The organism is Streptomyces sp. NPDC050564, from assembly GCF_044457265.1.
In the GTDB taxonomy this organism is placed as follows: domain Bacteria; phylum Actinomycetota; class Actinomycetes; order Streptomycetales; family Streptomycetaceae; genus Streptomyces.
Map to the genome: position 1 here is coordinate 1 of NZ_JBITGS010000021.1, position 41,943 is coordinate 41,943.

The 41,943-nt window shown below is 70.3% G+C and carries 35 protein-coding genes, 1 tRNA gene and 1 pseudogene; 20 read left to right on the forward strand and 17 right to left on the reverse strand.

Annotated features, from left to right (window positions below; translation table 11 throughout):
• Positions 1 to 148 precede the first annotated feature (148 nt).
• On the reverse strand, positions 149 to 1,888 hold the full coding sequence (locus ACIBK0_RS30150) for a dolichyl-phosphate-mannose--protein mannosyltransferase (RefSeq protein ID WP_399086866.1): 1,740 nt from the start codon (positions 1,886 to 1,888) through the stop codon (positions 149 to 151).
• 62 nt (positions 1,889 to 1,950) lie between these two features.
• On the opposite strand from ACIBK0_RS30150, the gene rsmI reads away from it, so the two are divergent.
• The 10 genes from rsmI (at position 1,951) to ACIBK0_RS30200 (ending at position 15,069) form a co-directional block, all read left to right on the forward strand.
• A complete protein-coding gene (gene rsmI / locus ACIBK0_RS30155) occupies positions 1,951 to 2,808 on the forward strand; it encodes a 16S rRNA (cytidine(1402)-2'-O)-methyltransferase (RefSeq protein WP_399086869.1) in 858 nt (285 codons plus the stop codon).
• A 198-nt stretch (positions 2,809 to 3,006) separates the two neighbouring features.
• Positions 3,007 to 3,426: a hypothetical protein gene (locus ACIBK0_RS30160; RefSeq protein ID WP_399086872.1), complete on the forward strand. Its 420-nt coding sequence runs from the start codon at positions 3,007 to 3,009 to the stop codon at positions 3,424 to 3,426.
• Positions 3,427 to 3,538: 112 nt separating this feature from the next.
• Complete coding sequence (locus tag ACIBK0_RS30165) at positions 3,539 to 4,408, forward strand: TatD family hydrolase (protein WP_399086875.1); 870 nt, start codon at positions 3,539 to 3,541, stop codon at positions 4,406 to 4,408.
• Positions 4,409 to 4,546: 138 nt separating this feature from the next.
• Positions 4,547 to 5,947, forward strand: a complete 1,401-nt coding sequence (locus ACIBK0_RS30170; protein ID WP_399086878.1) for a ubiquitin-like domain-containing protein — start codon at positions 4,547 to 4,549, stop codon at positions 5,945 to 5,947.
• Between the two features lie 155 nt (positions 5,948 to 6,102).
• Positions 6,103 to 6,969 carry a 16S rRNA (adenine(1518)-N(6)/adenine(1519)-N(6))-dimethyltransferase RsmA gene (gene rsmA, locus ACIBK0_RS30175; RefSeq protein ID WP_399086881.1) on the forward strand — a complete coding sequence of 289 codons (867 nt, stop codon included), beginning with the start codon at positions 6,103 to 6,105 and terminating at the stop codon, positions 6,967 to 6,969.
• Positions 6,970 to 7,863, forward strand: coding sequence for a 4-(cytidine 5'-diphospho)-2-C-methyl-D-erythritol kinase (locus ACIBK0_RS30180; protein ID WP_399086884.1), 894 nt, complete (start codon positions 6,970 to 6,972; stop codon positions 7,861 to 7,863).
• A 421-nt stretch (positions 7,864 to 8,284) separates the two neighbouring features.
• Entirely contained in the window at positions 8,285 to 10,090 is a 1,806-nt protein-coding gene (locus ACIBK0_RS30185; RefSeq protein WP_399086887.1) for an ABC-F family ATP-binding cassette domain-containing protein, read from the forward strand.
• Positions 10,091 to 10,373: 283 nt separating this feature from the next.
• Positions 10,374 to 12,200: a PQQ-binding-like beta-propeller repeat protein gene (locus ACIBK0_RS30190; protein ID WP_399086890.1), complete on the forward strand. Its 1,827-nt coding sequence runs from the start codon at positions 10,374 to 10,376 to the stop codon at positions 12,198 to 12,200.
• 58 nt (positions 12,201 to 12,258) lie between these two features.
• A complete protein-coding gene (locus ACIBK0_RS30195) occupies positions 12,259 to 14,082 on the forward strand; it encodes a PQQ-binding-like beta-propeller repeat protein (protein ID WP_399086893.1) in 1,824 nt (607 codons plus the stop codon).
• A 270-nt stretch (positions 14,083 to 14,352) separates the two neighbouring features.
• A complete protein-coding gene (locus ACIBK0_RS30200) occupies positions 14,353 to 15,069 on the forward strand; it encodes a LuxR C-terminal-related transcriptional regulator (protein WP_399086895.1) in 717 nt (238 codons plus the stop codon).
• Between the two features lie 162 nt (positions 15,070 to 15,231).
• Here ACIBK0_RS30200 and ACIBK0_RS30205 read toward each other — a convergent pair whose 3' ends face one another.
• From ACIBK0_RS30205 to ACIBK0_RS30215, 3 genes are all read right to left on the reverse strand, one after another.
• The gene (locus ACIBK0_RS30205) at positions 15,232 to 16,509 is read right to left on the reverse strand and encodes an ATP-binding protein (RefSeq protein WP_399086897.1); all 1,278 of its coding nucleotides are present in this window, start codon (positions 16,507 to 16,509) and stop codon (positions 15,232 to 15,234) included.
• A 209-nt stretch (positions 16,510 to 16,718) separates the two neighbouring features.
• Positions 16,719 to 17,033 carry a hypothetical protein gene (locus tag ACIBK0_RS30210; protein ID WP_399086899.1) on the reverse strand — a complete coding sequence of 105 codons (315 nt, stop codon included), beginning with the start codon at positions 17,031 to 17,033 and terminating at the stop codon, positions 16,719 to 16,721.
• A gap of 31 nt (positions 17,034 to 17,064) precedes the next feature.
• Positions 17,065 to 18,777, reverse strand: coding sequence for a sodium:solute symporter family protein (locus ACIBK0_RS30215; protein ID WP_399086901.1), 1,713 nt, complete (start codon positions 18,775 to 18,777; stop codon positions 17,065 to 17,067).
• Between the two features lie 190 nt (positions 18,778 to 18,967).
• Between ACIBK0_RS30215 and galT the strand changes: the two genes are divergently transcribed.
• From galT to galK, 3 genes are read left to right on the forward strand one after another with little or no spacing between them, the layout of a single operon-like run.
• Positions 18,968 to 20,056 carry a galactose-1-phosphate uridylyltransferase gene (gene galT / locus ACIBK0_RS30220; RefSeq protein ID WP_399086903.1) on the forward strand — a complete coding sequence of 363 codons (1,089 nt, stop codon included), beginning with the start codon at positions 18,968 to 18,970 and terminating at the stop codon, positions 20,054 to 20,056.
• Positions 20,053 to 21,018: a UDP-glucose 4-epimerase GalE gene (gene galE / locus ACIBK0_RS30225; protein ID WP_189186443.1), complete on the forward strand. Its 966-nt coding sequence runs from the start codon at positions 20,053 to 20,055 to the stop codon at positions 21,016 to 21,018. The genes galT and galE overlap by 4 nt, the downstream gene beginning before the upstream one ends.
• A gap of 3 nt (positions 21,019 to 21,021) precedes the next feature.
• The gene (gene galK / locus ACIBK0_RS30230) at positions 21,022 to 22,164 is read left to right on the forward strand and encodes a galactokinase (RefSeq protein WP_399086905.1); all 1,143 of its coding nucleotides are present in this window, start codon (positions 21,022 to 21,024) and stop codon (positions 22,162 to 22,164) included.
• A gap of 137 nt (positions 22,165 to 22,301) precedes the next feature.
• Here galK and ACIBK0_RS30235 read toward each other — a convergent pair whose 3' ends face one another.
• A complete protein-coding gene (locus ACIBK0_RS30235; RefSeq protein WP_399087182.1) occupies positions 22,302 to 22,757 on the reverse strand; it encodes a GNAT family N-acetyltransferase in 456 nt (151 codons plus the stop codon).
• A gap of 258 nt (positions 22,758 to 23,015) precedes the next feature.
• Between ACIBK0_RS30235 and ACIBK0_RS30240 the strand changes: the two genes are divergently transcribed.
• Positions 23,016 to 23,786, forward strand: a complete 771-nt coding sequence (locus ACIBK0_RS30240) for a response regulator transcription factor (RefSeq protein ID WP_189186445.1) — start codon at positions 23,016 to 23,018, stop codon at positions 23,784 to 23,786.
• Here ACIBK0_RS30240 and tamR read toward each other — a convergent pair.
• The gene (gene tamR / locus ACIBK0_RS30245; protein ID WP_399086907.1) at positions 23,745 to 24,242 is read right to left on the reverse strand and encodes a MarR family transcriptional regulator TamR; all 498 of its coding nucleotides are present in this window, start codon (positions 24,240 to 24,242) and stop codon (positions 23,745 to 23,747) included. The two genes, ACIBK0_RS30240 and tamR, sit on opposite strands and share 42 nt — an antisense overlap.
• Positions 24,243 to 24,382: 140 nt before the next feature.
• On the opposite strand from tamR, the gene ACIBK0_RS30250 reads away from it, so the two are divergent.
• Both ACIBK0_RS30250 and ACIBK0_RS30255 read left to right on the forward strand, forming a co-directional pair.
• Complete coding sequence (locus ACIBK0_RS30250; protein ID WP_399086909.1) at positions 24,383 to 25,204, forward strand: trans-aconitate 2-methyltransferase; 822 nt, start codon at positions 24,383 to 24,385, stop codon at positions 25,202 to 25,204.
• A complete protein-coding gene (locus ACIBK0_RS30255) occupies positions 25,204 to 25,569 on the forward strand; it encodes a glyoxalase (protein WP_399086911.1) in 366 nt (121 codons plus the stop codon). The genes ACIBK0_RS30250 and ACIBK0_RS30255 overlap by 1 nt, the downstream gene beginning before the upstream one ends.
• Here ACIBK0_RS30255 and ACIBK0_RS30260 read toward each other — a convergent pair.
• On the reverse strand, positions 25,566 to 26,246 hold the full coding sequence (locus ACIBK0_RS30260; RefSeq protein ID WP_399086913.1) for a TetR family transcriptional regulator: 681 nt from the start codon (positions 26,244 to 26,246) through the stop codon (positions 25,566 to 25,568). The genes ACIBK0_RS30255 and ACIBK0_RS30260 overlap by 4 nt on opposite strands.
• Complete coding sequence (locus ACIBK0_RS30265) at positions 26,243 to 27,253, reverse strand: acyl-CoA desaturase (RefSeq protein ID WP_399086915.1); 1,011 nt, start codon at positions 27,251 to 27,253, stop codon at positions 26,243 to 26,245. The genes ACIBK0_RS30260 and ACIBK0_RS30265 overlap by 4 nt, the downstream gene beginning before the upstream one ends.
• A 365-nt stretch (positions 27,254 to 27,618) precedes the next feature.
• Between ACIBK0_RS30265 and ppc the strand changes: the two genes are divergently transcribed.
• Positions 27,619 to 30,351 (forward strand): phosphoenolpyruvate carboxylase, encoded by a 2,733-nt coding sequence (gene ppc / locus ACIBK0_RS30270; protein WP_399086917.1) that lies wholly within the window; start codon positions 27,619 to 27,621, stop codon positions 30,349 to 30,351.
• 62 nt (positions 30,352 to 30,413) lie between these two features.
• On the opposite strand, the gene ACIBK0_RS30275 is transcribed toward ppc, so the two are convergent.
• The 7 genes from ACIBK0_RS30275 to ACIBK0_RS30305 all read right to left on the reverse strand — a co-directional run bounded on the left by ACIBK0_RS30275 (position 30,414) and on the right by ACIBK0_RS30305 (position 36,231).
• Positions 30,414 to 31,085 (reverse strand): LPXTG cell wall anchor domain-containing protein, encoded by a 672-nt coding sequence (locus tag ACIBK0_RS30275; RefSeq protein ID WP_399086919.1) that lies wholly within the window; start codon positions 31,083 to 31,085, stop codon positions 30,414 to 30,416.
• A 199-nt stretch (positions 31,086 to 31,284) separates the two neighbouring features.
• Entirely contained in the window at positions 31,285 to 31,794 is a 510-nt protein-coding gene (locus tag ACIBK0_RS30280; RefSeq protein WP_399086921.1) for a hypothetical protein, read from the reverse strand.
• A gap of 101 nt (positions 31,795 to 31,895) precedes the next feature.
• Positions 31,896 to 32,522, reverse strand: coding sequence for an aminoacyl-tRNA hydrolase (gene pth / locus ACIBK0_RS30285; RefSeq protein ID WP_399086923.1), 627 nt, complete (start codon positions 32,520 to 32,522; stop codon positions 31,896 to 31,898).
• Positions 32,523 to 32,651: 129 nt separating this feature from the next.
• Positions 32,652 to 33,245 carry a 50S ribosomal protein L25/general stress protein Ctc gene (locus ACIBK0_RS30290; protein WP_399086925.1) on the reverse strand — a complete coding sequence of 198 codons (594 nt, stop codon included), beginning with the start codon at positions 33,243 to 33,245 and terminating at the stop codon, positions 32,652 to 32,654.
• Between the two features lie 230 nt (positions 33,246 to 33,475).
• The gene (locus tag ACIBK0_RS30295; RefSeq protein ID WP_399086927.1) at positions 33,476 to 34,450 is read right to left on the reverse strand and encodes a ribose-phosphate diphosphokinase; all 975 of its coding nucleotides are present in this window, start codon (positions 34,448 to 34,450) and stop codon (positions 33,476 to 33,478) included.
• A gap of 144 nt (positions 34,451 to 34,594) precedes the next feature.
• Positions 34,595 to 36,043, reverse strand: a complete 1,449-nt coding sequence (gene glmU, locus ACIBK0_RS30300; protein WP_399086929.1) for a bifunctional UDP-N-acetylglucosamine diphosphorylase/glucosamine-1-phosphate N-acetyltransferase GlmU — start codon at positions 36,041 to 36,043, stop codon at positions 34,595 to 34,597.
• A 113-nt stretch (positions 36,044 to 36,156) separates the two neighbouring features.
• A tRNA-Gln gene (locus ACIBK0_RS30305) sits at positions 36,157 to 36,231 on the reverse strand.
• Between the two features lie 329 nt (positions 36,232 to 36,560).
• On the opposite strand from ACIBK0_RS30305, the gene ACIBK0_RS30310 reads away from it, so the two are divergent.
• Complete coding sequence (locus ACIBK0_RS30310) at positions 36,561 to 37,931, forward strand: sensor histidine kinase (RefSeq protein ID WP_399086931.1); 1,371 nt, start codon at positions 36,561 to 36,563, stop codon at positions 37,929 to 37,931.
• Positions 37,932 to 38,539: 608 nt separating this feature from the next.
• Here the strand turns inward: ACIBK0_RS30310 and ACIBK0_RS30315 are convergent.
• On the reverse strand, positions 38,540 to 39,034 hold the full coding sequence (locus tag ACIBK0_RS30315) for an SUKH-3 domain-containing protein (protein WP_399086933.1): 495 nt from the start codon (positions 39,032 to 39,034) through the stop codon (positions 38,540 to 38,542).
• A gap of 69 nt (positions 39,035 to 39,103) precedes the next feature.
• A complete protein-coding gene (locus ACIBK0_RS30320) occupies positions 39,104 to 39,607 on the reverse strand; it encodes a YwqJ-related putative deaminase (protein ID WP_399086935.1) in 504 nt (167 codons plus the stop codon).
• Between the two features lie 229 nt (positions 39,608 to 39,836).
• On the opposite strand from ACIBK0_RS30320, the gene ACIBK0_RS30325 reads away from it, so the two are divergent.
• Together ACIBK0_RS30325 and ACIBK0_RS30330 are read left to right on the forward strand one after the other, a co-directional pair.
• Complete coding sequence (locus ACIBK0_RS30325) at positions 39,837 to 40,832, forward strand: SMI1/KNR4 family protein (protein ID WP_399086937.1); 996 nt, start codon at positions 39,837 to 39,839, stop codon at positions 40,830 to 40,832.
• Positions 40,833 to 40,839: 7 nt separating this feature from the next.
• A pseudogene (locus tag ACIBK0_RS30330) lies at positions 40,840 to 41,943 on the forward strand (hypothetical protein); the annotation flags it as partial.

Below are 41,943 nucleotides of genomic sequence, written 5' to 3' on the forward strand. Positions count from 1 at the left end.
CGGGCGGCCCCCCCGCCCGTCGATACACCCCCAGCTCCCCCCCCCCCCCCCGCGGCCACACCCCCCCCCCCCCCCCCCCCCCCCCCCCCCCCCCCCCCCGCGGGGGCGCCCCCCCCCCCCCCCCCCCCCCCTCGCTACGTCTGCCCGGCTAGACCCACGTGTCCAGCCACATCCGCGACCGCCACTGGTCGATCGGGATCGCGGTGCCCGTGTACAGGGGCCAGAAGTAGATGAAGTTCCACGCGATCAGCAGGACCAGGACGCCCGCGCCCGCCGCGCCGATGACGCGGCGGCGTTCGCCCGCGCCGGGTGGTCCGAGGATCGCGCCGATCATCATCGCGACGGCCAGGCACAGGAACGGGACGAAGACGACGGCGTAGAAGAAGAAGATCGTGCGCTCCTGGTACATGAACCAGGGGAGGTATCCGGCCGCGATGCCGCAGGCGATGGCGCCCGCGCGCCAGTCGCGGCGGAACGCCCAGCGCCAGAGCACATAGGCGATCGCGAAGCAGGCCGCCCACCACAGGAGGGGGGTGCCGAGCGCCAGCACCTCACGGGCGCACTTGTCGCCCGCGTCGGTGGGGCAGCCGTCCTTGCCGGGCAGCGGGGACTCGTAGAAGTACGAGACCGGGCGGCCCAGGACGATCCAGCTCCACGGGTTCGACTGGTAGGTGTGCGGGGACGAGAGGCCGACGTGGAACTCGTACACCTCGTGCTCGTAATGCCACAGGCTGCGCAGCCAGTCGGGGAGGAAGGCGAAGCTGCCGCCCTTGCCGTCCGTCACCGCCCAGTTGCGGAAGTAGCCGCCCTTGCCGTTGTCGGGGGAGAGGATCCAGCCGATCCAGGAGAGGAGATACACGGCCAGGGCGACCGGTACCGTCGCCAGGAACGTGATGCCCGTGTCGTGCTTGAGAGCCGCCAGGTACGGGCGGCGGGCGCCCGCGACCCGGCGCGAGGCCGCGTCCCACAGGACCGCCATCACACAGAACGCGGCGAGGATGTAGAGGCCGTTCCACTTGGTGCCGATGGCCAGGCCCAGCAGCAGACCGGCCCCCCAGCGCCAGGGTCGCCAGCCGAGGCGGGTCGTCTCGGCGATGTGCGCGTCGGGACGGACGACTCCGTCGGCGTCGGCGGGCAGCGCCGCCGCCAGCCTCGCCCGCGCCTTGTCGCGGTCGACGACCAGGCAGCCGAAGGCCGCCAGCACGAAGAACATCAGCACGCCGTCGAGCAGCGAGGTACGGCTCATCACGAAGTGCAGGCCGTCGACCGCCATCAGCGCGCCCGCGAGGCAGCCGAGGAACGTCGAGCGGAACAGCCGGCGCCCGATCCGGCACAGCAGCAGCACCGAGAGCGTGCCGAGCAGCGCCGTCATGAACCGCCAGCCGAACGGGTTGAACCCGAACATCCACTCGCCGAGCCCGATGACGTACTTGCCGACCGGCGGGTGCACCACATAGGCGGCGTCGGTCGGGATCCGCACATGGCCGTTGCCCTGCAGGATCAGGTCGTTGGCGTCCTTCGCCCAGTTGACCTCGTATCCGCGGTGGATGAGCGCCCAGGCGTCCTTCGCGTAGTACGTCTCGTCGAATATCACCGCCTTCGGGCTGCCCAGGTTCCAGAACCGCAGCAGCCCGGCGAGCAGCGTCACCAGGAGCGGGCCGCCCCAGCCCGACCAGCGCGTGATGCGCTCGGCGACCTCGTGGCGCAGCCCGATCGTGGCCCAGATGCGCGGGCTGGGCTCGGCATATGGGGGCACGAGCCGGTCGCGGACATCGCTTCTGGGCGGCGCCGTGTATCCGAAGCGGCGCAGCCGCTGCTGCCACGACGGCCGCTGCTCTTGGGCGGCCTGGCCCTGCCGGGTGTCCGTGGAGGACGCGGTACTGGTCACCGCGCCATCGTAGGGAACACGTCTGTGGGAGTCCCGTGCCTGGGCCCTGCGAGGATGGAACCGTGACAGGAACCCTTGTGTTGGCAGGCACTCCCATCGGCGACATCTCGGACGCGCCGCCACGGCTGGCCGCCGAACTGGCCGGGGCCGACGTCGTCGCCGCCGAGGACACCCGGCGGCTGCGGCGGCTCACCCAGGCCCTCGGCGTGCAGCCCGCCGGGCGCGTCGTGTCGTACTTCGAGGGCAACGAGGCGGCCCGTACGCCGGAGCTCGTCGAGGCGCTGGCCGGCGGGGCGCGGGTGCTGCTGGTGACCGACGCGGGGATGCCGTCCGTCTCCGACCCCGGGTACCGGCTGGTCGCGGCCGCCGTCGAGAAGGACATCAAGGTCACCGCCGTACCCGGCCCGTCCGCCGTGCTCACCGCGCTCGCGCTGTCCGGGCTGCCCGTCGACCGCTTCTGCTTCGAGGGATTCCTGCCCAGGAAGGCGGGCGAGCGCCTGTCGCGGCTGCGCGAGGTCGCCGACGAGCGGCGCACCCTCGTCTACTTCGAGGCGCCCCACCGGCTCGACGACACCCTTGCCGCGATGGCCGAGGTCTTCGGGACGGAGCGGCGCGCCGCCGTCTGTCGCGAGCTGACGAAGACGTACGAGGAGGTCAAGCGTGGCCCGCTGGGCGAACTGGCCGCCTGGGCCGCCGAGGGCGTACGCGGTGAGATCACCGTCGTCGTCGAGGGCGCCGCCGCGAAGGGCGCCGAGGAACTGGACGCCGCCGAGCTGGTGCGCAGGGTGCAGGTGCGCGAGGAGGCGGGGGAGCGGCGCAAGGAGGCGATCGCGGCCGTCGCCGCGGAGGCGGGAATTCCCAAGCGCGATGTCTTCGATGCGGTCGTCGCGGCAAAGAATGCAGCGCGAAGCGCCCCATAGAAGGGCAAAGGACGGTGGGGAAAGGCAAAGCTCAGACCGGGCGGCGAGCGCCTTCCGACAAGGAACGCCCAAAACGACTCCAATAGTCGACAGACCTGATGCGTTCGCGCCGGGAGAAGCGTCCACTGGTTGAAGGGACGTACCCGTCCCTCGCCCCCGTACGCGGGGGCGCTTGTCCAGCGGACAGCAGGAGCTGGCATGAGTGAGATCGCAGGGCAGACCGGCCACCGCGGTGCGGCGACCGCCGTTGTCAACGAGTCGTATTCCTTCGCCTGCATGCGCTGCGGGCACGGCTGGGAGCAGTCGTACGAGATAGAGCACCACCTCGACGCCGAGGGCAACGAGTTCGTCATGTATGTGGCCGACGGCGGGGTCGTGCCGTCGCCGCTGAGCCGGCCCACCTGCCAGAACTGCGACAGCCATGTGGTGCGCATCATGCGTCCGGGACAGGTGTCCTCGGCGCGGAACTCTCAGCAGCGGACGGTGTCGGCACGGCAGCCCGAGTCCCGGGCGGAGTCGCCCGAGACGGCGGCCGAGGAGCCCCGCGAGCCCCATGAGTCCCACCACTGGCATCTCTCCGATCTCCTGCACCCCTTCCACCACCGCAAGGCGGGCTGATCCGCCGGACGGCGGGTCGATCCGCGCGTCGGCCGTCCCGGCGGCCCGGTGGAATGGCCTCCCGGCTCCCCGCGAGGTGAGGTCGGGCATGCCCCCTTCGTAGGATCGGGGCATGCCTTCCCACGCTGAAGCCCCACCGCTGCCGGACCCCCTCCGGGTGCCGGTCGCCGACTCGCACACCCACCTCGACATGCAGTCCGGCACGGTCGAGGAGGGCCTCGCCAAGGCCGCCTCGGTCGGCGTGACGACCGTCGTGCAGGTCGGCTGCGACGTGAACGGCTCGCGCTGGGCGGCGCAGACGGCAGCCGGGTACGACGCCGTGCACGCGACCGTCGCGCTGCACCCCAACGAAGCGCCCCGGATCGTGCACGGCGACCCCGACGGCTGGTCCCGGCAGGGCGCGCGACAGCCGGGCGGAGACGCCGCGCTGGACGAGGCGCTCGCGGAGATCGACCGGCTCGCCGCCCTTCCCCAGGTCAAGGGCGTGGGCGAGACCGGACTCGATTACTTCCGTACGGGACCCGAGGGCAAGGCCGCGCAGGAGCGGTCCTTCCGCGCGCACATAGAGATCGCCAAACGGCACGGCAAGGCCCTGGTCATCCATGACCGCGACGCCCACACCGACGTGCTGCGCATCCTCAAGGAGGAGGGCGCGCCCGAGCGGACCGTCTTCCACTGCTACTCCGGCGACGCCGCGATGGCCGAGATCTGCGCCCGCGCCGGGTATTTCATGTCCTTCGCCGGCAACATGACCTTCAAGAACGCCCAGCCGTTGCGCGACGCGCTGGCCGTGGCGCCCCTGGAACTCGTCCTCGTCGAGACCGACGCGCCCTTCCTGACACCCGCTCCGTACCGCGGACGGCCTAACGCGCCGTATCTCATTCCGGTCACGGTGCGCGCGATGGCGGCTGTACGGGGCATCGACGAGGACGCGCTGGCGACCTCGATCTCCGCGAACACTGCGCGCGCTTTCGATTACTGACGGATAACGGTTCCAGGGGTACTTCCGGGGCGCACCTCAGGGCAGTGTCGCGACACAGCGTAGTCACCTTGCTTGGGAGAGTGACGATCGCTCCGCTAGGTTCTGGTCGCCTGATCCGGACTTCTGGAGCGTGTCGTCGTGAGCAGCTCGCAGTACCAGACGTATGGACCCACGGGTGCCGCTGGTGACACCACTGTCGCCGAGAGCGTCGGTGTCGCTGGGTTCCCTGGTGCGACGGGAACGTCGTGCGGGGATTTCGAGCCGTCGGACGGCCTCGGTCACCCGGACACCTACCGGCCCGCGTACGAGGCGGCCCGGGTGGTCGAGGCGCAGGCGCCGACGGAACCGCGGCTGCCCCGGCAGGGGCAGCCGGACGGGACGCCGCCCGCGCCCGGCGGTCGAGCCGAGGCCCGGCGCGCGGCGCGGCGCAAGCGCACCGCCGAGCGCCCCGACCCTCTGCGGCGACTGCTCCCGCAGGCGCTGGTCGTGGCTTTCCTGGCCGGAGGCACCTCCGCGTTCGTCGCCAACGACAAGGCGATCGAGCTCAGCGTCGACGGGAAGCCGCGCACCCTGCACACCTTCGCGGACGACGTCGGCGAACTGCTCGCCGACGAGGGGGTCGATGTCGGGACGCACGACGTCGTCGCGCCCGCGCCCGGCACGGCGCTCACCAGCGGCGACGAGGTCGCAGTGCGTCACGGGCGCCCGGTACACCTCACCCTCGACGGACAGCGGCACAAGGTCTGGACGACGGCGCACACGGTGGACGGGGCGCTCAGACAGCTCGGGGTGCGTGCGGAAGGCGCGTACCTGTCGACGTCACGTTCCCAGCGGATCGGCCGCCAGGGCCTCGCGCTGGACGTCCGTACCGAGCGCACGGTGACGATCATGGCGGACGGGCGGGCGCGGACGATCCGTACGAACGCGGCGAGCGTCCGCGAGGCCGTCGAGGAGGCGGGAATCACCCTGCACGGACAGGACACCACCTCCGTCGCGCCCGGGAGCTTCCCGCGCGACGGGCAGACGGTCACCGTGATGCGGGTCACCGGGGGCAGGGAGGTCCGCGACGAGCCGATTCCGTTCGAGGTGCGGCGGACTCAGGATCCTTTGTTGTTCAGGGGCACGGAGGTCGTCGAGCGTGCCGGTCAGCCGGGGGCGCGGCGCGTCACGTACGCGCTCCGGACCGTCAACGGCGTCGCGGAGAAGCCGCGGCCGCTCGACTCCGAGGTGGTGCGCGAGCCGCGGACGCAGCTGGTGAAGGTCGGTACGAAGCCCCATCCGACGTCCTTCGACGGGGTCGACGATCTGAACTGGTCCGGTCTCGCGGCGTGCGAGTCCGGTGGGCGGCCGCAGGCCGTGGATCCGTCCGGCACATATGGCGGCCTGTATCAGTTCGACACCCGCACGTGGCATTCCCTCGGCGGCTCCGGGCGCCCCCAGGACGCCTCCGTCGCCGAGCAGACCTTCCGTGCGAAGAAGTTGTATGTGCGGCGGGGGGCGAGCCCTTGGCCGCATTGCGGGGGCCGGCTGCGGGGGTGAAGCCGCGAGGGTCCTTCGCCCCTCCGCCCCTTTCAGGGGCGCGGGGAACTGCGCAATCTTTCAGGGGGGTCTGGGGCGCAGCCCCCAGGGACGGGACGGGCAGGGTGGAGGGGGCGAAAACACCCCCCGGCCCGTCACACCCGTACCCTTGCTCCGTGACCAGCCCCACCCCCGACGCCCTCCTGGGCCCCGCCGACATCCGCGAACTCGCGGGTGCCCTCGGCGTGCGGCCCACCAAGCAGCGCGGCCAGAACTTTGTGATCGACGCGAACACGGTGCGCCGCATCGTGCGCACCGCGGACGTACGGCCCGATGACGTGGTCGTGGAGGTGGGCCCCGGGCTCGGCTCGCTGACACTCGCCCTGCTGGAGGTGGCCGACAGGGTCGTCGCGGTGGAGATCGACGACGTGCTCGCGGGGGCGCTGCCGTCGACGGTGGCGGCCCGCATGCCGGAGCGCGCGGAGCGTTTCGCGCTCGTGCACTCCGACGCGATGCACGTACAGGAACTCCCCGGGCCCGCGCCGACCGCGCTGGTCGCCAACCTCCCGTACAACGTCGCCGTACCCGTCCTGCTGCACATGCTCGACACCTTCCCGACCATCGAGCGCACGCTCGTGATGGTGCAGGCCGAGGTCGCCGACCGGCTCGCGGCCGCGCCCGGTTCGAAGGTGTACGGCGTCCCGTCCGTGAAGGCGAACTGGTACGCCGAGGTCAAGCGGGCCGGCGCCATCGGGCGGAATGTCTTCTGGCCGGCGCCCAACGTGGACAGCGGGCTCGTGTCGCTCGTCCGCCGGACCGAGCCGATCAAGACCACGGCCACGAAGCGCGAGGTCTTCGCCGTGGTCGACGCCGCCTTCGCCCAGCGGCGCAAGACACTGCGCGCCGCCCTCGCCGGGTGGGCCGGATCCGCGCCCGCCGCGGAGGCCGCGCTCGTCGCCGCGGGTGTCTCGCCGCAGGCGCGCGGGGAGTCCCTGACGGTCGAGGAGTTCGCGCGTATCGCCGAGCACAAGGAGTCGCAGTAAGTGAGCGTGACGGTACGCGTCCCCGCCAAGGTCAATGTCCAGCTCGCGGTCGGCGGCGTCCGCCCCGACGGCTTCCACGACCTGGCCAATGTCTTCCTCGCGGTCGGCCTCTACGACGAGGTGACCGTGACCCCCGCCGAGGAACTGCGCATCACCTGCACGGGTCCGGACGCCGCGCAGGTGCCCCTGGACCGTACGAACCTGGCGGCCCGCGCGGCCCTCGAACTCGCCCGGCGCTACGGCCTCGACCCCGCCGTGCACATCCACATCGCCAAGGACATCCCCGTCGCCGGCGGTATGGCGGGCGGCAGTGCGGACGGGGCCGGTGCGCTCCTCGCCTGTGACGCGCTGTGGGGCACGAACGCCTCACGCGCCGAACTCCTCGACATCTGCGCCGAGTTGGGCAGCGATGTGCCGTTCAGTCTGGTGGGCGGGGCGGCGCTCGGCGTCGGCCGGGGCGAGCAGCTGCGGGCGCTGGAGGTCGGCGGGACCTTCCACTGGGTCTTCGCGATGGCCGAGCGGGGGCTGTCGACCCCGGCCGTCTTCCGGGAGTTCGACCGGATGAACGAGGGCGTGCGGATCCCTGAACCCGTCGCCTCGCAGGAGCTGTTCGACGCGTTGCGGAAGGGGGATGCCGACGCTCTCGCGGCCGCGGTCTCCAACGACCTCCAGCTCGCCGCGCTCTCCCTCTTCCCGGCCCTCGCCGACACCCTCGACGCGGGCCGCGCGGCCGGCGCCCTCGCCGCGCTGGTCTCCGGCTCGGGCCCGACCACGGCTTTCCTCGCGCCGGGTGCCGAGTCCGCGAAGACGGTCGCCGATGCCCTGCTCGCCTCGGGCACCTGCCGCTCCGTACGGGTCACCGAGAGCCCGGCGCCGGGCGCGACCGTGCTCTGACGCACGCAGCGGCGTGACCGAGCGGTCGGCCCGGCGTCGCGATCAGCACGGCGAAGCCCGGGAAGGCCGTGACGGCGCACAGCAGAAACACGCCTGAGCTGCATAGATATACAGAGATGGGCCCTCCTGCGTGATGACATGCCGGTCGACGACCGCGCGGCCGCCGAGGGCACCGGCCAGGGCCGCCCCCTGGCCCCGGCATCGGCCCTGATCCCACGCCAGCGCCTGTCCTGACACCGGACGGGGCCCAGACCCTGCTGAAGGCCGCCGGGAACTGCGCGATCTTTTGGCAGGGGTCCGGGGGCGGCGGCCCCCCCGTGCGGGACGGATAGGGGCGGAGGGGGCGAAAAGCCTCACGGCTCGGCCTCCGTACCGCGCGGACTACCCTTGAGGGTCGATCGTCCCCCTTGGCAGGAGAGAAATGGCCGTCAACCTGGTCAATGTCGAGTCCGTCAGCAAGGTGTACGGCACCCGTGCACTGCTCGACGGGGTCTCCCTCGGCGTCAGCGAGGGCGACCGTATCGGCGTGGTCGGCCGGAACGGCGACGGCAAGACCACCCTCATCCGGATGCTCGCCAAGCTGGAGGAGGCCGACACCGGCCGTGTCACGCACTCCGGCGGCCTGCACACCGGAGTGCTGACACAGCACGACTCCCTCGACCCCACGGCCACCGTCCGCCACGAGGTCATCCGCGACCTGGCCGACCACGAGTGGGCGGGCAACGCCAAGATCAGGGACGTACTGACCGGGCTGTTCGGGGGGCTGGACCTGCCCGGCTTCCCGCAGGGACTGGACACCGTCATCGGCCCCCTCTCCGGCGGCGAGCGCCGCCGCATCGCCCTCGCCAAGCTGCTCATCGATGAGCAGGACCTGATCATCCTCGACGAGCCCACCAACCACCTGGACGTGGAAGGCATCGCCTGGCTCGCGCAGCATCTGCGCGAGCGGCGCTCGGCCCTCGTCTGCGTCACCCACGACCGGTGGTTCCTGGACCAGGTCTGCACCCGCATGTGGGACGTGCAGAAGGGCGCGGTGTACGAGTACGAGGGCGGCTACTCCGACTACGTCTTCGCGCGCGCCGAGCGCGAGCGCATCGCCGCCACCGAGGAGGTCAAGCGGCAGAACCTCGTGCGCAAGGAGCTGGCCTGGCTGCGGCGAGGGGCGCCCGCCCGCACCTCCAAGCCGCGCTTTCGTGTAGAGGCCGCCAACGAGCTGATCGCGGACGTGCCGCCGCCCCGGGACAAGAGCGAGCTGATGAAGTTCGCCAGCTCGCGGCTCGGCAGGACCGTCTTCGACCTGGAGGACGTGACCGTCCAGGCGGGCCCGAAGGTGCTGCTCAAGCACCTGACCTGGCACCTCGGCCCCGGCGACCGCGTCGGCCTGGTCGGCGTGAACGGCGCCGGCAAGACCTCGCTCCTGCGGGCCCTGGCCGAGGCCGCCCGCAGCGAGGGGGAGAAGCAGCCCGCCGCCGGGCGGATTGTCACCGGCAAGACCGTCAAGCTCGCCTACCTCTCGCAGGAAGTCGCCGAACTCGACCCGAACTGGCGCGTGTTGCAGGCCGTCCAGGCCGTCCGCGACCGGGTCGACCTCGGCAAGGGCCGCGAGCTGACCGCGGGGCAGCTCTGCGAGACCTTCGGCTTCAACAAGGAGAAGCAGTGGACGCCGGTCGGGGACCTCTCCGGTGGTGAGCGTCGACGGCTGCAGCTCCTGCGGCTCCTCATGGACGAGCCCAACGTCCTCTTCCTCGACGAGCCCACCAACGACCTCGACATCGAGACCCTGACGCAGCTGGAGGACCTGCTCGACGGGTGGCCCGGGTCGATGGTCGTGATCTCCCACGACCGGTTCTTCATCGAGCGGACCACGGACAACGTCTTCGCGCTGCTCGGCGACGGCACGCTGCGGATGCTGCCGCGCGGGATCGACGAGTACCTGGAGCGACGCAGGAAGATGGAGGAGGTCGCGGCCGCCGCCGTGCTCGCCTCCGCGCCGGCGGCCGGCAAGTCCGCTTCCGCCGCCGACACCCGCGCGGCGAAGAAGGAGCTGCAGAAGATCGAGCGGCAGCTGGACAAGATCTCCGAGAAGGAGACCAAGCTGCACGCCCAAATCGCCGACAACGCGACCGACTTCGAGCGGGTCGCCAAACTCGACGCGGAGTTGCGCGAGTTGGCCGGGGAGCGCGAGGACCTGGAGCTGCGCTGGCTGGAGCTGGCGGAGGACGCCTGACAGGTCGCGCTGGAGGGCGCGTATGCGTCAAGTGCGCCGTGCGAACCGTGACATGGGCCCGCGCGAGCGCCGACGTGGGCCCCGCGTGAAGGGCGCGTGAAGGCGCGTAACGACGGCATCACGGGCCGGTCCTCCCTTGGGAACAGGGGAAGGACCGGCCCCCTGTTCATGGGCGCCACAGTGATAGAAAGAGCCGTCTGAGAACAGTCTGAGAACCACCGGGAGCGGCGCGAGTCCAGCGCCACCGGTGGGGCGCCACATCAGTGAAGAGGGGGAAGCGCTGATGAGTCAGCCGCCCAGTCAGCCGCCGCAGGGCGGCTTCGGAGCACCACAGGACCAGCCGCCGGCGGGTGGCTTCGGCGCGCCCCAGGACCCGCGGTCGCAGGGCGGCTTCGGCGCGTCCCCCGCCAACACGCCCCAGGGCACGCCCCCTCCGCCGGCGCAGTCGCCCCAGGCCCCCGCGCCCCCGCAGGCTCCGCCCGCCGGCCCTCCGCAGCCCGGTTACGGATACCCGCAGCAGCCCGGCCCCTACGCCCAGCCGGGCCCGTACGCACAGCCCCAGCAGCCGGGGCCGTACGGCCCGCCCGGCCCCTACGGCCAGCCGCAGCAGCCCGGTTACGGATACCCGCCCCAGGCGCAGTACCCGGGTGCGCCCGGCACCCCGCCCCCCGGCGGCGGCTCCAAGAACCCCTTCAAGGGCAGGCCCGCGGTGATCATAGGCGCCGCGGTGGCCGCGCTGCTCGTCGTCGGCGGCACCGTCTGGGCCTTCAGCAGCAGCGGTGACGGCGGCAAGAAGCCGGTCGCCGACAAGAGCCCGACCTCCAAGGCCTCCGCCTCCGACGACCCGGTCAACCCCGGTGACGGCAGCGGCGACGGCGGGGAGGACCCCGAGGACCTCAACGCGGGCCGCCAGGCCGGTGAGGCGAAGGTGCTCTGGTACAAGCAGGCACCCGACGCGCCCGGTTCCGGCGCCGACGCCCCCGGTCTGTGGATCACCGACAAGGCTGCGGTGAAGGCGGCGTACAAGCAGGTCTTCGCCTACAACGTCGGGGACGGCAAGCCCACTTGGGACGCACTGACCTTCCCGCAGAAGATCTGCGCGGTCACCCCGCAGAAGACGTCCGACGACAAGGTCTTCGTGGCGTACATGAGCGGCTCCAGCGACAGCGCCAAGTGCAACCAGCTCCAGGAGATCGACCTCGACACCGGCGCCAAGGGCTGGAGCGGGAAGGTCCCCGACGGCGACCTCTTCGACAGCACGCTCTCCGTCGAGCTGTCGATCACCGGCGACACACTGACGGTCGGCCGCTCGATGTCCGGTACGGCGTTCGATGTCGCCAGCGGCAAGAAGCTGTGGGACAAGGGGAAGTACGGCTCGGGCTGCTACCCGGCCGCGTTCGCGGGCGGCCCCAAGCTGCTGGCCGTCTCCTCCTGCGGCGTCGGCTCCGACACCGAGCACGACGAGGTGCAGGAGCTGGACCCGGCCACCGGCAAGGCCAAGTGGACCACGAAGATCCCCAAGGGCTGGCGGGTCGAGCGCGCGTACTCCGTCGATCCGGTCGTTCTCTACATGACCAACGACGACAAGAAGCGGGTGAACGTCACCACGCTGAAGAACAACGGTGACCTCCGCTCGCAGCTGGAGAGCAAGGACGCCTTCGCGCCCGAGTGCGGCTACGCCGTCCTCAACCGCGACCTGGCCGGCTGCTTCGGCACCGCCGCGGACGCCAACACCCTTTATCTGCCGACCGAGGCGAAGAGCGGCGCCAACGAGATCGTCGCGTTCAGCCTGGAGACCGGCAAGGAGAAGTGGCGCGTCAAGTCCCCGGCGGACGAGACGATGCTGCCGATGCGGATGGACGGCACGAATCTCGTCGCGTACGTCGAGCCGTCGTACGACGGCGGTGGTCAGATCGTGTCGATCCCGACGACCGGCGGCAGCCACAAGACCACGAAACTGCTGCAGATGCCGCAGGGCACCGCGGACGTCGAGAACAGCTTCTTCTCGAAGGCGGTCGACTACGTCGACGGGCGCTTCTACATCTCCACCACCCGGCTGACGGGCAATGACGAGTCGAAGGAGAAGTTGATGCTGGCCTACGGCAAGTGACCCTCGTCCTCCTTTCGTCCAGACCCGCCATCCCTTCGTATTCCGAGGTACACACGTCATGAGTCAGCCGCCCCCGCCACCGCCGAACCAGCCCCCGCAGGGCGGCTTCGGCGCGCCCCAGGACCCGCCGCCCGGCGGGTTCGGCGCCCCGCAGGACACGCCTCCGGGCGGGTTCGGCGCCCCGACGCCCCCGCCGCCCGCGCAGGGCCCCGGCTACGGCTACCCGCAGACGCCCCCGGCTCCGCAGCCGCCCCCGCCCGCGCCGCCGCAGCAGCCGTACGGCTACCCGCAGACGCCGCCGCCCCCGGCCCAGCCCGGCTACGGCTACCCGGGTCAGCAGCCGCAGTACGGCGCGCAGCAGACGCCCTACGGCTACCCCCCGCAGCAGACCATGCCGATGCAGCCGCAGTCTGCCCAGGGCGGCGGGCGGAAGTTCAACAGTCAGCTGGTCATCATCGTGGCGGCGGTGGTGGCCGTAGCGCTGATCATCGGCGGCGGGGTCTGGTACGCCAACTCCTCCGGCAAGGACGACGGCAAGAACAACTCGTCCGGTACGAGCGGTGGCACCGGCGGCAAGGACGGCAAGGACGGCGGCAAGACCAGCGGTTCCAACGGCAAGGAGAAGGTGCCGTCCAACACCACCTCCAAGGTGCTGTTCCAGGTGCCCGCGCCCGCCGTGAAGGACGACAGCAGCGTGACCACCGTCGGCTCCTGGCTCACCGACAAGGTGTACGCCAAGAGCGGCAATGCCGAGATCAACGGCTACGACCCCGACTCGGGCGCCAAGCTCTGGACGATCAAGCTCCCCGGCCCGGTGTGCCAGGCCAGCCGCCACAGCACCGAGTTCAACCGGACGGCGATCATCTACGAGCCCGCCATGCCGACCAAGGCGGAGCCCTCGCACGGCTGCAGCCAGCTCGCGGCCCTCGACCTCGACATCGGCAAGAAGCTGTGGACCAAGACGGTCAAGTCCGGTGACCAACTGGTCAGCCTCGACAACGTCACCGTGAGCGCGAACACGGTCGCCGCGGGCAGCACCAGCGGCGGCGCCGCGTTCGACATCTCCAGCGGCAAGCAACTGTGGGCGCCGAAGCCGACGGACAGCTGCTACGACTCCGGATACGGCGGTGGCGACAAGCTGGTCGCGGTCCGCAAGTGCGGTGAGTACGGCAGCACCCGGCAGCTGCACATCCAGACCATCGACCCGAAGTCCGGGAAGGTGCTCTCGGAGTACAAGATGTCGCCCGGCATCGAGTACGCGAGCGTCGTGTCGACCAACCCGCTGGTCGTCGCCGCAGACGTCGGCGACTCCGCCGGCGACGGCAGCGGCATCTCGGACTTCTTCTCCATCGACAACAAGACCGGCAAGCTGCGTACGAAGATCTCGGCGCCCGGCAAGACGTACGCCGCCCGGTGCGACGGGATCACCAGGATCGAGTACTGCTCCTCGCTCGCCGTCGGCAACGACAAGCTCTACATCCCGACCGAGGAGCACGACGGCACCGGCGAGTACAGCCAGACCAACGAGATCGTCGCCTTCGACCTGGCCACCGGAAAGCAGACCGGCCAGCGCGCGGACGCGGGTGACGGCTACACCATCACCCCGCTGCGTATGGATGGCGGCAACATTCTGGCCTACAAGCGTCCGCCGTACGACAAGGGCGGGCAGATCGTCACCATCGACGGCACCTCGTTCAAGGAGACCAAGCTCCTGGAGAACCCGGCGACCGAGGCGGTCCGCGACGCGGAGACCAGCATGCTCCCGGAGTACGCCGAGATCCTCTACAAGGACGGTCACCTGTACATGTCCGCGGTCTACGCCCACAAGCCGTCGGCCTCGGACGACAAGGAGTACCTGGCGATCGCCTTCGGCACGCGGTGATCGCGCACGCTCGCCTTCGGCGCTCAGCAGGTGAACGCGCCGTTGTGAACGACCCCGCCCCTGGTGCAGGATCCCTGCTCAGGGGCGGGGTCGTTCGCGTACCCCTCATCACTCCCGAAAGGGAGGGATTTTGATATTCCGGGGCACTTCTCTCCAGTAGGGGAAGCGCAACGTCGAACAAGCGTGTAGCTTCCGGGGGATGGAGAGCCGGGGGGCTCCTAATCCACGGGGAACCAGTGGGGATGCTTGGGGGGACTGGGGGGTTGCCTGATGGGAGTGCGGCTCATGGTGGTCGACGACCACCGACTGCTCGCCGAGGCGTTGGCCTCGGCCTTGAAGCTGCGGGGGCACCGGGTGCTCGCCGCGGCGGCGCCCGCCGCGGGAGCGGCGGAGTTGGTGATCACACGGGCACCCGAGGTGTGCCTGATCGGCACGGCGACACCGGCCGAGCCGGGGATCTTCGACCCGGTGGTGAAGATCAAACGGGAGCGCCCGCAGGTGGCGGTCCTTGTCCTCGGCCCGGTACCGAACCCGCGCGGCATCGCGGCAGCCTTCGCCGCCGGCGCCTCGGGCTACGTACGTCATGACGAACGCATAGAGGGCGTCGAGCGCGCGATCATGAAGGCGAGGGCGGGCGAGGCGGCGGTCGCCCCGCAGCTGTTGCAGGGCGCCTTCAGCGAACTCCTCAACCCCGCCGCGCAGCCGGACGACGAGGGCCAACGCCTGCTCCAGATGCTCACCCCGAGAGAGGTCGAGGTCCTGGTCCGGGTGGCGGACGGCGAGGACACGCGCCTCATCGCCGCCGGGATGGGGATCGCTCCGTCGACGGCCCGGACCCATGTCCAGCGGGTGCTGATGAAGCTGGGGGTGGGGTCGCGGTTGGAGGCGGCGGCGCTGGCGGCGCGGACGGGGTTGCTGGAACGGGCGGGGCCGGTGCCGGCGTCGTCCGGGGGTACGGAGGATGCCCCGGGCTCTGATCCTTATTGAGGTCGGTCGAAACCGGCGAAATCGAGGTCGGTCGAAACCGGCGAAGCAGACGGCGGGCGGGTTTTCGTCGGCGTGCTCCTGGGCGGCTCGACCGAGGCGGTCGAGCCGCCCGGGAGAATCCGTGCTCGACCGAGGCGGTCGAGCGCCGGGGAGAATCGGGCATCACATGCGCACGTGGTGCTCGATGTCTTCTCCGAACTCGGTGAGCGCCTGGGCGGTGAGGGAGGGACGGGTGTCGGCGATGGCGGCGAGGTAGTCCTCGGTGCCGGCCGGTGCGCCCTCGCGGCCGGTGACTTCGCGTTCGAAGGCGGCTTGGGAACCCTTGCGGGCGGCGAACTCGATGTCGGCGGGGGTGAACATCTCGCTGGCCTCCACCAGCCGGTGCAGCTCGACCCCGTCGGCGGCGGGGCCCAAGTAGCGCCGCCAGATCGCTTCCCGGGCGACCGGATCGGGGGGACCGACCGGGATGACGTAGTCGAACCGGCCCGGTCGCAGGAACGCCGGATCCAGGGAGCGGACGGAGTTGGTGGCGCAGATCAGCAGACGGTCGTCGTGGTCACGGAATCCGGGGATCAGCTTGAGCAGTTCGTTGGTGACGCCGTGGCCGGGGTCGACGGCCACGCCGGACCTGACGCCGGCGATTTCCTCGACTTCGTCGATGAACAGGACAACGGTCTCCAGGCCGGCCAGATCGGTGAACGTCTCCCGCAGCGAGGTGGCCAGGCTCCCGGCTCCCGCGGCGAGCCGGGAGGGGAAGAGCTCCACGAACGGCCACTCCAGCCGGGAGGAGACGGCCTTCGCGAAGCTGGTCTTGCCGGTGCCCGGCGGGCCGAAGAGGATGACCGCCTTCGGCGGCCTGACCCCGTATCGGTCGGCCAGCGCGGGCTCGGCCAGCGGCAGCACGATCCGCCGCTCGATGGCTTCCTTCTCCCGCTCCATCCCCGCGAGGGAGCCCCAGAGTCCCTTGGGCTGGACACGGCCGCCGAGCTCCGCGAGGAGACCGGCGTCGCTCGCACCGAGATGCTCGACCTTCTCGTAGAAGATCAGCCTGTCGCGGGTCCGGTAGCCGGAGTTCTCCAGGGCCGCGGTTCCGGTGGCCCCCGGAGCCAGTAGCGCGCCGATCCGGCGTATCCCCTGGGTGCGCAGGCGCCGCTCGAGCTCGGCGATCAGGGCGCTCCCGATCCCACGGCTGCGCCAGTTCCCCGCGAGCGCCACCAGCGTGATCCAGGCCCGGTCGCCCTGGGCCTGCGCCACCGCCATGCCCACCAGATCGTCACCGACCACCGCGACCACCGCGGGCCCGCCGGTCCGGGCCGTGGCCATGACCTCGGAGACGGGGAACACGGGAGGCGAATCGTGGGTCTGCCGGTCCTGGTCCCAGATCTGGATCGCGCGGTCGAGATCGTCGTCGCGGAAGTCCCTCAGTCGCCACGTCGGCATCGTCGCCACCTCGTCGGCAGGTCACCACCACCCTTGCCGACGCCGTGGCCGCGGGCTGCCTGGCGAGCGGCGCCCACGCTCCCGCTCTTCTCATTCTCCGCGCAGATCAGACAGGGGGCGACCGGGCGGCCCGGTCGAGGCTCCGAGCAGCCCGCACAGCCGTACGGGGCCGGAATCCCCTGCGAGAACGCCGGCCCCGTACGCGGACGTTACTGCGACGCCCCTTCGTCCTCGGAGATCGGCGGCAGTGGCGGCGCCAGTGGCCGCAGCCACAGCCACAGCAGGAAGAACACGCCCAGGGCCAGCATGCCGAGCCCCGTCCAGAGGTTGATGTTGACGCCACCGGCCTTGGCGAGGTTGGCGTCGGAGACGGTGATGCCGGCGATCGTGACGATGACGCCGTAGATCACGAACAGGCCGCCGATCATGAGGCGGATGTCGAAGAGGCGGGTCGCGGTCGCGGACTTCTGCTCCAGCTCGGTGACCTCGCGCTGGACGTCGCGATCCGAGTAATGGTCGGACATGGTTTCTTAAGCCTCCCTCGTCGCAACGAGATCAGAACGAGAACGGGATGTAGCAGGCGGCCGCCAGGATCAACGCGCCCCAGCCCAGCAGGGCCGGCTTGCGGTACCAGGCGTCGTCGCCGGCGGCGGGCGGCTCGGCCATGCCGGGGGAGCGGGTCCCGTAGACGAGGCCCTGGAGGTCCTCCTCCGGCTTGGGGGCGGTGAAGAACGAGACCGCCACCATCACCACCGCACCGGCCACGAAGCCCGCGATCGCCGAGACGAAGTTGGCGCCCTGGTCGGAGGGGATGCCGATGACGCCCTGCTTGTAGATGACGAAGTAATTGATCATCGCCGCGGTCGTGCCGGCCAGCAGGCCCCAGAAGCCCGACTTCACCGACGCGCGCTTCCAGAACATGCCGATGATGAAGACCACGAACATCGGCACGTTGAAGAAGGAGAACAGTGCCTGCAGGTAGCTCATGATGTTCGAGAAGGACGACGCCAGGAACGCCGTGCCCATCGAGGCCAGCACTCCGATCACCGTGATCAGACGGCCGAAGCGGACGTAGTAGGTGTCCTCCCGTCCCCTGACCACGTACTTCGCCCAGATGTCCGTCGTGAAGACCGTGTTGAAGGACGAGACGTTGGCAGCCATGCCCGCCATGAAGGCCGCGAGGAGCCCCGTCACCGCGATGCCGAGAACGCCGTTCGGCAACAGCTCCTGCATCAGATAGGGGATCGCGTCGTTGTACTGCAGGTCCGAGCCGCTCGTGCCGATCTTCGGGACCAGGACGGCCGCCACCAGGCCCGGGATCATCACCAGGAAGACGATGAAGATCTTCGGGTACGCGGCGATCAGCGGGGTGCGCTGGGCCGCGGAGAGGTTCTTGGCCGACAGCGCGCGCTGGACCTCGGCGAAGTTCGTCGTCCAGTAGCCGAAGGACAGGACGAAGCCCAGGCCGAGCACGATGGTCAGCCAGTTGGCACCCAGTGGGTTGTCGTGGCCGATGCCCGTGCCGCCCCAGGCGGTCGTGAAGTCGGCGCCGTGGGTCTTGTCGAGGGAGTTCGTCAGGCCGTCCCAGCCGCCCACCCGCTTCAGGCCGAGCGCGGCGATCGGGATCAGCGCGGCGAGGATGACGAAGAACTGCAGGACTTCGTTGTAGATGGCGGAGGACAGGCCGCCGAGCGTGATGTACGCCAGGACGAAGAGTCCGGCCACCACGATCGCCACCCACTGCGGCCAGCCGAGCAGCGCCTCGACGACGATCGCGAGCGAGTAGAGATTGACGCCGGCGATCAGGATGGCGGCGCAGGCGAACAGGATCGAACTCAGCAGGTGCGCCCATTTGTCGAAGCGCAGCAGCAGGAACTCGGGGACCGAGCGGACCTTGGAGCCGTAGTAGAAGGGCATCATCACCAGGCCGAGGAAGACCATGGCGGGGATGGCGCCGATCCAGTACCAGTGCACGGTGTAGACGCCGTACTGGGCACTGTTGGCGGCCATGCCGAGGATCTCGGTGGCGCCCAGGTTGGCGGAGATGAACGCGAGTCCGGTGACCCACGCGGGCAGTGAGCGCCCTGAGAGGAAGAAGTCGAGGCTCGTCTTCACCGAGCGGCGGGCGGCGAAACCGATGCCGAGCACGGCGACGAAGTAGATCGCCAGGATCGCGTAGTCGAGGCCATTGGTGGGGAGCCGGAGTCCGGCGGCGAGGTGGATGCCTGGTTCGGCGAGGAATGTGCGGGATTGTGTGGGGGACTGCATAAGAACTCGCTTCGTCTCGCTTCGTTGCGCGAACTGATCAAGAGCGGAACCTACGCCTCCATGTTCAAGAAATGAACACTTCTGATGGTGTCCTTTGTTTGATTGTGATGTTGACGCAGGTGGTGATTCGTGGTTTGTTGTGTTCGGTTCTGTTTGATGGTTTGAATGGGTGCGGATGGGGAGTCCGACTGTGAAGAAGACCTCGACCCGGCTCGCCGACGGTCGTGAGCTCATCTACTACGACTCACGCGACGACGTTGTGCGCGACGCGGTGGACCGGCGCCCGCTCGATCCGACCGTCACCACTTCGGAGGTACGCCGCGACCCGCTGCTCGGCGATTCGGTCGCGATCGCCTCGCACCGCCAGGGCCGTACGTACCACCCGCCGGCGAACGAATGCCCCCTGTGCCCCTCCTCCGGCGACCGGCTGAGCGAGATCCCCGACTCCTCGTACGACGTCGTGGTCTTCGAGAACCGATTCCCCTCCCTGGCCGGCGACTCCGGCCGCTGCGAGGTCGTCTGCTTCACCTCCGACCACGACGCGTCCTTCGCCGACCTCACGGAGGATCAGGCGCGACTCGTGCTGGAAGCGTGGACGGACCGGACCGCCGAGCTGTCCCACCTCCCCTCCGTCGAACAGGTCTTCTGCTTCGAGAACCGCGGCCCCGAGATCGGCGTGACCCTCGGCCACCCGCACGGACAGATCTACGGCTATCCCTTCACCACCCCGCGCACCGCGCTGATGCTGCGTTCACTGGCAGCTCACAAGGAGGCGACCGGCGGGGAGAACCTCTTCGACGAGGTCGTCGCCCGCGAGATCGCGGACGGCTCCCGGGTCGTCCTGTCGAGTGACCACTGGGTGGCCTTCGTGCCGTACGCGGCGCACTGGCCGTACGAGGTCCACCTCTACCCGCGGCGCCGCGTGCCCGATCTGCTCGGCCTCGACGAGGGCGCGCGCACAGAGTTCCCCCAGGTCTATCTGGAACTCTTGAGGCGCTTCGACCGGATCTTCGATGGGCCGGGTGGAGGGAAGGAAGGGGCGGGCGAGCCTCCGACGCCGTACATCGCCGCCTGGCACCAGGCACCCTTCGGCGCACTGGAGGAGTTCGAGGGCGTCAACCGCGACGACTTCGCGCTTCACCTTGAGCTTTTCACCATTCGACGTACTTCCGGCAAGCTGAAGTTCCTCGCGGGTTCCGAGTCCGGCATGAGCGTGTTCATCAACGACGTGCCGCCGGAGACCGCGGCCCAGCGACTGCGAGAGGTAGCGAGTTCATGAGTGGGAAGTACCTGGTCACCGGTGGCGCGGGCTATGTGGGCAGCGTGGTCGCGCAGCACCTGATCGAGGCGGGCCACGAGGTCGTCGTACTGGACAACCTCTCTACGGGCTTCCGAGAGGGCGTACCGGCGGGTGCTTCGTTCGTGGAAGGCGACATCCGGGACGCGGCCAAGTGGCTGGACTCCTCGTTCGACGCCGTGCTCCACTTCGCCGCGTTCTCGCAGGTCGGCGAATCGGTCGTGAAGCCCGAGAAGTACTGGGACAACAACGTCGGCGGCACGATGGCGCTGCTCGCCGCGATGCGCGAGGCGGGCGTCCGCAAGCTGGTCTTCTCCTCCACGGCGGCGACGTACGGCGAACCGGAGACGACCCCGATCGTCGAGTCGGCGCCCACCAGGCCCACCAACCCCTACGGCGCCTCGAAGCTCGCCGTCGACCACATGATCACCGGCGAGGCGGCGGCGCACGGACTGGGCGCGGTGTCGCTGCGCTACTTCAACGTGGCCGGCGCGTACGGGGCGTGCGGAGAGCGCCACGACCCCGAGTCGCATCTGATCCCCCTGGTCCTCCAGGTCGCGCAGGGCCGCCGCGACGCGATCTCGATCTACGGCGACGATTACCCGACGCCGGACGGCACCTGCATCCGTGACTACATCCACGTCGCGGACCTGGCGGAAGCCCACCTGCTGGCGCTGAAGGCGGCCACTCCGGCCGAACACCTGATCTGCAACCTCGGCAACGGCAACGGGTTCTCCGTCCGCGAGGTCATCGAGACGGTGCGACAGGTGACCGGGCACCCGATCCCCGAGGCCGTGGCCCCGCGCCGCGGCGGTGACCCGGCGGTGCTGGTGGCTTCGGCGGCCACGGCCCGGGAGCGGCTCGGCTGGAACCCGTCCCGCGCGGATCTCGCGGGGATCGTCGCGGACGCGTGGGAGTTCGCACAGAACGTAGCGAAGGGATAGCAAGTGGGGGTACGTGAGGGCTTCGAGGAGCTGTACGGGACGGCTCCCGAGGGCGTCTGGGCCGCACCGGGCCGGGTCAACCTGATCGGCGAGTACACGGACTTCAACGAGGGGTTCGTGATGCCGCTCGCCCTGCCGCACACCGCGGTGGCGGCGGTGTCGCGCCGCTTGGACGGCGTCCTGCGCATCCATTCGGCGGACATCGAGGGGCCGATCGTCGAGCTGCACGTGGACGCGCTGGAACCACGGACGAACACCAGCTGGGCCGCGTACCCGGCGGGCGTCGTCTGGGTCCTGCGCGAGGCGGGGCACGCGATCACCGGCGCGGACATCCACCTGGCTTCGACGGTGCCGACCGGTGCGGGCCTGTCGTCGTCGGCGGCACTGGAGGTGGTCACCGCCCTGGCGCTCAACGACCTCTTCGAACTGGGCTTGGCGCGCCCGGAGCTGGCGAAGCTCGCCCAGCGCGCCGAGAACGACTTCGTCGGCGTCCCATGCGGCGTGATGGACCAGACGGCGTCCGCGTGCTGCGACGAGGGGCACGCCCTGCACCTCGACTGCCGTGACCTGTCGATCCGTCAGATCCCGTTCGACCTGCCCGCCCACGGCCTGGAGCTCCTGGTCGTGGACACCCGTGTGAAGCACGCGCTGGGCGACGGGGCGTACGCGGAGCGGCGGGAGGGGTGCGAGGAGGGGGCGCGGCAGCTGGGCGTCTCCCATCTCCGTGACGTCGCGTACGAGGAGTTGGACGCGGCGCTGGCCCGCCTCTCCGACGAGCGCGTACGCCGCTACGTCCGCCATGTCGTCTCCGACGACCAGCGCGTGGAGCGGGTCGTCGCGCTGCTGGACGCGGGCGATGTGCGGGCCATCGGCCCCGTCCTCACCGACGGCCACGCGTCGCTGCGGGACGACCTGCGGATCTCCTGCCCGGAGTTGGACCTGGTCATCGACACCGCCACCTCCTCCGGTGCCCTCGGCGCCCGGATGACCGGCGGCGGCTTCGGCGGCTCGGCGATCGTCCTGGTCGAGTCCGCGGACGCCGACACGGTCACCAAGGCGGTGGAGGAGGCCTTCGCCGCGGCGGGCTTCACGGCTCCCCGGGTGTTCCCGGCGGTACCGTCAGCGGGAGCCCGCCGTCTGGCCTGAGGGTTTTTCGCCGCACGCGCAGTTCCCCGGGCCCCTTTTCAGGGGCGCGGGGAACTGCGCAATCTTTTAGGGGGGTCTGGGGGCGCAGCCCCCAGGGACGGGATGGGCAGGGGCGGAGGGGGCGAGAACCCCGTTGCTCAGCCCAAACGCTTCGTCAGCGTGTACTCCGTGATCCCCGGCGGGTAATCGGGAATCACGCACACCACTTCGTACCCCCGCTTCTTGTAGAAATCGGGGGCCTGGAAGTCCCAGGTTTCCAGGCGCGCATTGCGGCAGCCGCGTTCGGCGGTGGCCATGCGCTCGGCCTCGGCCAGGAGACGGGAGCCGAGGCCCGAGCCTCGGTGGATGCCGTCGACCCACAGGTAGGTCACATGGAGCCACGTCGTCCAGGTGTGGCCGACGAGGCCGCCGACGAGGGCGCCGGTGGAGTCCAAGGCCCAGACATGGAGCGGAAGTTCGCGTTCATCCGGGGTTCCGCGCAGGGCGCGGAGGACCGGAGACGCCGCGGTGTTGGTGTCGCGCAGGCGCCGGCGGAGCAGATCGCGCCGTTCTCTGTCGTCTCCTGTCTCAATACGAAACATACGGCTCACCATAAACGCGCTGGCCAACCAGTTCTGCAAATTACCTTCCGCTCCCGGCCCCCGGCCTTACCCTGATGAACAGCGCCGGTGGGGGCCGGTGCTGATCAGGGGGCGAGACAGTCGGGTACGACGCCCGAAGTGGGGGTAGCAGTTCCAGCACGGCGGCGGCCGTGCGGCTGTGGCACCCTGCTTTCCGAGTCGTCAGCGGGCTCGGGATCACTTCGGGCGCCGTACCCGCACCGACCGTCCCCCGACAGTGGGGGTTTCAGAGTGGTTCGCATCCGAGTACTGGTCGTCGACGACCATCGCATCTTCGCCGAGTCGCTCGCTGCCGCCCTCGCGGCCGAGCCCGACGTCGACGTGTCCGCAGCGGGCAGCGGTCCCGCCGCGCTGCGCTGCCTGGAGCGCGCGGCGGCGGAAGGCCGCCGGTTCGATGTGCTGCTCGTCGACGCGGACCTGGGCGGCAGTCTGCCCGGCATGCGTCCGGCGGCCGTGCCCGTCCAGGAGAGCAATGAGGACGGGCTGGTGGACGGGATCTCGCTCGTCGCCGGTGTCCGTTCCGGCCAGCCGAGCGTACGGACCGTCGTGCTGGCCGAGAAGGACGACCCGCGCAGGGCCGCGCTCGCCTTGCAGGCGGGTGCCTCCGGCTGGGTGGCCAAGGACTGTTCGCTGTCGCGGCTGCTCACCGTCATACGCGGCGTGTTGCGGGACGAGACCCACCTTCCGCCCGCCCTTCTCACCGGCGTGCTGCGCGAGTTGACCGCCGCGCGCAAGCACCGCACCGAGAGCGAGCGGCTCGTCGAGTCGCTCACGCCCCGGGAGCGGGAAGTGCTGCGGTGCATGGTCGCCGGGCTGGGCAGGAAGGCCGTCGCCGAGCGGTTGTTCCTGTCGCCGCACACCGTCCGTACGCATATGCAGAACGTGCTCGGGAAGTTGGGCGTGCACTCGACTCTCGCCGCCGTGGCGCTTGCCCGCCGTGCCGGGGTGGGACCCGTCGACCTAACCGGGGATGTTGTCGAACGGGGCGGTCAACTGGCGTAGCAGGCCCGCCAGTTCGGCGCGTTGTGCCCTGCTGAGCTCCGCCAGGATCGCGCGCTCCTGTTCGAGGAGGCCCGCCAGTGCCTGGTCGGCGCGGTCGCGGCCCTCGTCCGTCAGGCGTACGAGCACTCCCCTGCGGTCGCTCGGGTCGGGGAGGCGCTCCACCAGGCCCTTCTTCGTCAGCCGGTCGATGCGGTTCGTCATCGTGCCCGAGGTGACGAGTGTCTGGGTGAGCAGTTGGCCGGGCGAGAGCTGATACGGGGATCCCGCGCGCCTGAGCGCGGTCAGGACGTCGAACTCCCAGGGCTCCAGGCTGTGCTCGGAGAACGCCAGGCGGCGGGCACGGTCCAGATGCCGGGCCAGTCTGCTCACCCGGCTGAGCACTTCCAGTGGTTCCACGTCGAGGTCCGGGCGCTCCCGGCGCCACGCAGCGACCAGCCGATCGACCTCGTCCTCCATGACGATCAGTGTAATGGTTGTGTCGACGTGAAGTCTCTTGATATAGAGTATCTTGAGATCAAGATAATTCTCGCGGCAGCTCGATCAGCTCTCGAGACAGTCCTCAAGATGGTTTCCCTGCTTTTCAGGAGGCCCCACCCATGTCAGCCGCCACCACCCCCGCCTGGGACCCGAGCCAGTACCTGCGTCACGCGGAGCACCGCGCCCGCCCCTTCGCCGACCTCCTCGCCCGCGTCCCGGCCCCGCCCCGCGAACCGGCCCGCATCGCCGACCTCGGCTGCGGCCCCGGCAACGTCACCACCCAGCTCGCCGAGCGCTGGCCCACCGCGCACATCACCGGCTACGACAACTCCCCGGAGATGCTCGCCAGGACCACGGAGTATGCCGGTCCCACGGCCGGCGGCGGCCGGCTCGACTTCGCCCACGCCGACCTCACGCGCTGGGCGCCCCCGGAGACGTACGACCTGATCGTCTCGAACGCGGCGCTCCAGTGGGTGCCGGGGCATCTGGAGTCCTTCCCTGCCTGGCTCGACGCGCTGGCCCCCGGCGGTACCTTCGCCTTCCAGATCCCCAACAACATCGACGCGCCGCTGCACGCCCTGATGCGCGAACTCGCGGCCACCGCCCGCTGGAAGGACCTGCTCGACGGTGTCCTGCGTCATGAGGACTCGGTCCACGATCCGCTGGTCTACCTGGACCGGCTGGCCCGGCTCGGCTGCGAGGCGGACGTCTGGGAGACGACGTACATGCAGCTGCTGCCGGGCGAGGACCCGGTGCTGGACTGGGCGAAGGGTACGGGGCTGCGACCCGCCCTCACGGCCCTCGCGGACGACCCGGAGGCCCGGGACGCCTTCGTGGGCGAATACCGGGACCTGCTGCGCGACGCCTATCCGACGGAGCCGTACGGCACGGTGCTCCCCTTCCGCCGACTGTTCGCCGTGGCCAGGAAGGCCGCCGCCTGATGCTCGTCACCGTCGACCATGTGCAGCTCGCCGCCCCGCCGGGGGCCGAGGACCGGCTGCGCGCGTATTACGTCGATGTCCTCGGGATGACCGAGATGACCAAACCGCCCGTTCTCGCCGCCCGCGGAGGCTGCTGGTTCCGGGCGGGAGCCGTGCAGCTGCACCTGGGGATCGAGGATCACTTCCGGGCCGCCAAGAAGGCGCACCCAGGGCTGCGGGTCCGGGACATCGAGGCGTACGCCGGACGCCTCGCGGCCCATCACGCGCCGGTCACCTGGGACGACGGCCTCCCCGGCCACCGGCGCTTCTACTCGGAGGACCCCGTCGGCAACCGCCTGGAGTTTCTGGAACCCATACAGTCCTAGGACTTGCGATGGCCTATCAGCCGCGGCTTCGGCTCCAGGCCGTCCAGGCCGTGCCAGGCGAGGTTCACCAGATGGGCGGCGACCTCGGCCTTGCGGGGCTTGCGGACGTCGAGCCACCACTGGCCCGTCAGGGCGACCATGCCGACCAGGGCCTGCGCGTACAGCGGGGCGAGCTTCGGGTCGAAGCCGCGGCTCTTGAATTCGCGGCCCAGGATGTCCTCCACCTGGGTGGCGATGTCGGAGATGAGCGAGGCGAAGGAGCCCGTCGACTGGGGGATGGGGGAGTCGCGGACCAGGATGCGGAAGCCGTCCGTGTACTCCTCGATGTAGTCCAGGAGGGCGAACGCGGCCTGCTCGCAGAGCTCACGGGGGTGCCCTGCGGTCAGCGAACCCGTCACCATGTCCAGCAGACGGCGCATCTCGCGGTCCACCACCACCGCGTACAGGCCCTCCTTGCCGCCGAAGTGCTCGTACACCACCGGCTTGGAGACCCCGGCCTTCGCCGCGATCTCCTCCACCGACGTGCCCTCGAAGCCCTTGGCCGCGAACAGGGTGCGGCCGATCTCCAGCAGCTGCTGACGGCGCTCGGCACCGGTCATGCGGGTGCGACGCGCGCGCCGCGGCTTCTCATTGCTGCTCGAGGTGCTGCTGGAGTCGGTCGCCACGCTGTCAATCATGCCGCTTCGGGGGTTTCCGTCTTGCGTCGGGAGCCGGTCCCGTCGGTATTACGGCGGGAATCGATACGCGAGCGTGACGGCCAGCGCACGTCGTACGCCCAGCCGAGCTGCTCGCACCAGCGGATGATCCGGGCCGAGGAGTCCAGCTGGCCGCGCTCCACACCGTGCCGCGCGGAGGTCGGGTCGGCGTGGTGCAGGTTGTGCCAGGACTCGCCGCAGGAGAGCACGGCCAGCCACCACACGTTGCCCGAGCGGTCACGCGACTTGAAGGGGCGCTTGCCCACCGCGTGGCAGATCGAGTTGATCGACCAGGTCACATGGTGCAGCAGGCCCACCCGGACGAGTGAGCCCCAGAAGAAGCCGGTGAACGCGCCCCACCACGACATCGTCGCCAGGCCGCCGATCAGCGGCGGAAGGGCCAGGGAGAGCATGGTCCAGTAGATGAACTGACGCGAGATCGCGCGGATCGCCGGGTCCTTGATCAGATCCGGCGCGTACTTGTCCTGCGGGGTCTGCTCCTCGTCGAACATCCAGGCGATGTGAGCCCACCACAGGCCCTTCATCAGCGCCGGAACCGTCTCGCCGAAGCGCCAGGGCGAATGCGGGTCGCCCTCGGCGTCCGAGAACTTGTGGTGCTTGCGGTGGTCGGCGACCCAGCGCACGAGGGGCCCCTCCACCGCCATCGAACCGGCGATCGCCAGCGCGATCCGCAGCGGGCGTTTCGCCTTGAAGGAACCGTGCGTGAAGTAGCGGTGGAAGCCGATCGTGATGCCGTGGCAGCCCAGGTAGTAGAAGAAGACCAGCAGGCCGAGATCCAGCCAGCTCACCCCCCAGCCCCAGGCCAGAGGCACCGCCGCGACCAACGCGAGGAACGGGACGGTGATGAAGAGCAGAAGCGTGATCTGTTCGAGCGACCGCTTCTGCTCGCCGCCCAGCGTGGCGGAGGGGAGCGGGGTGTCACGGTTCGCCTGCGGGGCGTCGTCGATCACATCGGAGCGCGTGGTCATGGGCGTCCCCTGTGGGGTTCGAGGGTGAAGGCAGATGTCCGGGGAGAGGGTTGAGCCAGAAGTCCGGGGTACGGATCTCAGGGTCCTCCCGTTATCCGACGAGAGTACCTACGCTTCCGTAACCTACGGCGTCGTAAGTATGGCAGCGCGTAGCCCGTCGGCAAGAGCCCGTGAGCCTGCGCGTCCACATGGACACCTATCCTTGGAGTCGGTCGGACAGCGCGGTCCGTTCTGATTTCTTCCCGGATGCCACGTCCCTAAGCGGCACCCGCCGCGCGGTCGCCACCCGGGTTCCCTCCCAGACGAGCTTCAGACGAGCTTCCACACTCTTCGGACGAGCTTCAACACTGCAAGGAGCCGCACCTGTGAGCAGTGCCGACGACCAGAACACCATGACCAGCAGCGAGCTGCGCGCCGACATCCGCCGCCTCGGCGATCTGCTCGGCGAGACCCTCGTCCGGCAGGAAGGCCCGGAACTGCTGGAACTGGTCGAGAAGGTCCGCCGACTGACCCGTGAGGACGGCGAGGCCGCCGCCGAGCTGCTGCGTGGCACGGAGCTGGAGACCGCGGCCAAGCTGGTCCGCGCCTTCTCGACGTACTTCCATCTGGCGAACGTGACCGAGCAGGTGCACCGCGGCCGCGAGCTGCGCGCCAAGCGCGCCGCGGAGGGCGGCCTGCTCTCCCGCACGGCCGACCGGCTCAAGGACGCCGACCCCGAGCACCTGCGCGAGACGGTCAAGAACCTCAATGTCCGTCCGGTGTTCACGGCTCACCCGACGGAGGCCGCGCGCCGTTCGGTCCTGAACAAGCTGCGCCGTATCGCCGCGCTGCTGGAGACCCCGGTCATCGAGGCCGACCGCCGCCGGTACGACACCCGGCTGGCGGAGAACATCGACCTGGTGTGGCAGACCGACGAGCTGCGTGTGGTGCGTCCGGAGCCCGCGGACGAGGCCCGCAACGCCATCTACTACCTGGACGAACTGCACGCCGGCGCGGTCGGCGACGTACTGGAGGATCTGACGGCGGAGCTCGAGCGCGTCGGCGTCCAGGTCCCGGACGAGACGCGACCGCTGACCTTCGGCACCTGGATCGGCGGTGACCGGGACGGCAACCCGAACGTCACCCCCGATGTCACCTGGGATGTGCTGATCCTGCAGCACGAACACGGCATCAACGACGCGCTGGAGCTGATCGACGAGCTGCGGGGCTTCCTGTCGAACTCGATTCGCTACACGGGTGCGACGGAGGACCTGCTGGACTCGTTGCGGACGGATCTGGAGCGGCTGCCGGAGATCAGCCCGCGTTACAAGCGGCTGAACGCGGAGGAGCCCTACCGGCTGAAGGCGACCTGCATCCGGCAGAAGCTGGAGAACACCAAGCAGCGCCTGGCCAAGGGCACCGCGCACGAGGACGGGCGGGACTACCTGGGCACGGCCGAGCTGCTGCGGGATCTGACGCTGATCCAGACCTCGCTGCGCGAGCACCGTGGCGCACTGTTCGCGGACGGCCGGATGAACCGGACGATCCGCACGCTGGCCGCGTTCGGTCTGCAGCTGGCGACCATGGACGTACGCGAGCACGCGGACGCCCACCATCACGCGCTCGGCCAGCTCTTCGACCGCCTCGGCGAGGAGTCCTGGCGCTACGTCGACATGCCCCGCGACTACCGTGCCAAGCTCCTCGCCAAGGAGCTGCGGTCCCGGCGGCCCCTCGCCCCCACTCCCGCGCCGCTCGACGCCGCAGGTCACAAGACCCTTGGCGTGTTCGGGACGGTCAAGAAGGCGTTGGAGATCTTCGGGCCGGAGGTGATCGAGTCGTACATCATCTCGATGTGCCAGGGTGCCGACGATGTGTTCGCGGCGGCGGTCCTCGCCCGTGAGGCGGGGCTTTTGGACCTGCACGCGGGCTGGGCGAAGATCGGCATCGTGCCGCTGCTGGAGACCACCGACGAGCTGAAGGCCGCCGACACCATCCTGGAGGACATGCTCTCCGATCCCTCCTACCGGCGCCTGGTCGCGCTGCGCGGCGACGTCCAGGAGGTCATGCTCGGCTACTCCGACTCCTCCAAGTTCGGCGGCATCACCACCTCGCAGTGGGAGATCCACCGCGCCCAGCGCCGGCTGCGCGACGTCGCCCACCGCTACGGCGTACGCCTTCGCCTGTTCCACGGCCGCGGTGGCACCGTCGGCCGCGGCGGCGGCCCCTCGCACGACGCGATCCTCGCCCAGCCCTGGGGCACCCTGGAGGGCGAGATCAAGGTGACCGAGCAGGGCGAGGTCATCTCCGACAAGTACCTGGTGCCCTCGCTCGCGAGGGAGAACCTGGAACTGACGGTCGCCGCCACCCTGCAGGCCTCCGCCCTGCACACCGCGCCCCGCCAGTCGGACGAGGCGTTGGCCCGCTGGGACGCCGCGATGGACGTCGTCTCGGACGCCGCGCACGCCGCCTACCGCAGGCTGGTCGAGGACCCCGACCTGCCCGCGTACTTCTTCGCCGCCACCCCCGTCGACCAGCTCGCCGACCTGCACCTCGGGTCGCGGCCCTCCCGTCGTCCCGACAGCGGGGCCGGGCTGGACGGGCTGCGGGCGATCCCGTGGGTGTTCGGCTGGACCCAGTCCCGGCAGATCGTGCCCGGCTGGTTCGGCGTCGGCTCCGGGCTCAAGGCGCTGCGCGAGGCCGGCCTGGACACCGTGCTCGACGAGATGCACGGCCAGTGGCACTTCTTCCGCAACTTCCTGTCCAACGTCGAGATGACGCTGGCCAAGACCGACCTGCGGATCGCCCGCCACTACGTCGACACGCTGGTGCCGGACGAGCTGAAGCATGTGTTCGCCACCATCGAGGCCGAGCACGAGCTGACGGTCCGCGAGGTGCTCCGCATCACCGGCGGCGAGAAGCTGCTGGACACCAACCCGGTCCTGCAGCAGACCTTCGCCATCCGCGACGCCTACCTGGACCCGATCTCCTACCTCCAGGTCGCCCTCCTCAAGCGCCAGCGCGACGAGGCGGCCGCCGGTGCGGAGGCGGACCCGCTGCTGTCGCGGGCGCTGCTCCTGACGGTGAACGGTGTGGCGGCGGGACTGCGCAACACCGGCTGACCTTGAGGGAATTGGCGGTGCCCCCGTGGTCGTACGAGCACGGGGGCACCGCTTTTCGCATGTCAGGCGTTGTTCGCCTTGCGGCGGCGGATCACCAGGTAGCCGCCCGCCGCGACGAGCGCGGCCGCCGCGGCCGAGAGGGCGCCGACGGGTGCGCTGCTGCCGGTCTCGGCGAGGTCGCCGCCGCCCTGTGCGGACGGGGAGGAGGACGCCGAGGGGGCCGCCTCGGCGCTTTCACCGGAGGCGGGCGAGGTGGGGGACGCGCTCGCTCCGGCCGTGCTCGACGGGGAGGCGGACGAAGACGGCGTGGAGCCGCCCTCCTGCTCGTCCGTGCAGTCGGTCCAGAAGACCTTGTGCTTGGCCGCGCCCTTCTCGCCGTCGAAGTTCCAGAACAGCTTGTAGTGGCCGTCGGGCAGGGACAGTTCGTTCGTGCGGCCGTGGCCCTCGGCGTCCAGCGTGAGCGCGCCGGACTTCACGGTCTCGCCCTTGGTCGCGGCGGTCGGGGCCCAGGCCTCGATGTGCCAGTCGACCTGCTGGACGCCGTCGAAGCCGAAGGCGTCGAGGTAGAAGGTGCAGACGTGCGGCTCGTTCTTGCGGAGCTCCTCGCCGGTGGTGGCGTCGTGGATCTTTACGGTGCCGTTGTCGCCGGGAGCGGTGGCGTGGGCCGAGGGGGCGATGAGCAGTACGGCGGATGCGCCGGCGACGAGAGCGCCGGCGCGCGTGAGGCTACGCATGGGCAGTCCATCTTCGAGAAGAGAAACGGAAGACGTGGAGGGGGCGGCTCAGCCTCCTGTTCCGCTGACCATCGGTCAAGCAGAAGAAAATCCCTCCTGCGCCATGTGCCATGTATCGCCCCAATAGTCACGGATAACAATCAGGGAACGCACAGATCTTCCATGGATGTGAAGGCGATCTCCGACCGGGATCCGCAGATCAGAGCGCCAGGAACGTGACCGTCAGCTGAGCGATCCCCAGCCCCGCCATCACCCACGCCACGCGTGTGAGGCGCAGGCCGCCCGCGACCACCACCGAGGCGAGCAGCAGGGCGCCCGCGAGGGGCACCCAGGCGTAGAGGAGCCCGGCCGGGCCGCTGCGGACGACGTCGCTGCTGCCGGGTTTCACCGTGACGGTGTACGTCTGGCCCTTCTTCACCGCCACCGACTGCTCGATGGTGACGCGGGCCCGCGCCTTCGAACCCGCCGACGTCGGCGTGTACGGCCCCGTGCAGCGCTCGCCCGAGCACGCCTTCACGGTCATCGTGCCCTGCTCCCGGCCCTTGCCCAGCATCACGTGCTGGGCGGTGCCCCAGGAGGCCCAGACGCCCGCGATCAGGATCAGTCCCGCGACCGCACCCATTGCCGCGAGCCGTCCGAACCGCAGGGCCGTGTGGGTGCTCTGACGGGAGCCTCGACTTGCGGTGACGGCAGGCATGGCCGGGATCATTGGCCATGGCCGTGCGCTCGGTCAACTCCCGCGGGGCGCGGTGGGCGGACAAGTCGGCAGTTGTACGAGTACGTCGACCGGCTGCGAGCTGTGCGCGCCGCCTACGAGTTGTACGTGCTCTGCGCCCGCTCCAGGCCCTCGATCACGAGGCACTCTGCGGCGTCCGCCGCGCGGTCCACGAAGTAGTCCAGCTCCTTGCGCTCCGCCGACGCGAAGTCCTTCAGCACGAAGTCGGCGACCTGCATCCGGCCCGGAGGGCGCCCGATGCCGAACCGCACCCGGTGGTAGTCCGGACCCATCGCCTTCGTCATCGACTTCAGCCCGTTGTGGCCGTTGTCGCCGCCGCCGAGCTTGAGCCGCAGCACGCCGTAGTCGATGTCCAGTTCGTCGTGGACGGCGACGATGTTCGCCACCGGCACCTTGTAGAAGTCCCGCAGCGCGGTCACCGGGCCGCCGGACAGGTTCATGTACGACATCGGCTTGGCCAGGATCACCCGGCGGTTCGCCGGACCGGGCGGGCCGATGCGCCCCTCGATCACCTGCGCCTGTGCCTTCCCGGCCCGCTTGAACTTCCCGCCGATCCGTTCCGCCAGCAGGTCGGCGACCATGAAGCCCACGTTGTGCCGGTTCTTGGCGTACTCGGGGCCGGGGTTGCCGAGGCCCACGATCAGCCACGGGGCGTTGGCGTCGGTCGTCACGTCCGCTTCTCCTTCATGCCAGACCTTCATGCGAGGCTCGTACGACGCTCTGCTCGTACGACGCACTGCCCGTACGGCGCTTTGCTCGTACGACGCTTTATACGCGTCAGCCGCCGCTCCCTCGCGGAGCGGCGGCTGACGGACGGGAATCCGGGAGGATCAGGCCTCGGCGGCCTCGGTCTCGCCCTCGGCACCCTCGGCGGCCGGCTCCTCGGCCTGGGCGGCCAGGACCTGCAGGACGACGGCGTCCTCGTCGATGGCCAGCGTGGTGCCCGCGGGGAGCGGGATGTCCTTGGCGTGGACGGAGGCGCCGGCCTCGAGGCCCTCGACGGAGACGGTGACCGACTCGGGGATGTGCGTGGCCTCGGCCTCGACGGTCAGGGTGTTGAGCACGTGCTCCAGCAGGTTGCCACCGGCGGCCAGCTCGCCCTCGGTCTGGACCGGGATCTCGACGGTGACCTTCTCGCCGCGCTTCACGAGGATCAGGTCGACGTGCACGAGGTAGCCCTTGATCGCGTCACGCTGGACGGCCTTCGGGATCGCCAGCTCGGTCTTGCCCTCGATGTCCAGGGAGAGCAGGACGTTCGGGGTGCGCAGCGCGAGGAGCAGGTCGTGGCCCGGGAGCGTCACGTGGACCGGCTCGGCACCGTGGCCGTAGACAACGCCGGGAACCTGGTTCTCGCGGCGGATGCGGCGGGCGGCGCCCTTGCCGAACTCGGTGCGGGTCTGGGCGGCGAGCTTGACCTCGGACATGTTCACTCCTCGTAGATCTTGGCGATTGCGATCCCCCGCTCGAACGAAGTCCAGAGCTTGGGGGAGGTCACCCGGCCATATGAATCGGCCTGCTACGAAGAGCGCGTCGATAACGGATCGCCGTACCCGCCTTGAAGCGGTACGGCCTCCCTCGCCGAGCAACTGTGACAGCTTACGCGGCAGGGAGGCCGTACAAGAAATCGATCTAGGAGATCGAGGGGTTCGAGGGCTTACTGCTCCTCGAACAGGCTCGTCACCGAGCCGTCCTCGAAGACCTCACGCACCGCGTTCGCGATGGTCGGGGCGATCGACAGCACCGTGATCTTGTCGAGCTCCAGCTCGCCCGGGGTCGGCAGGGTGTCCGTGAAGATGAACTCGCTGACCTTGGAGTTCTTCAGACGGTCGGCCGCGGGACCAGAGAGCACGCCGTGCGTGGCCGTCACGATGACGTCCTCCGCGCCGTGCGCGAACAGCGCGTCGGCGGCGGCGCAGATGGTGCCGCCGGTGTCGATCATGTCGTCGACGAGCACGCAGACGCGGCCCTTCACGTCACCGACCACCTCGTGGACGGTGACCTGGTTGGCGACGTCCTTGTCGCGGCGCTTGTGCACGATGGCCAGCGGGGCGTCGAGACGGTCGCACCAGCGGTCGGCGACGCGCACCCGGCCGGCGTCCGGGGACACGACGGTGAGCTTCGACCTGTCGACCTTGGCGCCCACGTAGTCCGCGAGGATCGGCAGCGCGAAGAGGTGGTCGACCGGGCCGTCGAAGAAGCCCTGGATCTGGTCGGTGTGCAGGTCGACCGTGAGGATGCGGTCCGCCCCGGCCGTCTTCATCAGGTCCGCGATCAGACGCGCCGAGATGGGTTCACGTCCGCGGTGCTTCTTGTCCTGCCGGGCGTAACCGTAGAAGGGCACGATGACCGTGATGCTCCGGGCGGAGGCCCGCTTCAGAGCGTCGATCATGATCAGCTGCTCCATGATCCACTTGTTGATCGGAGCCGTGTGGCTCTGCATCAGGAAGCAGTCGGCGCCGCGGGCGGACTCCTGGTAGCGGATGTAGATCTCGCCGTTCGCGAAGTCGAAGGCCTTCGTCGGGACGACCCCGACACCCAGCTTGTGGGCGACCTCCTCGGCAAGCTCGGGGTGGGCGCGGCCGGAGAAGAACATCATCTTCTTCTCGCCGGTCGTCTTGATCCCGGTCACAGCACTGTCTCCTCAGAGGTTTCTCAGCTGGGTGTTGAGAGGACATCTCCACTGGGCGTGAGGGGTCGTCTCAGCTGGGGGTGCGGGTGCACGGTGCGGTGTGCACTTATCACGGTACGCCGTGTCGGACGTGCCCGTTTCCGGTCAGGCTTCGCCTTCCGGCTCCCGGGAAGCCGCCTCCGCCGCCTTCGCGGCCGCGCTCCCCGGACGCTTGCGAGCCACCCAACCCTCGATATTCCGCTGCTGGCCACGGGCCACGGCCAGCGAACCGGGCGGCACGTCCTTGGTGATGACCGAGCCCGCCGCGGTGTACGCGCCGTCCCCGACCGTGACAGGAGCCACAAACATGTTGTCCGAACCCGTGCGGCAGTGCGAGCCGACCGTCGTGTGGTGTTTGTCCTTTCCGTCATAGTTCACGAAGACACTGGCGGCACCGATGTTCGAGTAGTCGCCGATCGTCGCGTCGCCCACGTAGGACAGGTGCGGGATCTTGGTGCCCTCGCCGATCGTCGCGTTCTTCGTCTCGACGTACGTGCCGACCTTGGCCTTCAGTCCGAGGCGGGTGCCCGGACGGAGATACGCGTACGGGCCCACGCTCGCCTGCGGCCCGACCTCGGCGCTGTCGGCGACGGTGTTGTTGACACGGGCGCCGGCCCCCACCTTGGTGTCCTTGAGGCGGCAGTTGGGGCCGACCTCGGCGCCCTCGCCCAGGTGCGTGGCGCCCTGGAGCTGGGTGCCCGGGTGTACGAGCGCGTCCTGCTCGAAGGTGACGGTGACGTCGACCCAGGTGGTGGCCGGGTCGACGACGGTCACTCCGGCGAGCATGGCCTGCTCCAGCAGCCGGTCGTTGAGGATGCGGCGGGCCTCGGCGAGCTGGACGCGGTTGTTGATACCGGCGATCTCGCGGTGGTCGGCGGCGACGGCCGCACCGACGCGGTGCCCGGCCTCGCGCAGGATTCCGAGGACGTCGGTCAGGTACTCCTCGCCCTGGCTGTTGTCCGTCCGCACCTTGCCGAGCGCGTCCGCGAGCAGTTGGCCGTCGAAGGCGAAGACACCCGAGTTGATCTCGCGGATGGCCCGCTGCGACTCGCTCGCGTCCTTGTGCTCGACGATCGCGGTGACCGCGCCGCTGACGCCGTCCCGCACGATGCGGCCGTAGCCGGTGGCGTCGGGGACCTCGGCGGTGAGCACGGTGACGGCGTTGCCGTCCTGTGTGTGCGTGGCGGCGAGGCGCCGGAGGGTCTCGCCACTGAGCAGCGGGGTGTCGCCGCAGACCACGACGACGGTGCCGTCGACATGGCCGCCGAGCTCTTCGAGGCCCATCCGCACGGCGTGCCCGGTGCCGTTCTGCTCGGCCTGCACGGCCGTGCGTACGGCGGGGTCGATCTCGGCGAGATGCGCGACGACCTTCTCGCGGGCGTGCCCCACGACCACGACCAGGTTCTCGGGCTCCAACTCGCGCGCGGCCGCGAGCACATGACCCACCAGGGAACGGCCACACAGTTCGTGCAGAACCTTCGGTGTGGCCGACTTCATACGGGTGCCCTCACCCGCTGCAAGAACGACGACGGCTGCCGGGCGATTGGCGCTCACGGGTATGCCCTTCGGCTTCGGATGGGGGGTTTTGACACCCGCAGGATACCGGGGCGTATCAGGAGGGACATGAGAGCGGGCCCTGACGGAACTGTCAGGGCCCGAACCGAGCATGGCTCCCCCGCCAGGACTCGAACCCGGACAGATGGCACCAAAAGCCACAGTGCTGCCAATTACACCACGGGGGATTGAACGCGACCAAGCTGGACATTTGGTCAGGTCGCCGAGTGGGCACCCAACACTATGCCGTACCGGGTGCCTTCCATGCGACGGCGATCGTGCAGATCGGCGATCTGTCGAAAAGTGGATCGCGAGGCAACCCCGGCAGGCGTCTCCGGTGCGTGCCGTCACGGGCGTGCGGCCGCACGGAATGTGGACTTCCGGGGGTGGGTCGTGAGTGATTCAGCAGTTCGAGGGATATTGGCGGGTTTCGCTTCTGTTCGATTACGGAGGGTGGTGTAGGCCAGTACGTGAAACTCGCCGGAAAAGGGGCGGGGGGCGACCGTAGGCTGGAGGCATGACCACGACGGGGGAAGAGCACACCACGGCCGGGACCGGGCCGTGGTGGTGGGTCAGGTGGCGCGGTGCGGTGCTGGATGCGGGACTCGCGACGGCGTCCGCGGTGGAGTGCGCGGGGGAGGGGATCCGGTTCGCGCATGACGCGGGGCTGCCTGTTCCGGTGGGAGTGGGGTTCGGGCTGATCGCCGGGTCCGTGCTGCTGCTGCGGCGGAAGTGGCCGATCGCCGTTGTCCTGGTCTCCATCGCCATCACGCCTGCCCAGATGGGGTTCCTGATGGGGCTCGTCGGGCTGTACACGCTCGCCGCATCCGAGCTGCCGCGGCGGATCATCGGGGCGCTGGCGGGGATGTCGTTCGCCGGGATGCTGATCGTCACTTTTGTGCGGGCGCATCAGGGAGTGGTGCGCGGGGACGTGACCATGGGGGACTGGTTCGTCCCCTTCATCTCCATTACGACGGCGATCGGGATGACCGCGCCGCCCGTGCTGCTCGGGCTGTACGTGGGGGCGCGGCGTCGGCTGATGGAGAGCCTGCGGGAGCGGGCGGACTCGCTGGAGCGGGAGCTGCAGCTGCTCGCCGAGCGGGCGGAGGAGCGGGCCGAGTGGGCGCGGAACGAGGAGCGGACGCGGATCGCTCGGGAGATGCATGACGTGGTCGCGCATCGGGTGTCCCTGATGGTCGTCCATGCCGCCGCGCTTCAGGCCGTGGCTCGGAAGGATCCCGAGAAGGCCGTGAAGAACGCGGCGCTGGTCGGGGACATGGGGCGCCAGGCGCTGACCGAGTTGCGCGAGATGCTGGGCGTGCTGCGTACGGGCGACGGACTGGGGGTGCGGGTGCAGTCCGTGCCGCTTGCGGCGGTGGGGGCGGCAGCCGCGGCGGCGGCTTCGCGGGCGGCGGACGACTCGGAGTCCGGGGTCGGAGCCGGGGCCGGGTTCGGGTTCGGCTCCGGGGCCCTGTCCGTGGACGGCCCCTGTCTTGCCGAGCTGGACGAGCTCATCGGGCAGTCGGCGGCTGCGGGGATGGTCGTCGACCTGTCGGTGGAAGGGGATGTGCGGGCGTACGCGCCGGAGGTCGAGCAGACGACGTACCGGGTGGTGCAGGAGGCGCTGACCAACGTCCACAAGCATGCGGCGGGTGCGAAGACGCATGTGCGGCTGGCGCATCGGGTGTCCGAGATCGCGATGCAGGTGGAGAACGAGTGCCCGTCGGAGCCGGAGCCCGGGGCGGGGGCGTCCGTGCTGTTGCCCAGCGGGGGTAATGGGTTGCTGGGGATGAAGGAGCGGGTTGCCGCGCTGGGGGGCGTGTTTGTGTCCGGGCCTACGGATGTGGGTGGGTTTCGGGTGTCTGCGGTGATTCCTGCGGAGGCGTAGGGGGGCCGTGGTGCTGGGCGTTCCGCCGGGGGGTGGGTCCGCCCTGTGGCCGGTGGGTGGTTTCGCCTGTGGCCGGTGGGTGGGGCGGGGCCGTGCCGGTACATCCGCCCCGTCGCCGGTGGCAGATCGCTTGGCCTTCATGGCTCGGTTTGTTGGCAACCACGTAAGCGACGGGGCATGTGATGTACCGGCACGGCCCCTCCCGTGGGTCGGCGACTGCGGGTGCGTGGGGAGTGCCGCCCCTTCCAGCCGGAGGCGTGCGCCGACGACTTCGGGCGGGTGCGTCGGGCGAGCGCGAGTGGGTGCGGGCGTGTGGGGTGCGCATCGGCGGATGCGGGTGAGCGCGTGGGGAGCCTCTCCCCGCTGGGGCGTGCGTCGGCAAATGCGGGCGGGTGCCTCCGGGTGTGCGGTCTCTTGTCCCCAGCCGGGCCGGCATCCCACCCACCCGGCTGGATCCCTCGTTGCACTCTTCATGTCGGGCGGCGCTGGAGATCTTTCAGCCCGTCCAGCGTTTGAGGATGAGGCCGTCAAGGCCGAAGCGGGGGTCTGGGGGCGGCAGCCCCCAGGTGCGGGACGGGTAGGGGCGGCGGGGGCGAGGGGAGTCGCTTTCAGCCGGCGGTGAGGCGGGTGGGCTCTATGCCTGAGAGGAGGGTGGTGAGGGCCGTGTCGATGGTGGGGCCCAGGTACCAGTCTCCGGTGTGGTCGAGGGTGTAGACGCGACCCTCGGCGTCGACGGCGAGGAGTGCCCGGGTGTCGGACTCCTCGCCGAGGGGGCAGACCTCGGTGCCCAGCGCGCGGCCGAGGTCGCCGAGGGTGCGGGCCATGTGGAGGCCGTGCAGGGGGTCGAGATCGAGCGTGGCGGGGGCCAGCTGGCGTCCGGGGCCCGGTGAGGTGACGCGGAGGCCTCCGAATTCCGCCCACGCCTCCACCGCCGCCGGGAACACGGCGTGCCGGTGCCCGGCCGGCGACGCGTGCCCGCGCAGCGCGTCGGCCCAGTATTCGGCCTGCTTTATGTCCCAGCGCCCGGGCTGCCACCCCGCGGAGCGCAGCGCGGCGTCCACGGGGACGGAGAAGCGTGTGGTGGAGGAGCGGTCGGCGTGCATCTGCCCTTCGTTCGTCGAGGGTTGGGACATCGGCGTGGCGGACGCCGTCGTACAGGAGCGGGAGGGGGGTCAGGCTTCCGGCGCGGCAGGGTCGACGATGCGTACACCGAAGTGGTCGCTGAGCGCCGTGCAGGAGCGGCAGGGCGCGGCGAAGCTGCCGTGCAGCGGGTCGCCGTCCTCTCGGATGCGACGGGCGGTGAGTTTGGCCTGTTTGAGGGCTTTGCGGGCCTCGCCGTTCGTCATCGGTTTGCGCGCGGCGCGCTTGCTGCGGGCGGCGTCGATCGAGGCGATGTGGCGGGAGATGAGGATCGCCTCGGCGCAGCGGCCGGTGAAGCGGTCGCGTTGCGCGCTGGTGAGGGTGTCGAGGAAGTCCTGGACGAGGGGGTGCAGGGCGGGGGGCTGGTCGCCGCGCGCCGCCGTACCCGTGAGCGTCGCACCGCGTACGGAGAGGGCGGCGGCGACCGTGGGGAGTATGCCGTCACGGCGGTGCAGAAGGGCGGGGGCCTGGGGTGCCTCGGCGCTGCTCCAGCCGACCCGAGGGTCCCCGGACGTGCCCGTATGCGTCGCGCTCATGATCGTTTTTCCCTCCCGTGCATCCCCCGGTGCGGAGACAGACTGCCAAATGCCGTGGCAGGTGCGGAAGCTGGGGCGGCGCGACACGCCCGGTCTTCGTCGTACGGTCACGGCGGGGTGACGGCAGGTCACGGAACCGGAGGCCCGGTGACCGGTGTCGTTCAACCGCATAGGCTGTCGACATCCACGATCCATACCGCTATTGAGAACGCCGCAGGGGGCAACCGCCATGACGACAGGTCGGCTCGGGCAGCAAGCCGCGCCGCCGAACGCGGCCTACGCCGGGCAGGTCGTGCATTTCCCGGATCCGGTCCGGGCTGCCCGTCACCCCAGAGGTGTACGGGTCGACGAGCACGGCTACCCCGACTTCTCGCTCTACGCGCGTGCCGCCGCGGAGATCGCCGAGCCCCCCGAGGGCTTCGGCGTCGACGAACTGCGGCTCACGGACTACGTCTCCGCGAACGCCGCGCTGGCCGCCACCGGTCACGACCTGTGGGACACGATCCCGTCGGTGGCCACCCCGCACGGCTGGACCTGGCACCACGTGCAGGGCGGTCGGCGGCTCGAGTTGGTGCCCGTCGAGGTCAAGGCGTTGCTGCGGCATCACGGTGGTATCGCGACGTCGGCCGTCGACCACAACAAGCGGGGCACGCGGCCGTTGCAGGAGACGCGGCCCGCGCACTTCGGGCTGCCGAAGTCGGCTGTGGCGGTGACGGAGCAACAGGTGCTGGGGGTCGAGGAAGACCTCGGGTACCGGTTGCCGGGTGCGTATCGGTCGTTCCTCAAGGCGGCCGGGGGGTGCGCGCCGGTCGGCGCCGCGCTCGACGCCGAGCTGGGTCTCCTGGTGGACCAGCCCTTCTTCACCGTGCGTGACGAGGCCGCCGTCAATGACCTCGTCTACGTCAACAAGTGTCTGCGCGACCATCTCACCAAGGATTACTTGGGCGTCGGGTTCGTGCAGGGCGGGCTGTTGGCCGTGAAGGTCAGGGGTGAGGGGATCGGTTCGGTCTGGTTCTGCGCGTACGACGATGCCCGCGACCAGGACGCCTGGGTGCCGGCCGAGCGGGTGCAGCGGCTGCTGCTGCCCTGCGGTGACGACTTCGACCAGTTCCTGTCCCGGCTCGCGGGCAATCCGCCCGAGTTGGAGACGGTGGCGAACCTGATGGTGGACGGCGGCTTCGCGCGCGCCGTGCCCGTCTCTTCAGTGTCTTCGGTGGGGGAGTGAACTTCCGATGGTGACCTTCGCGCAGGCGCAGGAGCGCGCGGAAGAGTGGATCAACGGGGACGTGGCCTCGTATCAGCATCGTGAGGTGCGGGTGCGGGAGTTCGAACTCGGGTTCGTGGTGTGGGCCGAGGACCGGGCCGAGGGGCCGCGCTCCGACGGGGGCGCGCAGCGGCTCGTCATCGCGCGCGACAGCGGGGAGGCCACGCTGTGGCCCGCGCTGCCGGTGGGCGAGGTGATCCGCCGGTACGAGGAGGAGTACGGGGTGCCGGCCGCGGCGCCCGAGCCCTCGCCGGCGCCTCCGGCCCGGGTCGATCTGAACCAGACTTCCTTCTTGTTGAGTCCTCCGGAGTGGTTGCAGGAGGCCGCGGACAAGTTGGGGATCCCGGATCGGCGGGCAGGCGCCGGGGCGTCCGACGGGGCGGGGTCTCGTCCCGCTGCCGCTGCCGCCTCTGCGGGCGGGGACGCGCCCTTGGGCGGCGGGTCCGTCAATGGGGCTTCCGGGAGCGGGAGTTCGGTGCCGGGTGCGCCGGGGCAGCCGGGCGCGCACGCGGCGCCTTCCGCGCCGGGGGTGCCGTCGGCTCCCGGTGGGGGTGCGCCGTGGCCTGCGGCGGCCGCCGACGAGCCGGGTTCGGGTCCGCAGGACGCCGTGACGCCGGGTGTGCCCTCCGCGGCAACCCCGTGGGCGGGGACCGACACGAACGCCGACGCCGGTGACGACCGCTCCGTGCCGCTGCCGGCGACCGTGTTCGCGCCGCCGCTCACCGATGCCGACGACACCCCGCCGCCGGCCGCGACGCCGGACGCCAAGACCGCCCTGATGTCCGGGGGCAGCCAACTTCCGCGCACGGCACTGGCGCCCGCGGTCGACGACCCGAACGCGCCGCCGCCGTCCGGCCCTTCGCAGGGTCCTGGTGCGCCTCAGGGCGCAACGCCGCCGGTCGCGCCGTCCTACGGGTATCCGCAGGGGCCCGGGGGTCCGCAGGGCACGCCTCCTCCGGGTGCGCCCGCGTATGGGTTCCCGCAGGGTCCGGGTGGGGTTCCGGGTACGCCGCCGCCCGGCGTGCCGCAGGGTTCGGGCGTCCCGGGTACGCCGCCTCCGGGCGCCCCGGTT

What these genes read in the sequence shown, in the direction of transcription:
- ACIBK0_RS30205 (WP_399086897.1), bottom strand. Translation starts at nt 16,509, where the DNA reads ATGCCGACGTGGCGACTGAGGGACTTCCGCGACGACGATCTCGACCGC.
- ACIBK0_RS30265 (WP_399086915.1), bottom strand. Translation starts at nt 27,253, where the DNA reads ATGACCACGCGCTCCGATGTGATCGACGACGCCCCGCAGGCGAACCGT.
- ACIBK0_RS30275 (WP_399086919.1), bottom strand. Translation starts at nt 31,085, where the DNA reads ATGCGTAGCCTCACGCGCGCCGGCGCTCTCGTCGCCGGCGCATCCGCC.
- ACIBK0_RS30210 (WP_399086899.1), bottom strand. Translation starts at nt 17,033, where the DNA reads ATGTCCGACCATTACTCGGATCGCGACGTCCAGCGCGAGGTCACCGAG.
- ACIBK0_RS30315 (WP_399086933.1), bottom strand. Translation starts at nt 39,034, where the DNA reads ATGCACGCCGACCGCTCCTCCACCACACGCTTCTCCGTCCCCGTGGAC.
- ACIBK0_RS30310 (WP_399086931.1), top strand. Translation starts at nt 36,561, where the DNA reads ATGACCACGACGGGGGAAGAGCACACCACGGCCGGGACCGGGCCGTGG.
- ACIBK0_RS30260 (WP_399086913.1), bottom strand. Translation starts at nt 26,246, where the DNA reads ATGATTGACAGCGTGGCGACCGACTCCAGCAGCACCTCGAGCAGCAAT.
- tamR (WP_399086907.1), bottom strand. Translation starts at nt 24,242, where the DNA reads ATGGAGGACGAGGTCGATCGGCTGGTCGCTGCGTGGCGCCGGGAGCGC.
- ACIBK0_RS30250 (WP_399086909.1), top strand. Translation starts at nt 24,383, where the DNA reads ATGTCAGCCGCCACCACCCCCGCCTGGGACCCGAGCCAGTACCTGCGT.
- ACIBK0_RS30280 (WP_399086921.1), bottom strand. Translation starts at nt 31,794, where the DNA reads ATGATCCCGGCCATGCCTGCCGTCACCGCAAGTCGAGGCTCCCGTCAG.
- ACIBK0_RS30190 (WP_399086890.1), top strand. Translation starts at nt 10,374, where the DNA reads ATGAGTCAGCCGCCCAGTCAGCCGCCGCAGGGCGGCTTCGGAGCACCA.
- ACIBK0_RS30290 (WP_399086925.1), bottom strand. Translation starts at nt 33,245, where the DNA reads ATGTCCGAGGTCAAGCTCGCCGCCCAGACCCGCACCGAGTTCGGCAAG.
- ACIBK0_RS30165 (WP_399086875.1), top strand. Translation starts at nt 3,539, where the DNA reads ATGCCTTCCCACGCTGAAGCCCCACCGCTGCCGGACCCCCTCCGGGTG.
- ACIBK0_RS30215 (WP_399086901.1), bottom strand. Translation starts at nt 18,777, where the DNA reads ATGCAGTCCCCCACACAATCCCGCACATTCCTCGCCGAACCAGGCATC.
- ACIBK0_RS30325 (WP_399086937.1), top strand. Translation starts at nt 39,837, where the DNA reads ATGACGACAGGTCGGCTCGGGCAGCAAGCCGCGCCGCCGAACGCGGCC.
- ACIBK0_RS30255 (WP_399086911.1), top strand. Translation starts at nt 25,204, where the DNA reads ATGCTCGTCACCGTCGACCATGTGCAGCTCGCCGCCCCGCCGGGGGCC.
- ACIBK0_RS30185 (WP_399086887.1), top strand. Translation starts at nt 8,285, where the DNA reads ATGGCCGTCAACCTGGTCAATGTCGAGTCCGTCAGCAAGGTGTACGGC.
- pth (WP_399086923.1), bottom strand. Translation starts at nt 32,522, where the DNA reads ATGAAGGTCTGGCATGAAGGAGAAGCGGACGTGACGACCGACGCCAAC.
- ACIBK0_RS30320 (WP_399086935.1), bottom strand. Translation starts at nt 39,607, where the DNA reads ATGAGCGCGACGCATACGGGCACGTCCGGGGACCCTCGGGTCGGCTGG.
- ACIBK0_RS30195 (WP_399086893.1), top strand. Translation starts at nt 12,259, where the DNA reads ATGAGTCAGCCGCCCCCGCCACCGCCGAACCAGCCCCCGCAGGGCGGC.
- galE (WP_189186443.1), top strand. Translation starts at nt 20,053, where the DNA reads ATGAGTGGGAAGTACCTGGTCACCGGTGGCGCGGGCTATGTGGGCAGC.
- ACIBK0_RS30160 (WP_399086872.1), top strand. Translation starts at nt 3,007, where the DNA reads ATGAGTGAGATCGCAGGGCAGACCGGCCACCGCGGTGCGGCGACCGCC.
- ACIBK0_RS30200 (WP_399086895.1), top strand. Translation starts at nt 14,353, where the DNA reads ATGGGAGTGCGGCTCATGGTGGTCGACGACCACCGACTGCTCGCCGAG.
- ACIBK0_RS30235 (WP_399087182.1), bottom strand. Translation starts at nt 22,757, where the DNA reads ATGGTGAGCCGTATGTTTCGTATTGAGACAGGAGACGACAGAGAACGG.